The 56099-nt window shown below is 70.4% G+C and carries 56 protein-coding genes and 1 other RNA gene (2 of these 57 cut by a window edge); 51 read left to right on the forward strand and 6 right to left on the reverse strand.

Translation table 11 applies throughout. From position 1 onward, the window contains the following. The 22 genes from QM792_RS06350 to QM792_RS06455 all read left to right on the forward strand — a co-directional run. Positions 1-550: the 3' portion of a tyrosine-type recombinase/integrase gene (locus QM792_RS06350; protein WP_415148550.1), read on the forward strand. It extends 668 nt beyond the left edge of the window; the window shows 550 of its 1218 coding nt (coding positions 669-1218); the start codon falls outside the window, past its left edge; its stop codon occupies positions 548-550. A gap of 81 nt (positions 551-631) precedes the next feature. Then, on the forward strand, positions 632-934 hold the full coding sequence (locus QM792_RS06355) for a hypothetical protein (RefSeq protein ID WP_415148552.1): 303 nt from the start codon (positions 632-634) through the stop codon (positions 932-934). A gap of 1 nt (position 935) precedes the next feature. Beyond that, positions 936-1403, forward strand: a complete 468-nt coding sequence (locus QM792_RS06360; protein WP_415148553.1) for a hypothetical protein — start codon at positions 936-938, stop codon at positions 1401-1403. A 94-nt stretch (positions 1404-1497) separates the two neighbouring features. Continuing rightward, positions 1498-1707, forward strand: coding sequence for a helix-turn-helix transcriptional regulator (locus QM792_RS06365; protein WP_415148555.1), 210 nt, complete (start codon positions 1498-1500; stop codon positions 1705-1707). Continuing rightward, positions 1704-1910: a hypothetical protein gene (locus QM792_RS06370; protein ID WP_415148557.1), complete on the forward strand. Its 207-nt coding sequence runs from the start codon at positions 1704-1706 to the stop codon at positions 1908-1910. The genes QM792_RS06365 and QM792_RS06370 overlap by 4 nt, the downstream gene beginning before the upstream one ends. Then, positions 1907-3022 (forward strand): AAA family ATPase, encoded by a 1116-nt coding sequence (locus QM792_RS06375; protein ID WP_415148558.1) that lies wholly within the window; start codon positions 1907-1909, stop codon positions 3020-3022. Before QM792_RS06370 ends, QM792_RS06375 begins: the two co-directional genes overlap by 4 nt. A gap of 159 nt (positions 3023-3181) precedes the next feature. Beyond that, complete coding sequence (locus QM792_RS06380; protein WP_415148560.1) at positions 3182-3502, forward strand: HNH endonuclease signature motif containing protein; 321 nt, start codon at positions 3182-3184, stop codon at positions 3500-3502. 32 nt (positions 3503-3534) lie between these two features. Continuing rightward, a complete protein-coding gene (locus QM792_RS06385; protein WP_415148562.1) occupies positions 3535-3906 on the forward strand; it encodes a helix-turn-helix transcriptional regulator in 372 nt (123 codons plus the stop codon). A 94-nt stretch (positions 3907-4000) separates the two neighbouring features. Further along, the gene (locus QM792_RS06390; RefSeq protein ID WP_415148563.1) at positions 4001-5104 is read left to right on the forward strand and encodes a hypothetical protein; all 1104 of its coding nucleotides are present in this window, start codon (positions 4001-4003) and stop codon (positions 5102-5104) included. Next, positions 5101-6987: a phage portal protein gene (locus QM792_RS06395; RefSeq protein ID WP_415148564.1), complete on the forward strand. Its 1887-nt coding sequence runs from the start codon at positions 5101-5103 to the stop codon at positions 6985-6987. Before QM792_RS06390 ends, QM792_RS06395 begins: the two co-directional genes overlap by 4 nt. A 9-nt stretch (positions 6988-6996) precedes the next feature. Then, a complete protein-coding gene (locus tag QM792_RS06400; protein WP_415148566.1) occupies positions 6997-7248 on the forward strand; it encodes a hypothetical protein in 252 nt (83 codons plus the stop codon). Continuing rightward, positions 7248-9449, forward strand: a complete 2202-nt coding sequence (locus QM792_RS06405; protein ID WP_415148567.1) for a phage tail tape measure protein — start codon at positions 7248-7250, stop codon at positions 9447-9449. The genes QM792_RS06400 and QM792_RS06405 overlap by 1 nt, the downstream gene beginning before the upstream one ends. A 124-nt stretch (positions 9450-9573) precedes the next feature. Next, a complete protein-coding gene (locus tag QM792_RS06410) occupies positions 9574-10380 on the forward strand; it encodes a GNAT family N-acetyltransferase (RefSeq protein WP_415148568.1) in 807 nt (268 codons plus the stop codon). A 181-nt stretch (positions 10381-10561) separates the two neighbouring features. After that, positions 10562-11071 carry a Spy/CpxP family protein refolding chaperone gene (locus QM792_RS06415; RefSeq protein ID WP_415148570.1) on the forward strand — a complete coding sequence of 170 codons (510 nt, stop codon included), beginning with the start codon at positions 10562-10564 and terminating at the stop codon, positions 11069-11071. 37 nt (positions 11072-11108) lie between these two features. Beyond that, positions 11109-11825, forward strand: coding sequence for a response regulator (locus tag QM792_RS06420; protein ID WP_415148571.1), 717 nt, complete (start codon positions 11109-11111; stop codon positions 11823-11825). A gap of 9 nt (positions 11826-11834) precedes the next feature. Further along, positions 11835-13193: an ATP-binding protein gene (locus tag QM792_RS06425; protein WP_415148573.1), complete on the forward strand. Its 1359-nt coding sequence runs from the start codon at positions 11835-11837 to the stop codon at positions 13191-13193. A gap of 79 nt (positions 13194-13272) precedes the next feature. Beyond that, a complete protein-coding gene (plsY, locus tag QM792_RS06430) occupies positions 13273-13908 on the forward strand; it encodes a glycerol-3-phosphate 1-O-acyltransferase PlsY (RefSeq protein ID WP_415148574.1) in 636 nt (211 codons plus the stop codon). Beyond that, complete coding sequence (locus QM792_RS06435; protein WP_415148576.1) at positions 13905-14252, forward strand: RidA family protein; 348 nt, start codon at positions 13905-13907, stop codon at positions 14250-14252. Before plsY ends, QM792_RS06435 begins: the two co-directional genes overlap by 4 nt. A 110-nt stretch (positions 14253-14362) precedes the next feature. Next, on the forward strand, positions 14363-15667 hold the full coding sequence (locus QM792_RS06440) for a tryptophan--tRNA ligase (protein WP_415148578.1): 1305 nt from the start codon (positions 14363-14365) through the stop codon (positions 15665-15667). After that, positions 15664-16290: a phosphoribosylglycinamide formyltransferase gene (gene purN, locus QM792_RS06445; RefSeq protein ID WP_415148579.1), complete on the forward strand. Its 627-nt coding sequence runs from the start codon at positions 15664-15666 to the stop codon at positions 16288-16290. Before QM792_RS06440 ends, purN begins: the two co-directional genes overlap by 4 nt. A 9-nt stretch (positions 16291-16299) precedes the next feature. Then, positions 16300-17556 (forward strand): RsmB/NOP family class I SAM-dependent RNA methyltransferase, encoded by a 1257-nt coding sequence (locus tag QM792_RS06450; RefSeq protein WP_415148581.1) that lies wholly within the window; start codon positions 16300-16302, stop codon positions 17554-17556. Between the two features lie 127 nt (positions 17557-17683). Further along, positions 17684-18907 (forward strand): acyl-CoA desaturase, encoded by a 1224-nt coding sequence (locus QM792_RS06455; protein ID WP_415148582.1) that lies wholly within the window; start codon positions 17684-17686, stop codon positions 18905-18907. Positions 18908-18999: 92 nt separating this feature from the next. On the opposite strand, the gene rpmG is transcribed toward QM792_RS06455, so the two are convergent. The 3 genes from rpmG to trxB form a co-directional block, all read right to left on the reverse strand. Next, entirely contained in the window at positions 19000-19170 is a 171-nt protein-coding gene (gene rpmG, locus QM792_RS06460; RefSeq protein WP_415148583.1) for a 50S ribosomal protein L33, read from the reverse strand. A gap of 14 nt (positions 19171-19184) precedes the next feature. Beyond that, positions 19185-19418, reverse strand: a complete 234-nt coding sequence (gene rpmB / locus QM792_RS06465; RefSeq protein WP_127999047.1) for a 50S ribosomal protein L28 — start codon at positions 19416-19418, stop codon at positions 19185-19187. A gap of 83 nt (positions 19419-19501) precedes the next feature. Next, positions 19502-20455: a thioredoxin-disulfide reductase gene (gene trxB / locus QM792_RS06470; RefSeq protein ID WP_415148584.1), complete on the reverse strand. Its 954-nt coding sequence runs from the start codon at positions 20453-20455 to the stop codon at positions 19502-19504. Positions 20456-20674: 219 nt separating this feature from the next. On the opposite strand from trxB, the gene QM792_RS06475 reads away from it, so the two are divergent. The 3 genes from QM792_RS06475 (at position 20675) to QM792_RS06485 (ending at position 24899) form a co-directional block, all read left to right on the forward strand. Beyond that, positions 20675-21340 carry a Crp/Fnr family transcriptional regulator gene (locus QM792_RS06475; protein ID WP_293437536.1) on the forward strand — a complete coding sequence of 222 codons (666 nt, stop codon included), beginning with the start codon at positions 20675-20677 and terminating at the stop codon, positions 21338-21340. A gap of 102 nt (positions 21341-21442) precedes the next feature. Continuing rightward, a complete protein-coding gene (locus QM792_RS06480; protein ID WP_415148586.1) occupies positions 21443-22558 on the forward strand; it encodes a hypothetical protein in 1116 nt (371 codons plus the stop codon). A gap of 52 nt (positions 22559-22610) precedes the next feature. Continuing rightward, positions 22611-24899 carry a YgiQ family radical SAM protein gene (locus QM792_RS06485; RefSeq protein WP_415148587.1) on the forward strand — a complete coding sequence of 763 codons (2289 nt, stop codon included), beginning with the start codon at positions 22611-22613 and terminating at the stop codon, positions 24897-24899. A 7-nt stretch (positions 24900-24906) separates the two neighbouring features. Here the strand turns inward: QM792_RS06485 and QM792_RS06490 are convergent, their stop codons facing one another. Continuing rightward, positions 24907-25344 carry an acyl-CoA thioesterase gene (locus tag QM792_RS06490; protein ID WP_415148588.1) on the reverse strand — a complete coding sequence of 146 codons (438 nt, stop codon included), beginning with the start codon at positions 25342-25344 and terminating at the stop codon, positions 24907-24909. 54 nt (positions 25345-25398) lie between these two features. Here QM792_RS06490 and QM792_RS06495 point away from each other — a divergent pair, with 54 nt between their 5' ends. After that, the gene (locus tag QM792_RS06495) at positions 25399-27243 is read left to right on the forward strand and encodes an ABCB family ABC transporter ATP-binding protein/permease (RefSeq protein ID WP_415148589.1); all 1845 of its coding nucleotides are present in this window, start codon (positions 25399-25401) and stop codon (positions 27241-27243) included. An 8-nt stretch (positions 27244-27251) separates the two neighbouring features. Here the strand turns inward: QM792_RS06495 and QM792_RS06500 are convergent, their stop codons facing one another. Next, positions 27252-28472 (reverse strand): CynX/NimT family MFS transporter, encoded by a 1221-nt coding sequence (locus QM792_RS06500; RefSeq protein WP_415148590.1) that lies wholly within the window; start codon positions 28470-28472, stop codon positions 27252-27254. Positions 28473-28539: 67 nt separating this feature from the next. On the opposite strand from QM792_RS06500, the gene QM792_RS06505 reads away from it, so the two are divergent. The 10 genes from QM792_RS06505 to QM792_RS06550 all read left to right on the forward strand — a co-directional run bounded on the left by QM792_RS06505 (position 28540) and on the right by QM792_RS06550 (position 36956). Continuing rightward, positions 28540-29508 (forward strand): LysR substrate-binding domain-containing protein, encoded by a 969-nt coding sequence (locus tag QM792_RS06505; protein WP_415148591.1) that lies wholly within the window; start codon positions 28540-28542, stop codon positions 29506-29508. Between the two features lie 45 nt (positions 29509-29553). Continuing rightward, positions 29554-30456, forward strand: a complete 903-nt coding sequence (locus QM792_RS06510; protein WP_415148593.1) for an amino acid ABC transporter substrate-binding protein — start codon at positions 29554-29556, stop codon at positions 30454-30456. A gap of 113 nt (positions 30457-30569) precedes the next feature. Continuing rightward, entirely contained in the window at positions 30570-31310 is a 741-nt protein-coding gene (locus QM792_RS06515) for an amino acid ABC transporter permease (RefSeq protein ID WP_415148595.1), read from the forward strand. 79 nt (positions 31311-31389) lie between these two features. Further along, the gene (locus tag QM792_RS06520; RefSeq protein ID WP_415148596.1) at positions 31390-32058 is read left to right on the forward strand and encodes an amino acid ABC transporter permease; all 669 of its coding nucleotides are present in this window, start codon (positions 31390-31392) and stop codon (positions 32056-32058) included. 10 nt (positions 32059-32068) lie between these two features. Beyond that, a complete protein-coding gene (locus tag QM792_RS06525) occupies positions 32069-32803 on the forward strand; it encodes an amino acid ABC transporter ATP-binding protein (protein ID WP_415148597.1) in 735 nt (244 codons plus the stop codon). Positions 32804-32867: 64 nt separating this feature from the next. Continuing rightward, complete coding sequence (gene pyrC / locus QM792_RS06530; RefSeq protein WP_415151595.1) at positions 32868-33899, forward strand: dihydroorotase; 1032 nt, start codon at positions 32868-32870, stop codon at positions 33897-33899. Between the two features lie 157 nt (positions 33900-34056). Then, positions 34057-34773: an NYN domain-containing protein gene (locus QM792_RS06535; protein WP_415148599.1), complete on the forward strand. Its 717-nt coding sequence runs from the start codon at positions 34057-34059 to the stop codon at positions 34771-34773. Between the two features lie 10 nt (positions 34774-34783). Then, positions 34784-35127, forward strand: an RNA gene (gene rnpB, locus QM792_RS06540) — RNase P RNA component class A. Between the two features lie 26 nt (positions 35128-35153). After that, on the forward strand, positions 35154-36359 hold the full coding sequence (locus QM792_RS06545; protein WP_415148601.1) for a multidrug effflux MFS transporter: 1206 nt from the start codon (positions 35154-35156) through the stop codon (positions 36357-36359). A gap of 27 nt (positions 36360-36386) precedes the next feature. Next, on the forward strand, positions 36387-36956 hold the full coding sequence (locus tag QM792_RS06550; protein WP_415148603.1) for an NnrU family protein: 570 nt from the start codon (positions 36387-36389) through the stop codon (positions 36954-36956). 4 nt (positions 36957-36960) lie between these two features. Here QM792_RS06550 and QM792_RS06555 read toward each other — a convergent pair whose 3' ends face one another. Next, the gene (locus QM792_RS06555) at positions 36961-38814 is read right to left on the reverse strand and encodes an AMP-dependent synthetase/ligase (protein WP_415148604.1); all 1854 of its coding nucleotides are present in this window, start codon (positions 38812-38814) and stop codon (positions 36961-36963) included. A gap of 230 nt (positions 38815-39044) precedes the next feature. Between QM792_RS06555 and mraZ the strand changes: the two genes are divergently transcribed. The 15 genes from mraZ to ftsZ all read left to right on the forward strand — a co-directional run. After that, on the forward strand, positions 39045-39485 hold the full coding sequence (gene mraZ, locus QM792_RS06560) for a division/cell wall cluster transcriptional repressor MraZ (RefSeq protein WP_415148605.1): 441 nt from the start codon (positions 39045-39047) through the stop codon (positions 39483-39485). Further along, positions 39485-40507, forward strand: coding sequence for a 16S rRNA (cytosine(1402)-N(4))-methyltransferase RsmH (rsmH, locus tag QM792_RS06565; RefSeq protein WP_415148606.1), 1023 nt, complete (start codon positions 39485-39487; stop codon positions 40505-40507). The genes mraZ and rsmH overlap by 1 nt, the downstream gene beginning before the upstream one ends. After that, positions 40504-40800: a cell division protein FtsL gene (gene ftsL, locus QM792_RS06570; RefSeq protein ID WP_415148607.1), complete on the forward strand. Its 297-nt coding sequence runs from the start codon at positions 40504-40506 to the stop codon at positions 40798-40800. Before rsmH ends, ftsL begins: the two co-directional genes overlap by 4 nt. After that, on the forward strand, positions 40797-42620 hold the full coding sequence (locus QM792_RS06575) for a peptidoglycan D,D-transpeptidase FtsI family protein (RefSeq protein WP_415148609.1): 1824 nt from the start codon (positions 40797-40799) through the stop codon (positions 42618-42620). Before ftsL ends, QM792_RS06575 begins: the two co-directional genes overlap by 4 nt. Next, the gene (locus QM792_RS06580) at positions 42620-44104 is read left to right on the forward strand and encodes a UDP-N-acetylmuramoyl-L-alanyl-D-glutamate--2,6-diaminopimelate ligase (RefSeq protein ID WP_415148610.1); all 1485 of its coding nucleotides are present in this window, start codon (positions 42620-42622) and stop codon (positions 44102-44104) included. Before QM792_RS06575 ends, QM792_RS06580 begins: the two co-directional genes overlap by 1 nt. Beyond that, positions 44101-45486: a UDP-N-acetylmuramoyl-tripeptide--D-alanyl-D-alanine ligase gene (locus tag QM792_RS06585; RefSeq protein WP_415148612.1), complete on the forward strand. Its 1386-nt coding sequence runs from the start codon at positions 44101-44103 to the stop codon at positions 45484-45486. Before QM792_RS06580 ends, QM792_RS06585 begins: the two co-directional genes overlap by 4 nt. Beyond that, positions 45476-46654: a phospho-N-acetylmuramoyl-pentapeptide-transferase gene (gene mraY, locus QM792_RS06590; RefSeq protein ID WP_415148613.1), complete on the forward strand. Its 1179-nt coding sequence runs from the start codon at positions 45476-45478 to the stop codon at positions 46652-46654. Before QM792_RS06585 ends, mraY begins: the two co-directional genes overlap by 11 nt. After that, the gene (gene murD / locus QM792_RS06595) at positions 46654-48180 is read left to right on the forward strand and encodes a UDP-N-acetylmuramoyl-L-alanine--D-glutamate ligase (protein WP_415148615.1); all 1527 of its coding nucleotides are present in this window, start codon (positions 46654-46656) and stop codon (positions 48178-48180) included. Before mraY ends, murD begins: the two co-directional genes overlap by 1 nt. Further along, positions 48177-49460 (forward strand): putative lipid II flippase FtsW, encoded by a 1284-nt coding sequence (gene ftsW, locus QM792_RS06600; RefSeq protein ID WP_415148617.1) that lies wholly within the window; start codon positions 48177-48179, stop codon positions 49458-49460. The genes murD and ftsW overlap by 4 nt, the downstream gene beginning before the upstream one ends. Next, positions 49457-50533 (forward strand): undecaprenyldiphospho-muramoylpentapeptide beta-N-acetylglucosaminyltransferase, encoded by a 1077-nt coding sequence (murG, locus tag QM792_RS06605; RefSeq protein ID WP_415148618.1) that lies wholly within the window; start codon positions 49457-49459, stop codon positions 50531-50533. Before ftsW ends, murG begins: the two co-directional genes overlap by 4 nt. A gap of 106 nt (positions 50534-50639) precedes the next feature. Further along, positions 50640-52049, forward strand: a complete 1410-nt coding sequence (gene murC, locus QM792_RS06610) for a UDP-N-acetylmuramate--L-alanine ligase (RefSeq protein WP_415148620.1) — start codon at positions 50640-50642, stop codon at positions 52047-52049. Further along, on the forward strand, positions 52046-53005 hold the full coding sequence (locus QM792_RS06615; RefSeq protein ID WP_415148621.1) for a D-alanine--D-alanine ligase: 960 nt from the start codon (positions 52046-52048) through the stop codon (positions 53003-53005). Before murC ends, QM792_RS06615 begins: the two co-directional genes overlap by 4 nt. A 3-nt stretch (positions 53006-53008) precedes the next feature. Beyond that, positions 53009-53821, forward strand: coding sequence for a cell division protein FtsQ/DivIB (locus tag QM792_RS06620; RefSeq protein WP_415148623.1), 813 nt, complete (start codon positions 53009-53011; stop codon positions 53819-53821). 3 nt (positions 53822-53824) lie between these two features. Next, positions 53825-55054, forward strand: a complete 1230-nt coding sequence (gene ftsA, locus QM792_RS06625; protein WP_415148624.1) for a cell division protein FtsA — start codon at positions 53825-53827, stop codon at positions 55052-55054. A gap of 151 nt (positions 55055-55205) precedes the next feature. Beyond that, positions 55206-56099: the 5' portion of a cell division protein FtsZ gene (gene ftsZ, locus QM792_RS06630; protein WP_415148626.1), read on the forward strand. 306 nt of this gene lie beyond the right edge of the window; only the first 894 of its 1200 coding nucleotides appear in the window; its start codon is at positions 55206-55208; its stop codon lies off the right edge, out of view.

The following is a 56099-nucleotide window of genomic DNA, read 5'->3' on the forward strand; positions in this document are numbered from 1 at the left end:
CGAGATCTACGCCGGCACGCCCTACACGCGGCTGGCGATGAAGCTGATGGCTCTGACCTTCGTCCGCACGTCCGAGCTGATCGGCGCGCAGTGGGCCGAGTTCGACCTGGAGGCGGCGCAGTGGCGCATCCCGGCCGAGCGCATGAAGATGAAGACGCCGCACATCGTGCCGCTGTCGAAGCAGGCAGTGGACGCGCTCCAGAGCCTGGCCGAGCTGCGCGGACGCAGCGGCCTGCTGTTTCCCGGCGAGCGCGACCACGACAAGCCGATGTCCAACAACACGATCCTGGGCGCGCTCAAGCGCATGGGCTACGGCGGCAGGATGACCGGCCACGGCTTCCGCGGGGTGGCGTCGACCATCCTGCACGAGCACGGCTTCGAGCACGCCCACATCGAGTTGCAGCTGGCGCACCAGGAGCGCGACGAGGTGAGCGCCGCGTACAACTTCGCGACCTACCTGCCGCAGCGCCGCACCATGATGCAGTGGTACGCCGACCACCTCGACCGCCTGCGGCATGGCGCCAAGGTGATCCCGTTCAAGGCCGCCTGACCTTCTCAGGCAAAGCGGGGTGCGCCGGCGCCAACGCCGGCAGCCTCTGACCACAACGCGCAACCGTAGGAGAAGCACATCATGGCTGCCGTCCGAACTGTCCCCTTTGCCCCGCCGGGCGCCTTGCTCGCGGCCACCACGCCTGCGCCCGTCTGGTGCGGCACGTACTACCGCACCAGCACACGCCAGCACCGAGTACTGCACTTCGACACCGCCGAGGGTGTGGTGGTGATGCGGCCGCAGGAGGCGTTACGTGCCCCGTGGTTCGCCTCAGCAGATCGCGACACGCGCTGGCGCATTGAGTTCGAGGTGGCAAGGGAGCGTGGCGATCGTGCGACCGTCAAAGCGCTGTGTGCGGCCGAGCTTGAGGCTCGCTACATCTGACATGGCAGCGACGCCCGCCTCGAAGAAGAAGGCCACACCGGGAGGCGCGGCCGGCAAGCAGCTGCGCAAGGGCAAGGGTACACCAGCTCGCACGACAGTTCCTCGCGCAGAGCAAAGGCAATACCTGCAAGATCTCGCTGCGAGATTGGAGGCCGGACGCCGAACCGACCAAGCTGATCCACAGATCCTGCGCAGCATCGCGGCAAGCCTTCCGCACGACGACAAGCGACCGCGCGGGCGGCCGCCCATCCACAACCACCACGACCTGGCGCTGTGCTACTACGCGCAGCACTGGGGGCGCGGCCTCTCTGCGGAGCAATCGCGCTTCGTAGTCGCTGACACGCATAGCTGCTCGGCAGAAACCGTCAAGGCAGCGGTGAAATCCTGCGGCCCAACGGCGCGCAGCTTCTTCACTGCGATGGGCATCTCTCCAGCTCGTCACAGGGGTAGTAAGTCGGAGAGTTCCTGACCTGACGCGGGCCGCCCGCTCGTTCCCAATGCGTCCGCCAGCAATCGTTAGGACGCAAATGAACGAGGCTACACTACTTCGCTTCGAGAGGGTCATGGCCGAACGAGGCCGCGGCCGAACGGCAACGTATGACGACGTGAAGAAAGGGCTGCTCACGGCGCCTGTGCCGCTCGGAGGCCGTCGCATCGGCTGGCCCGCCGGCGAGATCTCACGACTGAACGCGGCTCGCATCGCCGGCAAGAGCGACGACGAGATCCGCGAGCTTGTGCGGCAACTGCACGAGGCTCGGAAGGCGCTGGCATGAGCAGCACCACCGCCGAACAGGCGCTCACGAAACACGACGATGCCGTGCGCAAGCGCATCGCGACCGTCGAGGCGCAGCTGGCCCTCAAGGGGTTCGAACTGCACCGCACGCCGATCGGGATGTTCATCGTCTGCAAGTGGGGGCTGACGCGCGAACTGCGCCTCGATGAAGTAGAGACGTTCGCGAGGCGGGTCGGCGCGTGACCGCAAGCGCCGTCGAGCGGGAAGAAGACCCGTTCCTGCGCTGGCCGGACGGCCGCATCAACGGCATGTTCGACAGCGTGCCCGAGCCGGCGCCGCACTTCGCCGGCCCGCTGCTCGCCGGGCGCGCGCACGTTCTTGCTGGCCTCGGTGGTACGTCGAAGACACGCCTTCAGTACGGGCTCGGCGCCGGCGCCGTGCTCGGCACGCTGCCCTGGTCTTGGCAGGTCCACCGCACCGGCAGCGCGGCGCTGTTCCTCACAGAGGACACCGTGGCCGATGTTCATGCCACCGTGCACGAGCTGGGCAAAGGCCTCGGGGCAGAAGAGCGAAAGCTGCTCACGCAAAGGCTGCGCGTGTACGCGCTCGCCGGACGCTCGATGCGCCTTCTCGCCGCAAGCGGCATGGCGCTGCACGAGACGGACGCCTACGACTGGCTCATGCGTCAGCTTCTCGCGATGCCCGAGCCACTGGTCTTCGTCGGCCTTGATCCCGCGCTCGCGCTCACCGAAGGCAACGAACTCGACCAGGCGCACCAGCGCCGGCTCGGCGAGCTGGTCGATCGCATCGCCATCGACACCGGTGCCTGCGTCCTGCTGACAGCGCATGCGGCGAAGGGGTTGCAACAGGCTGAAGAGCTGGGATCACACGCCGCGCGCGGTGGCGGTGCGCTGACGGATGCTGTCCGCGGCGAACTCGTGCTGCGCACGATGACCGCCGACGAGGCAAGGCGCTTCCAGATCGACGACATCGTGGAGCGCAAGCGCCACGTTCAGCTCGCGCTGACGAAGGCGAACCACTGCCCGCCCGAGGCCTTCGCACCCATCTGGCTGAAGCGAGGGCCGTCCGGCCTGCTGTCGGAGGTGACGCTTGAGCAGGTCGAGCGCGGTTCGGTCGGCGACAGGGAACAGCGCGCGCTCGACCTCCTGCGCAAGGCCAACGGATCGGGCGAGACGGCCTTCCGCTTCTGGCAGGCGGAATGCGAGGCGGCTGGGCTGATCGCGCAGGGTTCGGAGGGCTCGCGCGAGAAGGCAATGCAACGCATCAAGAGCGCGCTTCTGGCCGCTGGGATGGTTGCCAAGGGAAGCAGCCGGGGCATGTGGATTCCGACATGAACGGACAGACGCCCCCACCGCAACGGACGGACAGACAACCCCTAAAGGGGTTTGTCTGTCTGTCTGTTCGCTGCGGTGTCCGCTTTGTCCGTTCGTTGTCTGCTCGTTTGTCTGTTCGTTGTCTGCTCGTATGCCGGCGCAGCCGGCGGAAAGGTCGCGATGTCCAAGCTGAAGATCCGCCGCCTGGGCGACCGCGTCGCGCTCGCCGACCTGTCCGTCGCGAAGCCGCCGAAGGAAGGCGGCCGCGGCAGTGCCTCCGAGCGCGGCTACGACTGGAAGTGGCAGAAGGCCAGACGGGCCTACCTCGCCAAGCATCCGATCTGCGTGATGTGCGAGCAGCGCGGCGTGGTCAGGCAGGCCACAGTCGTCGACCACAGGGTGCCGCACAAGGGCGATCAGACGCTGTTCTGGGATCGGGCGAACTGGCAGTCGCTGTGCCAGCCCTGCCACGACGGGCCGAAGCGGGCGCAGGAGCGGTGACCGGGGGGGTAGGGGCAAGGCAAAACGCCGCCTTGCTCCTGACCTGCCGCCCGCTCACGCAGAGAAAAAATTCCCTGTTCAGCAGCAAATCAAATCAGCAAATGACACCCACACCAGACCCCGAGCGGCCGGCCTTTGAAGCCCGCGTGGCCGCTACCGAGGCCGTGCTGCGAGCCCGCTGCGACGACGAGGAGTCATTCATCACCGCTGATGGTCGGGTCGGCGAGTCCGTCGCGGCCGAGCTGCTGGGCATCGCGGAGGGCACGCTGGCCAACAAGCGCCGCGCCGGCAAGGCACCGCCGCACTTTCAGGTCGGCGGGCGAGGGCATCCGATCACCTACCGCCTTCACGACCTGGCCGAATGGCTGGAGGCCTTCCGCAACTTCGGCCACGACTCCCAATGAAGTGCCACGAGTCCCCACGAGTTCCAACGTCTGCCGATGGACGCGACTCCATCGTGGCTTGCATGCTCGGCGCATCTCGGCTCAGACGATTATCATGACCCTCCCTCGCGGCATGCTCTTTGCGCGCTCCGTCATCGCGGCTTCGGCGCGCAAGCTCCACACGTTGGCCCCGGACCAGCTGACGGCGTTCATGACTGCGCGCTGGGGCGCGCGTTCCGCGGCCGGCGCGCTGGCCGTTCTCGGCGGTGCACACGACAGGGGCGCCCTCGAAAACATGGTCGGGCTCGTCAAGGCTGGCGTCGGCAACGTGGACGGGTCAGCGGACGCCCTCGTGCAGCAGTACGTGAGCGCCAAGGTCGAGTTCTTCGACGCCGCCTCCGACCTCTCCCTCTTCGGGAGCGTCCCGGGGTTGCGGAGAGTGCCGGCGCGCGTGCCCGTGGTCGGCGTCAGCACGCCGATGACCGCGTACTGGCGCAGCAAGGGCAAGGCGGCCCGCTTCTCCGCCGGCGCCTTCTCGCGCGACGACATCGAGCCGCTGACCGTCTCGACGATCATGGCGGCGTCGAAGGAACTGATCGAAGCGCCGCAGGCGGAAGGTGTGTTCCTCCGCGACATGCTGCGCGCGGCGGCCGCGCTGGCCGACAGCGCATTCATCGACGAGACGAACGGCGGCGCCGCCGGCCTCACGCCGCCGGCCATCAACCACGGCGCGCCGTCGATCGTGTCCAGCGGCGACCTTGCTGCCGATGTCGAGGCGGCGCTGGAACTGTTCAGTGGCGATTTCAAGACCGCCTGCTGGTGCATGCATCCGCGAATCGCCGCGAAGGTGGGTGTGCGCGCCGGCGGCAAGGGCATCGGGGCAGACCTGGGCGCGCTCGGCGGAAAGCTGGCCGGCCTTCCCGTCTGCACGACCTCCGGCGCTCGCTTCGTCGCCGGCGGCGCCTCGATCACGCTGCTCGACGGCGGCTCAGTCGCGCTGCTCGATGAAGGCGGCAGCGTGAGCCAAGCCGAAGAGGCGACGGTGGAAATGGACACCGCGCCCTCGGGCGACGGGAACGTTCCGACGGCATCCAGCCAGAGGCTCGTGAGCCTGTGGCAGAACGACATGGTCGGCCTGCTGCTGAACTGGCGCCTCAACTGGAAGAGCGCCAGGCCGGGCGGCGTCATCGTCATCACCGGCGCGGAGTACGACGCGTGACCAGCACCACCGTGGGCCTCGTTCAGCGCGTCCGCGACGCGGTGAGCGTGATCGTCGGCAAGCGCGCCCTCTCGTCCGTGCCAGGCCGAGGCCGCTTCCTCGGCTTCGTGATGGACAATGATTTCCAGACCGACATCGCCATCAACGCGGACACGGCGCTGTCGTTCTCGACCGCGTTCGCGTGCGTGACGACGATCGCATCGGACGTGTCGAAGCTCAGCCTGCGCCTGATGACGAAGGTCGGCAGCGTCTGGGAAGAGACCGACGTGTCGACCTACTCGCCGCTGCTGCGCGAGCCGAACCACTTCCAGACCCGCCAGCAGTTCATCGAGACCTGGCAGCTGTCGAAACAGTCACGCGGCAACACCTACGGCCTACTGGCGCGCGACGGCGCCGGCAACGTGCGCGCGATCTACATCCTCGATCCGCTGCGCGTGCGCCCGCTCGTGGCGCCGAACGGAGACGTGTTCTACGGCCTGAACTCCGACGACCTGTCGCGCCTGCCGTATGACATCGAGGCGGTGCCCGCCTCCGAGATCATCCACGACCGGTTCAACTGCCTCTTCCACCCGCTCGTCGGCCTCTCGCCGCTGTACGCATGCAGCCTCGCCGCCGCGCAGGGCCTGAACATCCAGAAGAACGCCGCGAAGCTGTTCGCGAACATGAGCCGGCCCGGCGGCATCCTGACCGCGCCCGGCGAGATCAGCGACGAGACCGCTGAGCGGCTCAAGACGCAGTGGGAGAAGAACTACAGCGGCAACAACGTCGGCAAGATCGCCGTGCTCGGCGACGACCTGAAGTTCCAGGCGCTTGCGATGAAAGCCGACGAAGCTCAGATGGCCGAGATGCTCGGCCTGAGCGATCAGCAGGTCGCGCGCGCGTTCAAGGTGCCGGCGTTCCTCGTCGGCATCGGCGACGCGCCGAGCTACGACAACGTGCAGGCGCTGTGGCAGCAGTACTACTCCCAGTGCTTGCAGGCGCAAATCGAGGCCGTTGAGACGCTGCTCGACCGCGCGATGCGGCTCGATCCGCGCGTCTACCGCACCGAGTTCGATCTCGACGACCTGCTGCGCATGGACAGCGCCACGCTGGCCGAGGTGGAGGGCACGCTCGTGCAGCGCGGCATCAGCGCGCCGAACGAGGCGCGGCGGAAGTTCGGCCGCGGGCCTGTCGCCGGCGGCGAGACGCCCTACCTACAGCAGCAGAACTTCAGCCTCGCCGCGCTGGCGAAGCGTGACAGCCAGGACGATCCGTTCAAGACGGGCGGCAGCGCGCCGGCGGCGGCGCTCATGCTGGAGCCCTCGTCGGGCAAAGGGCAGAAGGCCGCAATCGTGCAGGCCATCAAGGCCGAGATGGCAACGGCCCTGAACGATTCGCCTGTGGTGGCGCGCCTCGACAATGCTCTCGGCGAGGTGCTGTGCACCGTGCAGGCGCTGGCTGCCGAACTGGTGGTGCACAAAGATGCCCTGATGGCGTTGGCGGGCAGGCAACCCGAGGAGGGCGCACAGGGTGAGCCCGGCGAGATGGGTCCCATGCCCAAGCACCAGTGGGACGGCACGCGCCTGCGGTTCGAGCAAGGGCCGGACGGACGGCCCTGGGGGCCGTGGGTCGATCTGAAGGGCGAGCGCGGCTATCAGGGCATCAGCGGCGTCGTCGTGCAGAAGGTCAATGGCCCGGGCGGTTCAGGGACCGCCGCGTACCGGCACGTTCAAAGCACCGCGTCCGACACCTGGACGATCCATCACAACCTCGGCATGCGGCCGAACGTCACCGTGATCAACAGCGCTGGCGATGAGGTCGAGGGCGACAGCGACTATCCGAACGAGAACACCGTGGTTCTCACCTTCGGAGCCGCGTTCTCTGGCGAAGCGTACCTATCCTGAGGAATTCAGATGGAAGAGCTGGTGTTCAGCGCTACCGACTCCGAGGCGGAGCGCAATCGAAAGGCCGCGGTGATCATCGAGGCCGAGTTGACCAAGTTCGCCAGTGCTCTGCGAGCGGCTGGCCACCCGGATTGGTTCATCGAGTCGCAACTGCCGAGGCTGCGTGCTGCCGGAATGCGGCTGTGGAGTGATGAATGGGCGCACATGGCCGCGACGGCTGCCCATTTGTCGCGCTTGTCCTCCGCAGGGAGGGTGCACTGATGGTTGCGGGGAGCATCGTCATTTCCTTGCTCGCGGCGACGGGGAGCTTCATCACAGACATGAAGCGCTCGGAGAAGGCGCTCAGGGAACTCCGTAAGGAAGCCGTCGATGCGGGCCGGAAGATCGGCCTGGGGATTTCTGCCGTTGGTGTCGCCACGGCCTACATGGTGAAACAGCAGATCGACGCTGCTGATGCCGCAGGCAAGGCCGCACAGGCGGCCGGCGTCTCGGTAGATACCTACACTGCGCTGGCCTACGCCGCCGAGCTCTCCGGCGTGGAGGCCGCCGGGCTGAGCACCGCGCTGAGAGAGCTGAACAAGAGCCTGGTCAGCAACGACCCTGCGTTCAAGCAGCTCGGCGTCTCCATTCGAGACTCAAGCGGAAATCTCAAGGCCAGCGAGCGCGTGCTCGCGGAGGTCGCGGATCGCTTCTCCGCGATGCCTGATGGCCCGAAGAAGGCCGCGCTGGCGATCGAGCTCTTCGGCAAGGCCGGCACCGACCTGATCCCTTTGCTGAACAGCGGCAGCGCCGGCATCGGGCGGCTCACCGAAGAGGCCAAGCGGCTGGGTGTTGTCATCGACGACGAGACGGCAAAGGCGGCCGAAGAACTCAACGACAACTTGAGCCGCCTGAAGAAATCGGGCGAGGGTCTGGCGCTGCAACTGGCCAAGGAGGTGACACCGACCCTGGTGGAGCTATCCGACCATGCACTCAAGAACGCACGCGACTTCGGCATCCTGCGCGGCTCGTTCATGGCGTTGTACGAGGTGATCCTCGGTGGTGCCGAGCCGGCCGACATGCTGGAGAAGCAGTCGAAGACCACCAGCGACTCCATCAAGGGACTGCGAGCGGAGATCGAGAAGCTCACGGCACGCGGCGTCGGCGAGAACTTCCAGGGCGGCGTGCTGGGACAGTTGCGTCAACGACTCGCCGAGGAAGAGGCGCGCGCCAAGACCATTACGCAGGAGCTCAACGATGCGCTCAACGCGGCGGCCGGTCGCACGACGTTCGGCCGCGGCGTTGGGTTCACCGATCCGCGCCTGCCGAAGCCTCCGACACCAGATGACCCCAAGAAGCACAGCGCCATCACCAGCGAGGCGCAGCGTTATCTCGAAACGCTCCAGAAGCAGGTCGAAGAAACGCTCGACCTCACGACCTACGAGAAGGCGCTGCTCGACATTCAGGAAGGCCGCATCAAGGGCCTGACGCCGGCGATGGAGAAGGCCATCCTCGCGCAAGCGGAGTTCAACGATCTGAACAAACAAGCGATCGAACTGCGCGAAGCCGAGGTGGCCGGCGAGACCGCGCGCGGCCGCGCCCAACTCGACAGCCTCGAATCTCTGATGAAGGGCAACGCCGAGCTGCGCCGCGAGATCGACCTGTTCGGCCTCGACGAGCTGGGCCTGCTCGGCGTGGAGCGCGCGCGCATCAGCAGCACGCGGGCGCTGAAGGAAGAGGAACTGGCGCGCCAGGAAGCCGCCGGCGTCACCGAGACGCAGCTCCAGGCGCTTCAGCAGGAGATCGACCTGCTGCGCGAACGCGAGGGCCTGCTGGGTCAGCGCATCCAGAAGGGAATCGACCAGAAGGCAGCCGAGGAAGCGAAGCGCACGGGCGACGAAGCCTCGTCCGCGCTAGCCTATGCGATCGAGCGAGGCCTTCTCGATGGTTTCCACCGCGGCGCGGACCTGAACAAGATCTTCCTCAACGAAATGAAGGCGCAGTTCGCGAAGACGGTCCTGAGGCCACGGATCAATTTCCTGGTGGAAGAGAGCAACAAGCTCATCGCCATGCTGATCCGCTTGGCCATCAGCGCGCTCCTGGGCAACGACAGCGGCTTCGGAACGGGCGCGGGCTACGGCAGCATGGACATCGGTGGCTTCCTCGCCAGCGGCGGCCCCGCGGCGGCCGGCACCGCCTACGTTGTCGGCGAGAAGGGGCCTGAGCTGTTCGTGCCCAACACGGCGGGGCGCGTGATCCCGAACGATGCGCTCGGGCGCGGCGATATGAAGGTCGTCGTCAACGCGCCGCCTGGCACGACGGTCGCGCGACAGTCTCAGATCGACTCCAACACGCTGGAGGTCTGGCTGGAGATGGCCGACCAGCGCGTGGCCCGAGGAATCGCAAGTGGAGGCGGCGCCACCTCCAGGGCGCTTCAAGGGCGCGGAATCCGGCAGGATGCTGCATTGGCGCGGCGAGGGTAGGGGCAGCAACCGGCATCCGGGGGAACTGGCGGGGGACACCTGAGCGTTGCGCCGAACCCTAACCCGCATGGCTGCTGCATTTCAGGGGAACATGCGGACGACTCCTTCCCGCCAAACACCGACGATGGACAGCGCCTTGCGGGCCGTAGAGAACCCTGACCTGCGTCTCGTCCGGCTGACCCTGGCCGACGCATCTCCGCAGACGATGCAGGACGAAGCCGCAGCGGTCTTCGAACTGTTTCTCCGGCGCGAGGCCGAGTTCGGCGTCCACCCGTCCGTCGTGATCGACCATCCGGACATCTCGGACCGATCGGACAAGGGCTTCATCGGCGATGCCGCGCGATACGTGGCGGCCCGAAGCGATGCCCTGGCCGCGGAAGGCCGTGCGCCGGATCGCATCGTGGTGCTGACGACCTTCGGCGACCTCGTTGGCCCGTCTCTTGCAGCGGCAGGCTTCGAATCCACCGTGATCGACATGCCCGCGGGGCCCGACCACACCTGTGCGTACATCCGTGGCCCGGCGATGCCGGCAGGGACCGGTTCGACGCTCTACGTCGAAGCGGTGAACGAGGCGGACGAGAAGATCAAACCTGCATTCGCACTGAAGCTGGTGGACGGCCAAGGCCAGCTCCACGGCGGGGTGTGCGGCTCCATCCACGAGCGCGGCGGCAGGCGTTATGCCTATCTCGCGACCCTGACGACAGCGGCCGAGGCCGCGCAAGGCACCGGGACATTTCTTGCCGAGGAGCTGTTCCGGTTTCTGCGCGACCAGGGCGTTTCGACCGTTCATCTGGGCACGCAGACCGCCGCCGCCTTCTATCGAAAGCTCGGCTTCAGGGTCGTCCACAGGCTGGTGCCCGGCATGCGCACACGCATGGTGGGCGGCCGGGAAGTCAGGGACGACCTGGTCATGCTCGCCATGGATCTGTGATCCGGACCGGTTGTTTTGCGCCCGCGGTATTCACAGATCTTTACCCCCCCGCCATCGCGTCTTCACTCCTGCTGCGCAGCATTCGTTGCACGGGCCAAGCCGGTCCGCTGCAAAGGAGCCAGAGATGTCGCGTACCGAAGTTGCTGCTGCCGCCCTGCCTCGCACGACGAGCGCGGGCGGTATGAAGTGGATGCTCTCGGGCATGGTGGTGGCGATGGCCGCCACCTTCGCCCTGTCGGCCTGGGCCCGGCCCGGCGGCTACGGGCCCGGCATGCACGGCATGGAGGGCCCGGGCATGGTGATGGGCGGCGGCCGCGGCATGGACCGCATGCTCGACGGGCTGAACGCCAGCGAGGCGCAGCGCAGCCAGATCCGCCAGATCTTCAAGGCCGCCGGCGACGACCTGCGCGGCCAGCGCGAGCAGCGCCGCGCGCTGCACGAGCGCAGCCTGCAGATCTTCGCCGCGCCGACCATCGATGCGGCCGCCGCCGAGCAGGTGCGCCAGCAGGAGCAGGCGCTGCACGAGCAGGCCAGCAAGCGCCGCCTGCAGGCCATGCTCGACGCGAGCAGCGTGCTGACGCCCGAGCAGCGCGCCAAGCTCGCCGAGCGCGTGAAGCAGCGCGAGGAGATCCGGCGCGAGCGCTTCGAGCGCATGCAGCAGCGCGCGCAGCGCGAGCGTCCGCGCCAGTGAGGGCGGCGTGCCGGAGCGTGACGCTATGCTTGCGCCGATGAGCTCGCGAGTGCTGCTGATCGACGACGACGTCCGCCTGTCCGCGATGGTGGGCGACTACCTGCGCCACGCCGGCTTCGAGGTGAGCACGGCCGGCTCGCTGGCGGCCGGCCGCGAGCGGCTGGCCGCCGAGAGCTTCGACGCGCTGCTGCTCGACCTGATGCTGCCCGACGGCGACGGCCTCGAGCTGTGCCGCGAGCTGCGCGCCAGCCCGCGCACGCGCTCGCTGCCGCTGCTGATGCTGACGGCGCGCGGCGAGCCGCTGGACCGCATCGTCGGCCTCGAACTCGGCGCCGACGACTACCTCGGCAAGCCCTTCGAGCCGCGCGAGCTGCTGGCGCGCATCAAGGCGCTGCTGCGGCGCGCCCAGCCGCAGCCGGCCGAGGACGAGGTGCTGCGCTTCGGCCGCCTGGAGATCGACCTCGGCGCGCGCCTGGCGCGGCTGGACGGCAGGCCTTGCGACCTGACCAGTCACCAGTTCGACCTGCTGGTGGTGCTGGCGCAGAGCCCGGGGCGCGTGCTCTCGCGCGACCAGATCATGGATTCGCTCAAGGGCCATCCGCTGGAGGCCTTCGACCGTTCCATCGACGTGCACATTTCGCGCATCCGCGCGGTGATCGAGGACGACCCGAAGACGCCGCGCCGCGTGCTGACGGTGCGCGGCGCCGGCTACGTCTTCGCCAAGAAGCAGGACGGCGACGACTCCGACGCCTGAGCGAGCCCCGTGAAGTCGCTCTACCTGCGCATCTACCTGACGGTGGTGGCCGTGCTGCTGCTGTTCGCGGCGGTGTCGGGCTGGGTGTTCCAGCGCCATCTCGACCAGGAGCGCGTGCGCATCGAGGGCCTGGTGGGTGACCGCACGGTGGCCTGGGCCGACCTGCTGCAGCGCGCGCTGCCCGGCGCCGACGCGCCGCCGGACGAGCAGGCCGACGCGGTGCGCGACTGGTCGCAGCGGCTGCGCATCGCGCTGGCGCTCGACGACGCCGAGGGCCGGCGCATCGTCGCCAGCGAGCTGTTCATGCGCCGGCAGACGGAAGACGGTGCACGCACCGCCTCGGTGAAGCTCGACGACGGCCGCACGCTGTGGATCGTCCGCCCGCGCCTGCGCCCGCCGCCCGGCGCGGAGGGCGGCGAGCCCGGCATGATGATGCGGCGCGGCGGCGAGCCGCGCGGCGGCCCGCCCGGCGAACTGGTGCTGCCCTTCGTGCCGCCGTGGATGCCGCGCGGCCTGGGCGTGGTGGTGTTCCTGTCGCTGCTGTTCGTCGCGGTGGCCGCCGGCGCCTACCCGGTGGTGCGCCGGCTGACGCGCCGGCTCGAAGCCCTGAAGCGCGGCGTCGAGCGCTTTGGCGCGGGCCAGCTCGACCACCGCGTCGAGGCCAGCGGGCGCGACGAGGTGGCCGCGGTGGCGGCGAGCTTCAACCACGCGGCGGCGCGCGTCGAGGCGCTGGTGCAGTCGAACAAGTCGCTGCTGGCCAACGCCAGCCACGAACTGCGCTCGCCGCTGGCGCGCATGAAGATGGCGGTGTCCATGCTCGACGAGGTCTCGCCGGCGCGGCGCGAGCAGCTCAAGCGCGAGATCGAGACCAACGTCGCCGAGCTCGACGCGCTGGTCGAGGAGGTGCTGCTGGCCAGCCGGCTCGACGCGGCCGAGACGCTGGACCGCCGCGACCCGGTCGACCTGCTCGGCCTGGCCGCCGAGGAGGCGGCGCGCGTCGACGCGGAAGTGGCCGGCCCGGCCGTGCAGGTGCGCGGCGACGAACGCCTGCTGCGCCGCGCGCTGCGCAACCTGCTGGAGAACGCGCGCCGCTACGGCGGCGGCGAGGTCAGCGTGGAACTGGCGCGCGCGCCGGGCGGCCAGGCCGAAGTGCGCGTCTGCGACCGCGGCGCGGGCGTGCCCGAGGCGTATCGCGAGCGCATCTTCGAGCCCTTCTACCGCCTGCCGGGGCATGCCGAGCAGGCCGGCGGCGTCGGCCTGGGCCTGAGCCTGGTGCGCCAGATCGCGCAGCGCCATGGCGGCAGCGTGCGCTGCGAGGCGCGCCCCGGCGGCGGCAGCCAGTTCGTGTTCACTCTACCGTCGGCCTGAGGCGCACGCGCCGGGTAGGTGCAGCGCACGCGCTGCGCGGGTGCAGAATGGCGGCCCGTCGTCTCGATTCCAGGGCTCCATGCAGGGTCTGCTTCCGCTTCTCGCCGCGCTGGCCGGCTACTTGATCGGCTCGCTGTCCTTCGCCGTCATCGTCAGCCGCCTGATGGGCCTGTCCGACCCGCGCAGCTACGGCTCGGGCAACCCCGGCGCGACCAACGTGCTGCGCTCGGGCAACAAGGCGGCGGCGATCCTGACGCTGCTGTTCGACGCGCTCAAGGGCTACGTGCCGGTGCTGCTGGTGGCGCTGTTCGGCGCGCCTTACGGGCTGGGTGAAGGCACGGCGGCGCTGGTCGGGCTGGCGGCCTTCCTCGGCCACCTCTGGCCGGTGTTCTTCGGCTTCAAGGGCGGCAAGGGCGTGGCCACCGCGGCCGGCGTGATCCTGGCGCTGAACCCCTGGCTGGGCGCGGCGACGCTGCTCACCTGGGTGATCATCGCGGTGTTCTTCCGCTACTCGTCGCTGGCGGCCATCGTCGCGGCGGTGTTCGCACCGTTCTACCAGTTGCTGATCTGGGGCGGCGGGCCGATCGCGGTCGCGGTGGCGGTGATGGGCCTGCTGCTGATCTGGCGCCACAGCGCCAACATCCGCAAGCTGCTCAAGGGTACCGAGAGCAAGTTCGGCCAGAAGGCCAGGCCGGCGGCGGGCGCGAAGCGATGAGCCCGCGCCGCTTCCACGTCGGCAAGCGCCTGTCCGAGATGGCCGTTCACGACGGCACCGTCTACCTCGCCGGCCAGGTGCCCGACGACGTGACGCAGGACATCCGCGGCCAGACCGCGCAGGTGCTGGCGATGGTCGACCGGCTGCTGGCCGAGGCCGGCAGCGAGCGCTCGCGCATCCTGATGGCGCAGATCTACCTCGCCGACCTGGCCGACTTCGACGGCATGAACGCCGTCTGGGACGACTGGGTGGCCCCCGGCCACGCGCCGCCGCGCGCGACGGTGCAGGCGCGCCTGGCCGACCCCGGCTGGAAGATCGAGATCGTCGTCACCGCGGCGACCTGAGCGCCGCCAGCGACGACACGCCAGCGACGACACGCCAGCGACGACACGCCAGCGACGACAATACGCGGCTGCGCCCGCCGGGCGCGTCCGTCTTCGAGCTTCATCCGCCAATGACCACCCGAGTCCTCACCGGCATCACCACCACCGGCACGCCGCACCTGGGCAACTACGTCGGCGCGATCCGCCCGGCCATCGCCGCGAGCCGGCAGCCCGGCGTGGAGAGCTTCTTCTTCCTGGCCGACTACCACGCGCTGATCAAGTGCGACGAGCCGGCGCGCATCGAGCGCTCGCGCCTGGAGATCGCCGCCACCTGGCTGGCCGCCGGGCTCGACACCGAGCGTGTCTTCTTCTACCGCCAGAGCGACATCCCCGAGATCCCCGAGCTGACCTGGCTGCTGACCTGCGTCACGCCCAAGGGCCTGATGAACCGCGCGCACGCCTACAAGGCCGCCGCCGACGCCAACCAGGCGGCGGGCGAGGACATCGACGCCGGCGTGACCATGGGCCTGTTCAGCTACCCGATCCTGATGGCCGCCGACATCCTGATGTTCAACGCGCACCAGGTGCCGGTGGGGCGCGACCAGGTGCAGCACCTCGAGATGGCGCGCGACATCGCGGCGCGCTTCAACCACCTGTTCGGCCACGGGCGCGAGCACTTCGTGCTGCCCGAGGTGGTGGTCGACGAGCAGGTGGCGACGCTGCCGGGGCTGGACGGCCGCAAGATGTCGAAGAGCTACGACAACACCATCCCGCTGTTCGAGGGCGGCGCCAAGGGCCTGCAGGCGGCCATCGCGCGCATCGTCACCGACTCGAAGCTGCCCGGCGAGCCCAAGGATCCGGACAGCGCGCACCTGGTGACCATCCACGACGCCTTCGCCGACGCCGCCGAGCGCGCGCAGCTTCGCGCCGACCTGAAGGCCGGCCTGGGTTGGGGCGAGGCCAAGCAGCGTGTCGGCGAGCGGCTCGAACGCGACATCGCGCCGATGCGCGCGCGCTACGAGGAACTGATCGCGCACCCGGCGCGCATCGAGGAGGCGCTGATGGAAGGCGCGCGCAAGGCGCGCGCGATCGCCGCGCCCTTCCTCGTGCAGTTGCGCGAGGCCGTGGGCCTGCGGCGCATGACCGCGGCGCTGTCGGCTTCGGGCGAAAAGCCCGCGGCCGCGAAGACCCGGCCGCCCGAGTTCAAGCAGTACCGCGAGGCCGACGGCCGCTTCTACTTCAAGCTGCTGGCCGGCGACGGCCGCCTGCTGCTGCAAAGCGAGGGCTTCGCCAGCGGCAAGGAGGCCGGGCAGTCGGTGGCGCGGCTCAAGCGCGAGGGCGCGGCGGCGCTGGCGACGCTGGCCGCCTCGCGCGCCGAAGGTGTCGGCGCAGCCGAGGTGGCCACGGCGCTGGCGGCCCTGATGGCCGAGGAATGAAGAACATCGTCGTCCTGATCTCCGGGCGCGGCTCCAACATGGAAGCCATCGTGCAGGCCTGCGCCACCGAGGGGTGGAACGCGCGCATCGCCGCGGTGGTCAGCAACCGGCCGGACGCGGCCGGGCTGGCCTTCGCACGCGCGCGCGGCATCGCCACCGCGGTGGTCGAGCACCACGCGCACGCCTCGCGCGAGAGCTTCGACGCCGCGCTGCAAGCCGCCATCGACGCCTTCGCGCCCGACCTGCTGGCGCTGGCGGGTTTCATGCGCATCCTCACGCCGGGTTTCGTGTCGCACTACGCCGGGCGCATCGTCAACGTGCACCCCTCGCTGCTGCCGGCCTTCACCGGCCTGGACACGCACCGCCGCGCGCTGGAGGCGGGCTGCAAGGCCGCCGGCGCGACGGTGCACTTCGTCACCGCCGAGCTCGACCACGGCCCGATCATCGCCCAGGCCGTGGTGCCGGTGCTGCCCGGCGACAGCGAGCAGACGCTGGCCGCGCGCGTGCTGGCGCGCGAGCACGTGATCTATCCGCGCGCGCTGCGCTGGCTGGTCGACGGCGCGCTGCGCGTCGAGGGCCGCGTCGTGCGCCACCTGCGCGGCGAGCCGCAACTGCTGGTCTGACCGGGTCCGATGCATCCCAACGCGCTGCTCGAACTCGCCACCGAACTGCTGCACCGCGTGCTGCAGTTCAAGCACCCGGCCGACGGCGTGGTGTCGGACTTCTTCCGCCAGAACAAGGCGCTGGGCAGCCGCGAGCGCCACACGCTGGCCGAGACCACCTACAACGTGCTGCGGCAGCGGCTGCTGTTCCAGCACCTCGCGCAGTCGGGCAAGGGCGAGATGGAGCGCCGCCTGGCCGTGCTGGGCTGGCGGGGCAACGAGGGCTTTCTGCGCGCCGCGCTGGCGCCGGCCGAACAGCAGTGGCTGGCGCAGGTGCAGGCCGTCGACCGCGCCGCGCTGCCCGAGAAGCTGCGCCACAACCTGCCCGACTGGCTGGCCGAGGCCTTGCAGCGCGAACTGGGCGACGACTTCTGGCCCTTCGTCGAGAGCATGAGCGCGGGCGCGCCGCTCGATCTGCGCGTCAACGCCTTGAAGGCCAGACGCGAGGCGGTGACGGCGGCGCTGGCCGCGGCCGGCATCGCGGCCGAGGACACGCCGTTCTCGCCGCTGGGCCTGCGCATCCACGGCAAGCCGGCGCTGCACAAGCTCGACGTCTTCACGCGCGGCGAGGTCGAGGTGCAGGACGAAGGCAGCCAGTTGCTCGCGCTGCTGCTCGACGCCAAGCGCGGCGAGATGGTGGCCGACTTCTGCGCCGGCGCCGGCGGCAAGACGCTCGCGCTCGGCGCGGCGATGCGCAACACCGGGCGGCTGTACGCCTTCGACACCTCGGGCCACCGCCTGGCCGCGCTCAAGCCGCGGCTGGCGCGCAGCGGACTGTCGAACGTCTACCCGGTGCAGATCGCGCACGAGCGCGACGAGCGCGTCAAGCGCCTGGCCGGCAAGATCGACCGCGTGCTGGTCGATGCGCCGTGCTCCGGCCTGGGCACGCTGCGCCGCAACCCCGACCTGAAATGGCGCCAGACGCCGCAGGCGATCGAGGAGCTGCGCGCCAAGCAGGGCGCCATCCTGGCCAGCGCGGCGCGGCTGGTGAAGCCGGGCGGGCGGCTGGTCTACGCCACCTGCAGCCTGCTGCGCGAGGAGAACGAGGCCATCGCGCAGGCCTTCGGCGAGGCGAACACGAACTTCCGGCCGCTGCCGGCCGACGAGGTGCTGGGCGCCGCCCATGTGGCGCGCAGCGCCGAACTGGTGCGCGAGGGTTTTCTGCGCCTTTGGCCGCAGCGCCACGGCACCGACGGTTTTTTTGCGGCCGTCTGGCAAAAGGCTTGATTTCTCACAGAAACGCCGGCATCTGCTGCGAACATGCTGGAGCGATGCGGGTAGTTTCTGACGCGCAAACGCTTGCGGCCTCTACAATCGCAGCGCCGTCGGTCTTGACGGCAGTCTAGGCGGGTTCATGGATATTCTTCTCTCGGTTCGGGACGCCCTCGTGGCTTGGCTGTCCCATGGTCTGCTCGATGCGAGCTGGTGGCAGGTGCTGGCGTTCACGCTGGTGGTCACCCACATCACCATCGCGGCGGTCACGATCTTCCTGCACCGTTCGCAGGCGCACCGCGCGCTCGACCTCGGACCGATCCCGTCGCACTTCTTCCGCTTCTGGCTGTGGCTGACCACCGGCATGGTCACCAAGGAATGGGTGTCCATCCATCGCAAGCACCACGCCAAGTGCGAGACCGTCGAAGACCCGCACAGCCCGCAGACGCGCGGCATCAAGAAGGTGCTGCTGGAAGGCGCCGAGCTGTACCGCGCCGAGGCCAAGGTGCCCGAGACCGCCGCCAAGTACGGCCACGGCACGCCCGACGACTGGCTGGAGCGCAACCTCTACACCCGCTATAGCTGGCAGGGCGTGGGCCTGATGCTGGTCATCGACCTGCTGCTGTTCGGCGCCATCGGCGCCACGGTGTGGGCGGTGCAGATGCTGTGGATCCCGATCAACGCGGCCGGCATCATCAACGGCATCGGCCACTGGTGGGGCTACCGCAACTTCGAGGCGCCCGACGCGTCGACCAACGTCTCGCCCTGGGGCATCGTGATCGGCGGCGAGGAGCTGCACAACAACCACCACACCTACCCGACCTCGGCGAAGTTCTCGGTCAAGCCCTACGAGTTCGACATCGGCTGGGGCTACATCCGCGCGATGGAGATGATCGGCTGGGCCAAGGTGCGCAAGACGCCGCCGATGCTGCGGCTCGGCGAGGTCAAGCCGGTGGCCGACGGCAAGACGCTGGAGGCGGTGATCGCCAACCGCTACGAGGTGATGGCCAAGTACGCCGCCGAACTGCGCAGCGCCTGCGCCAGCGAGCTGGAGCGGCTGAAGGCGCAGGGCGGCGAGAACACCGCGCGGATGCGGCAGATGCTGATCGCCAAGCGCTGGCTGCACCGCGACCACGACAAGATCCCGGCCGAGCTGCGCGACAGCGTGGCCGAGGCCGCGGCCAGCTCGGCCGCGCTGAGCAAGCTGGTGGCGATGCGCGAGGAACTGCGCCAGCTCTGGACGCGCACCAACGTCTCGGCCGAGCAACTGGTGGCCGACCTGCAGGCCTGGTGCCGCCAGGCCGAGGACAGCGGGATCGCGGCGCTGCGCGACTTTTCGCTGAAGCTGCGCGCCGCAAGTGCCTGACGGCAAACACGATGGCGGGGTCGCTTGCGACCCCTTTCCGGATAAGCAAAAGGGCCGCATGAGCGGCCCTTTTTGCTGGAAGCGCTGAAGGTCTACTTCAGCTTGGTTTCCTTGTACTTGACGTGCTTGCGCGCGACCGGATCGAACTTCATGATCTCGATCTTCTCCGGCGTCGTCTTCTTGTTCTTGTCGGTCGTGTAGAAGTGACCGGTGCCGGCCGACGACTCCAGCTTGATCTTTTCGCGTCCACCCTTGCTAGCCATGTCGGTCTCCTAGATCAGAGTTCGCCCTTGGCGCGCAGGTCGGCGACGACCTGCTCGATGCCGACCTTGTCGATCAGGCGCAGCGCGGCGTTGCTCACGCGCAGGCGCACCCAGCGGTTCTCGGTTTCCAGCCAGAAGCGGCGGTACTGCAGGTTGGGCAGGAAGCGACGCTTCGTTTTGTTGTTGGCGTGGGAGACGTTGTTCCCCACCATCGGGCGCTTGCCCGTGACCTGACAGACGCGTGCCATCGCTCGCTACCTCTTCTATCCAGTGGAATTCGTGCCGACGGATTTCGGCAAAGACCGCGAGTATAGCCGATTTCCCGCCCGCCTCACTGCTCCAGGAAGCGCTGCGCGTCCAGCGCCGCCATGCAGCCGGTGCCGGCGCTGGTGATGGCCTGGCGGTAGACATGGTCCTGCACGTCGCCGGCGGCGAACACGCCGTCGACGCTGGTCATCGTCGCCATGCCGTTCGCGCCGCCGCGCGTCAGGATGTAGCCGTCCTTCATCTCGAGCTGGCCCTTGAAGATGTCGGTGTTGGGCTGGTGGCCGATGGCGATGAAGCAGCCCTTGAGCGCCAGGTCCCGCGTGGCGCCGTCGTGCGTGCTGCGGATGCGCACGCCGGTCACGCCGGAGTCGTCGCCCAGCACCTCGTCCAGCGTGTGCCACAGGTGCAGCTGCATCGCGCCGGCCTTGACCTTGTCCATCAGCTTGTCGACCAGGATGGGCTCGGCGCGGAACTTGTCGCGGCGGTGGATCAGGTGCACCTTGCTGGCGATGTTCGACAGGTACAGCGCCTCCTCGACGGCGCTGTTGCCGCCGCCGACCACGCACACCTCCTCGCCGCGGTAGAAGAAGCCGTCGCAGGTGGCGCAGCCGCTGACGCCGCGGCCCATGAAGGCCTGCTCCGACGGCAGCCCGAGGTACTTGGCGCTGGCGCCGGTGGCGATCACCAGCGCGTCGCAGGTGTAGCCGCCGGAGTCGCCGGTGAGCGTGAACGGGCGCTTCGTCAGGTCGACCTGGTTGATGTGGTCGAACACGATGCGCGTGTTGAAGCGCTCCGCGTGGCGCTGGAAGCGCGCCATCAGGTCCGGGCCCATCACGCCGTCCACGTCGGCAGGCCAGTTGTCGACCTCGGTGGTGGTCATCAGCTGCCCGCCCTGGGCGATGCCGGTGACCAGCACCGGCTCGAGGTTGGCGCGCGCGGCGTAGACCGCCGCCGTGTAGCCGGCCGGGCCGGAGCCCAGGATCAGGACGCGGGCATGCAACAAACTAGGGGTGCTCATGGGGAAAACGCCTCGAAAACGCGGAAAAGTGTCGTCAATGACACCACAACTCGAGCGCCCAGTCTGACACGCGCCGCGAATCCGTTGGCGTCATTTCCGGTAATGGCCACAATAGTGGGCGGTGCTGGACTGTGGCATTTTCACGGCCGCAAGCCGCAACCCGGCGGCACGAGACAGGGCCCGCACCGGGCCGATGACACAAGACGAAGGGAACCACGTATGGCAATGCTCTCCAATCTGGACCTGATCCGGCGTGTGCCGCTGTTTTCGATGCTCACGAACGATCAGGCGCAGAGCATCGCCGACAGCGTCGTCAAGCGGCGCTTCCGGCGCGGCGAGATCATCGTCGAGCACGGCAAGAAGTCCAACGCGCTGTTCATCCTGCTCACCGGCCGCGCCCGCGTGCTCACCTCGGACTCGCGCGGCCGCGAGGTCATCCTCGCCGTGCTGCAGCCGGGCGACTACGTCGGCGAGATGAGCCTGATCGACAACGAGCCGCACTCGGCCACCGTGCGCGCCGAGGTGCAGACCGACATGCTGATCCTCGGCCGCGCCGAGTTCGCGCGCTGCCTGCCCGAGAACTCCAGCCTGTCGTACGCGATCATGCGCGGCCTCGTGCAGCGGCTGCGCAGCGCCGACCGCCAGATCGAGTCGCTCGCGCTGCTCGACGTCTACGGCCGCGTGGCGCGCGCGCTGCTCGACATGGCCGAGATGGAGAACGGCCAGAAGCTCATCCGCAACAAGGTGTCGCGCCAGGACCTGGCCAAGATCGTCGGCGCCTCGCGCGAGATGGTCAGCCGCGTGATGAAGGACCTGGAAGAGCGCGGCATGGTGCACACCCAGGAGAACGGCTCGGTGATCATCAAGGAGCAGCTCACCGGCTGAAACAGCGGTAAGCGCTTCGAAACGGGCGCCCCGCGGGGCGCCCGTCGCGTTCCGGGCGCCGCACAATCCCGGCCTTTCGGAATGATCCGGCCAGGAGTGCGCATGGAAACGATGGATCGCCGCAAGAGCCTGGCGCTGCTCTCGACGCTGGTGCTGGCCGCCTGTGGCGGCGGCGGCTCGGATGCGCCGCCGCCGCTGGCGCATAGCCCGTCGCCGCCCGGGCCCGAGCCGGTTTCGCCCACGCCGCCGGCGCCCGTGCCCGCGCCGCCGGCCGGGCCCAGCCCCGCGCCGGCCGGCGTCGGCTACGGCAACTTCCGCGCCGCCGCGCTGGGCGTCGGCGCCGACACCAACGGCGCGCTCGCCTTCCCGTCCGACAACGCCTGGAACCGCGACGTCTCGGCCGAGCCGGTGGACGCCAACTCGGCGGCCCTGATCGCCAGCATCGGCCTGGGCACCGGGCTGCACCCGGACTTCGGCTCGGGCACCTACCAGGGCGCGCCGATCGGCATTCCCTACGTGATCGTGTCGGGCTCGCAGGCCAGGGTGGCGATGCGCTGGACCGCCTACGGCGGCGAGAGCGATCCGGGCCCGTACCCGGTGCCGCCCGAAGCGCAGATCGAAGGCGGCCCGAACGGCGACGGCGACCGCCACGTGATCGTGATCGACCGCGACAACAACCGCCTCTACGAGCTGTACCGCGCCTTTCCGCAAAGCGGCGGCGGCTGGAACGCCGACTGCGGCGCCGTCTTCCACCTCGACAGCAACGACGTGCGCCCCGGCGGCCGGCCGGGCTGGACCAGCGCCGACGCCGCCGGGCTGCCGATCTTCCCCGGCCTGGCGCGCTACGAGGAGGCCGCGCTCGGCCCGGGCGGCATACGCCACGCGCTGCGCTTCACGGTGGCGCGCTCGCGCAAGGCCTACCTGCCGCCGGCGACGCACCATGCGTCGAGCAACACCAGCGCCGACCTGCCGCCGATGGGCATGCGCGTGCGGCTGAAGGCGAGCTACCAGATCCCGGCGAGTTTCAGCACCGAAACCAAGGCGCTGCTGACCGCGATGAAGACCTACGGGATGATCGTGGCCGACAACGGCAGCAACTGGTTCGTCAGCGGCGCGCCCGACCCGCGCTGGAACAACGACAAGCTGAACGCCGAACTGGGCCAGGTCAAGGGCAGCGACTTCGAGGTGCTGCGCATGCAGGGGCTGGTGACGGGCTGAGCCGCCAACCCCGCGCCTGCACGGAAGGCCGGCTGCGAGGACAATCACGGCCGTGACCGCCGCCACCCTTTCCGCCCCGCCTCGCCCGCGCGCCCTGACCGGCTACAAGCCGTTCTGGGCCAAGCGCTTCGGGCCGGCGCCCTTCCTGCCGATGAGCCGCGCCGAGATGGACGCGCTCGGCTGGGACTCGTGCGACGTGATCGTCGTCTCCGGCGACGCCTACGTCGACCACCCCAGCTTCGGCATGGCGGTGATCGGGCGCGTGCTGGAGGCGCAGGGCTTTCGCGTCGGCATCATCGCGCAGCCCGAGTGGCAGTCGGCCGAGCCTTTCAAGGCGCTGGGCAGGCCGAACCTGTTCTTCGGCGTGACGGCCGGGAACATGGATTCGATGATCAACCGCTACACGGCCGACCGGAAGATCCGCAGCGACGACGCCTACACGCCCGGCGGCCAGGGCGGCAGGCGGCCCGACCGCAGCGCGCTGGTCTACGCGCAGCGCTGCCGCGAGGCCTACGCCGAGGTGCCCATCGTGATCGGCGGCATCGAGGCCAGCCTGCGCCGCATCGCCCACTACGACTACTGGCAGGACAAGGTGCGCCGCTCGGTGCTGGTCGACAGCAAGGCCGACCTGCTGCTGTACGGCAACGCCGAGCGCGCCATCGTCGAGATCGCGCACCGGCTGGCGCGCAAGGAGCCGGTGCGCAGCATCACCGACGTGCGCGGCACCGCCTTCGTGCGGCGCGGCGACGACCCGGGCGCGGCCGGCTGGTTCGAGCTGGACTCCAGCGAAGTCGACCGCCCCGGCCGCATCGACGCCTACATCAACCCCTACCAGACCACCGACGAGACCTGCGCGAAGGACGACCAATCCGTTCGCCCTGGGCGTGTCGAAGGGCCGCGCGGGGCTTCGACAGGCTCAGCCCGAACGGATCGACCGATCCAGTTCGTGCGCAATGCCGCCGGCCGCATCACGATGCCGCCGCGCGAGCGCACCGTGATCCGCCTGCCGAGCTACGAGCAGGTGAGAAGCGACCCGGTGCTGTACGCGCACGCCAACCGCGTGCTGCACCTGGAAACCAACCCCGGCAACGCGCGCGCGCTGGTGCAGCGCCACGGCGACGACCATGCGGCGCGCGACGTGTGGATCAACCCGCCGCCGATCCCGCTGAGCACGGCGGAGATGGACCACGTCTTCGACCTGCCCTACGCGCGCAGCCCGCATCCGCGCTACGCCGACGCGACCGGCGGCCACGACGGGCCGACCAGGATCCCGGCCTGGGAGATGATCCGCTTCAGCGTGAACATCATGCGCGGCTGCTTCGGCGGCTGCACCTTCTGCTCGATCACCGAGCACGAGGGCCGCATCATCCAGAGCCGCAGCGAAGACTCGGTGATCCGCGAGATCGAGGAGATCCGCGACAAGGTCAAGGGCTTCACCGGCGTGATCAGCGACCTCGGCGGGCCGACGGCCAACATGTACCGGCTGGGCTGCAAGAGCCCCGAGATCGAGGCCGCCTGCCGCAAGCCGAGCTGCGTCTATCCCGGCATCTGCCCCAACCTCGACACCGACCACGGCGCGCTGATCCACATGTACCGCCGCGCGCGTGCGCTGCGCGGCGTCAAGAAGATCCTGATCGGCTCGGGGCTGCGCTACGACCTCGCGGTGCGCTCGCCCGAGTACGTCAAGGAACTGGTGACGCACCACGTGGGCGGCTACCTGAAGATCGCGCCCGAGCACACCGAGGACGGGCCGCTGAGCAAGATGATGAAGCCGGGCATCGGCAGCTACGACCGCTTCGAGCAACTGTTCGAGAAGTTCAGCGCCGAGGCGGGCAAGAAGCAGTTCCTGATCCCGTACTTCATCGCCGCGCACCCGGGCACCAGCGACGCCGACATGATGAACCTCGCGCTCTGGCTCAAGCGCAACGGCTTCCGCGCCGACCAGGTGCAGACCTTCTACCCGAGCCCGATGGCCACCGCGACGGCGATGTACCACTCGGGGCTGAACCCGCTCAAGGGCCTGAGCCGCGACGAGGCGCGCGCGCCCAAGGTCGACATCGTGCGCGGCGAGAAGCGCCGCCGGCTGCACAAGGCCTTCCTGCGCTACCACGACCCGGCCAACTGGCCGCTGCTGCGCGACGCGCTGAAGGCGATGGGCCGCGCCGACCTGATCGGCAACGGCAAGCAGCACCTGGTGCCGGCCTTCCAGCCCGGCGGCGACGCCGGCTACCAGAGCGCGCGGCGCAAGAACTCCACGCCCAGCGGCAGCCGCACCTCGCCGGTGACCCGCGGGCGCGTGCTGACGCAGCACACCGGGCTGCCGCCGCGCAAGACCAGGTGAAGGCGCGTCAGTCCTTCGGCAGCTTGCGCGGCTGCCCCTGCAGGTCGATCGCCACGTAGGTCAGGTTGGCCTCGGTGACTTTCACCACCCGCAGATCGGCCGGGTTGCGCTCGGCGTAGACCTCGACGTGCACGGTGATCGAGGTCGTGCCGATGCGCTCGACGCGGGCATAGAAGCTCAGCAGGTCGCCTATCGACACCGGCTGCTTGAAGATGAACTGGTTGACCGCCACGGTGGCGATGCGCCCCTTGGCCAGCCGCGCCGGCAGCACCGCGCCGGCCACGTCGACCTGCGCCATGATCCAGCCGCCGAAGATGTCGCCGTTGCTGTTCGCGTCGGCCGGCATGGGCAGCACGCGCAGCACGAGCTGGCGGTCTCCGGGCAGCACGCCGGGCGGCAGGCGCAGCGGGTCGGCGGGGGGCAGGGGGCTTGAAGTCTCGGGCATGATCGGCACCTGCGGTGAGTCTTGCCGCATTCTTCCACGCCCTCCACCCCGTTCATGCGTCGTCACAGCCTGGGCGCGTCCGCGCCCGTGAGCGCGGCCGGCTCGCCCTTGCCGGCCGCCGCGCCCGCGTCGCAGTGGGGCGCGCTGCGCCGGCTGGCGCCGTACCTGTGGCAGTGGCGCTGGCGCGTGGGCGCGGCGCTGGCCTGCCTGATCGCCGCCAAGCTCGCCAACATCGGCGTGCCGCTGGTGCTCAAGCGCATCGTCGATGCGCTCGACCTCGCGCCGGGCGACGCGCGCGCGGCCCTGGTCGTGCCGGTGGCGCTGCTGCTGGCCTACGGCGCGCTGCGCGTGTCGGTGACGCTGTTCACCGAGCTGCGCGAGTTCCTGTTCTACCCGGTGGCCGCGCGCATCGCGCGCCGCGTCGCGCTGCAATCCTTCGAGCACCTGCTGTCGCTGTCGCTGCGCTTCCACCTCGAGCGCCAGACCGGCGGCGTCTCGCGCGACATCGAGCGCGGCTCGAAGGCGATCCACTCGCTGCTGAACTACACCATCTACAACATCCTGCCGACGCTGGTGGAGATGGCGCTGGTGGTCGCGCTGCTGTCGGCCAAGTTCGACGGCTGGTTCGCCGCCATCGCGCTCGGCGCGCTGGCGCTGTACATCGGCTTCACGGTCGGCGTGACGGAGTGGCGCACGCACTTCCGCCGCGCGATGAACGAGCAGGACAGCCTGGCCAACACGCGCGCCGTCGACGCGCTGCTCAACGTCGAGACCGTCAAGGTGTTCGGCAACGAGGGCTACGAGCGCGAGCGTTACGACGACAACCTGCAGCGCCTGGAGCGCGCCTCGGTGCGCTCGCAGACCTCGCTGTCGCTGCTGAACCTCGGCCAGAGCGCGATCGTCTCGGTGGCGGTGGTGCTGCTGGTGTGGCGCGCCACGGCCGGCGTGGTCGACGGCACGCTGACGCTGGGCGACCTGGTGCTGGTCAACGCGCTGATGATCCAGCTCTACGTGCCGCTGAACTTCCTCGGCGTGATCTACCGCGAGATCAAGCAGTCGACCATCGACATGGAGAAGATGTTCGTGCTGCTCGGCCAGCACCGCGAGGTGGCCGACGCGCCGGGCGCGCCGCCGCTCGAGCGGCGCGGCGGCGCGCTGCGCTTCGAGGACGTGCGCTTCGGCTACGACGCCGAACGCGAGATCCTGCACGGCGTGAGCTTCGAGATCCCGGCCGGCCGGACGGTGGCGGTGGTTGGCCCCTCGGGCTCGGGCAAGAGCACGCTGGCGCGCCTGCTGCTGCGCTTCTACGACGTGGGCGCGGGCCGCATCACGATCGACGGCCAGGACATCCGCGCGGTGACGCAGAAGAGCCTGCGCGACGCGATCGGCATCGTGCCGCAGGACACCGTGCTGTTCAACGACACGGTGCGATACAACATCGCCTACGGCCGCCCCGGCGCGACGCGCGCCGAGGTGGAGGCGGCCGCGAAGGCGGCGCACATCCACGCCTTCATCGCCTCGACGCCCAAGGGCTACGACACGCTGGTCGGCGAGCGCGGGCTGAAGCTCTCCGGCGGCGAGAAGCAGCGCGTGGCGATCGCGCGCACGCTGCTGAAGAACCCGCCGCTGCTGATCTTCGACGAGGCCACCTCGGCGCTCGATTCGGCCAACGAGCGCGCCATCCAGGAGGAGCTGCGCAGCGCGGCGCGCGACAAGACGGCACTGGTGATCGCGCACCGCCTGTCGACCATCGCCGACGCCGACCAGATCCTGGTGATGGAGCACGGCCGCATCGTCGAGCGCGGCCGGCACGCCGAGCTGCTGGCGCGCGACGGCCGCTACGCGCAGATGTGGCGCCTGCAGCAAAGCGGCGACGACGAGCGCGACGCCGCGGCCTGAGCCGCGGCTCAGCGCGGGCGCAGGCTGCGCGCCACCGTCCAGGCCAGGCCCAGGCCGGCCAGCGAGGCCAGGCCGGTGACGGCGCCGGTCCAGTGCCAGCCGCCGGCGCGCGCCGCCACCCAGGCGACGATCGGCGGGCCGGCGAACTGGCCCAGCGCCGAGAGCTGCTGCATCCAGCCGACCGTGGCCGAGACGTTGTCCTCGCCCGGCGCGACGCGCATCGCCAGCGCGAACAGCGTGGCCGGGATCATGCCGCCGACGCCCGAGAAGGCCAGCACGGCCAGGTAGCGCAGCGCCGGCGGCAAGCCGGCGCCGGCCGCGCCCGAGAACGCGGCGAGCGCCGCCAGCGCCATCACCACGAAGCCGATGACGAGCAGGCGCGGCGGCGGCGCGCCGCGCTGCAGCATGTGGCCGGCGCCGAGGTTGCCGCCGATGTTCGCCGCGGCGGCCAGCGCGGTCAGCACGCCGGTGGCGCTGGCGCCCACGCCGGCTGCCGCGTAGACCACCGGCAGGAAGCCGATCACCGCCAGCCACTGGCTGGAATACAGCGCGAAGCTCGCCGCCACCAGCCAGGGCCCGCGCGCGGCCAGCGTGCGCCGCATGCGCGCCGCCACGTCGTGAGGCCGCAGCCGCGCGCCGGCCGCCGCCGGCTGCTGCCCGGCCACGCCGCGCCACAAGGCCAGCGCCATCAGGCCCGACAGCAGCCCGAGCGTCAGCCACCAGGCGCGCCAGCCGAACGCGGCGATGCACAGCGGGCCGAGCAGCAGCCCGAGCGCCGCGCCCAGCGGCATGTAGGTGCCCCACAGGCCGAGCATCACGTTCAGCCGCTGCGGCGCGCTGAGGCGGCGGATCAGCCCCGGCGCCGGCAGCACCACCATCAGGAAGCCGACGCTTTCGACGGCGCGCAGCGCCAGCAGCGCGGTGACGCCGTCGGCCCAGGCGCCCAGCGCGCTGGCCGCGGCCAGCAGCGCCAGGCCGATCAGCATGCTGCGGCGCAGGCCGATCGCGTCGGCCAGCACGCCGAAGGCGATGCCGGCGCTCATGCCCGCCACCTGCACCAGCGACAGCAGGAAGCCGGCCTCGACCAGCGACATGCCGAGCGCGTCGCGCAGCGCGGCGATCGCCGGCGGCAGCTTGCCGACGTGCAAGGCGGCGCTGACGCCGGCGGCAAACACCAGCCAGGCGGCGGCGCGGGAGGGGCGGGAGGGAGAAGGGGGCGTGGCGTTCATCGGCCGCGCAGTGTGCCCGCAAACGCGCGGGGCCGCCGCCGCGCGCCGCTCGCTACACTCCCTCGCCGTGGAGACCAAGTGGCTCGAGGACTTCGTCAGCCTGGCCGAGACGCGCAGCTTCTCGCGCTCGGCGCAGTTGCGCCACGTCACGCAGCCGGCGTTCTCGCGACGCATCCAGGCGCTGGAGGCCTGGGCCGGCATCGACCTGGTCGATCGCTCCTCGTACCCGACGCGCCTGACGCCGGCCGGCGAGACGCTGCACGCCCAGGCGCTGGAGATCCTCGGCACGCTGCAGGCCACGCGCAACATGATGCGCGGGCACCAGAGCGGCGCGCAGGACATGATCGACTTCGCGGTGCCGCACTCGCTGGCCTTCAGCTTCTTCCCGCACTGGGTGATGGACCTGCGCCGCCGCTTCGGCGCGGTCAAGAGCCGGCTGATCACGCTGAACGTGCACGACGCGGTGCTGCAGCTCACCGAGGGGAGCTGCGACCTGCTGATCGCCTACCACCACCCCAGCCAGCCGCTGCAGCTCGCGCCCGAGCGCTACGAGATGCTCAGCCTCGGCCGCGAGACGCTGGCGCCCTACGCGCGCGGCGACGACGCCGGCGCGCCGCTGTTCCGCCTGCCCGGCACGGCCGCGCGCCGGGTGCCCTACCTGGGCTATGGCGAGGCGGCCTACCTGGGGCGCCTCGTCGAGGTGATCGCCAAGCAGGCCGCCGTGGCGCCGCAGCTCGAGCCGATCTACGAGACCGACATGGCCGAGGGCCTGAAGGCCATGGCGCTGGAGGGCCACGGCCTGGCCTTCCTGCCGGCCAGCTCGGTGAAGAAGGAGCTGAAGAGCCGGCGCCTGGTGCGCGCCGCCGAGCCGGGCCAGTACGAACTGGCGATGGAGGTGCGCATCTACCGCGAGCGCCCCGAACTGGCGCGCCACCACAAGGCCGGCGCGATGGCGCTGTGGGAGTTTCTGCGCGGCGAGGCGCGCGACGAGACCAGAGGGGAACTACGTGCAAACCCCCAGGCCGCCGGTCCCTAGAATGCCGTTTCACTCTCACCTTCACTTTCATTCGCAGGAGTTCGCATGAAGAAGACGATGCTCGTTCAGGCCCTCGCGTTCGCCGCGGCCTCGCTGGCCTTCGCCGCCCACGCCGACACGCTGAAGAAGATCAAGGACAGCGGCAGCGTGACCATGGGCGTGCGCGAATCCTCCGGCGCCCTGAGCTACACGCTCGGCGACGGCAAGTACGCCGGTTTCCACTACGAGATCTGCACGCGCGTGCTGGCCGACATCCAGAAGTCGCTGGGCCTGGCCAAGCTCGACGTGAAGTACCAGCCGGTCACCTCGCAGAACCGCATCCCGCTGGTGCAGAACGGCACCGTGGACATCGAGTGCGGCTCGACCACCAACTCCGCCGCGCGCCAGAAGGACGTGTCCTTCGCCGTCACCACCTACGTCGAGGAAGTGCGCATCGCCGTCAAGGCGAACTCGGGCATCACCTCGATCGCGCAGTTGAAGGACAAGACCGTCGCCACCACCACCGGAACCACCTCGGTGCAACTGCTGCGCAAGCACGAGCGCGCCAACGGCGTCGACTTCAAGGAGGTGTTCGGCAAGGACCACGCCGACAGCTTCCTGCTGATGGAAACCGGCCGCGCCGACGCCTTCGTGATGGACGCGCAGATCCTCGCCGGCAACATCGCCAAGTCGAAGAACCCGGCCGACTTCAAGATCGTCGGCGAGGTGCTGTCGGTCGAGCCGATCGCGATCATGCTGCGCAAGGACGATCCGGCCTTCAAGAAGGCGGTCGACGCCAGCATCGTCGCGATGATGAAGTCCGGCGAGATCGCCAAGCTGTACGACAAGTGGTTCGTGCAGCCGATCCCGCCGGCCAACACCCCGGTGGGCCTGCCGGCCAGCGAGGCCACCAAGGCGGCCTGGGCGAACCCGAACGACAAGCCGGTCGAAGACTACCTGAAGAAGTAAGTCAACCCCCTGGCAAGCCCGGGGTCCGATGGGCCCGGGGCTTGCTTATGCTGGGGGAGCGCGGCACGGGCCGACCGCGCCGCGCTTTTTTTTCGACCGGGAGGAGGGCCGCGATGGCTTTGGACTGGCAGGTGTTCTGCAAGGACACCATCAGCGGGGACGTGGCGCCGAACTGCTTCGGCGCCAAGGGCGAGCTGACCTATCTCGACTGGATCATCAACGCCTGGGGCTGGACGCTGGCCGTCTCGCTGCTCGCGCTGGTGGTGGCGCTGGTGGTCGGCGCGCTGATGGGCGTGCTGCGCACCACGCCGAACAAATGGCTGGTCGGCCTGGGCAACGCCTGGACCGAACTGTTCCGCAACATCCCGCTGCTGGTGCAGGTGTTCCTCTGGTACTACGTGGTGCCGGAGATCTTCCCGGCGCTGAAGTCGCTGCCCAGCATGATCCTGGTGGTGTTCGCGCTGGGCTTCTTCACCTCGGCGCGCGTGTCCGAACAGGTGCGCGCCGGCATCCAGGCGCTGCCGCGCGGCCAGCGCTACGCCGGCCTGGCGGTGGGCCTGACGCTGCCGCAGACCTACCGCTACGTGCTGCTGCCGATGGCCTTTCGCATCGTCATCCCGCCGCTGACCAGCGAGTCGATGAACATCGTCAAGAACTCGTCGGTGGCCTTCGCGGTCAGCATCGCCGAACTGACGCAGTTCGCCCTGCAGGCGCAGGAGGAAACCTCGCGCGGCATCGAGATCTACCTCGCGGTGACGGCGCTGTACTTCATCTCGGCCTTCGCGATCAACCGCATCGCGCTGTTCATCGAGAAGCGGGTACAGGTGCCCGGCATGATCGGAGGCGGGAAATGATGTGCTCCCACGCTCACATTCGTTCGCTGCCCCCCGAGGGGGCGGATGCCTCCCTCGGGGCAGCCCGGCGGGAGGCATCATGACCCACCTCGACTTCGCCTTCCTCAACTGGAACGTCATCTCCGCGTTCATCGTCAAGGGCTTCTTCTTCTCGATCCAGCTCACGCTGATCGCGATGGTCGGCGGCACCGTGCTGGGCACGCTGCTGGCGCTGATGCGGCTGTCGGGCAAGAAGTGGCTGGTGCTGCCGGCGGCGGCCTACGTCAACACGCTGCGCTCCGTCCCGCTGGTGATGGTGATCCTGTGGTTCTTCCTGCTGATCCCGATGCTGATCGGCCGGCCGATGGGCGCCGAGCTGTCGGCCATCATCACCTTCACGGTGTTCGAGGCGGCCTACTACTCGGAGATCATGCGCGCCGGCATCCAGAGCGTGCCCAAGGGGCAGGTGTACGCCGGCTACGCGGTGGGCATGACCTACGCGCAGTGCATGAAGCTGGTGGTGCTGCCGCAGGCCTTCCGCAACATGCTGCCGGTGCTGCTGACGCAGACCATCATCCTGTTCCAGGACACCTCGCTGGTGTACGCCATCGGCGCCTACGACCTGCTCAAGGGCTTCGAGGTGGCCGGCAAGAACTTCAACCGCCCGGTCGAGACCTACCTGGTCGCCGCCGTCGTCTACTTCATCATCTGCTTCTCGCTGTCGATGCTGGTGCGTCGCCTGCAGAAGAAGATCCAGATCATCCGCTAGGAGGCACGCCGTGATCGACATCAAGAACGTGAGCAAGTGGTACGGCAGCTTCCAGGTGCTGACCGACTGCACCACCAGCATCAAGAAGGGCGAGGTGGTGGTGGTGTGCGGCCCGTCGGGTTCGGGCAAGAGCACGCTGATCAAGACGGTCAACGCGCTGGAGCCGATCCAGAAGGGCGACATCGTCGTCGACGGCATCAGCATCGGCGACCCGAAGACCAACCTGCCCAAGCTGCGCAGCCGCGTCGGCATGGTGTTCCAGCACTTCGAGCTGTTCCCGCACCTGTCGGTGACCGAGAACCTGACCATCGCGCAGATCAAGGTGCTGGGCCGCACGTCCGACGAGGCGAAGAAGCGCGGGCTGAAGATGCTCGAGCGCGTCGGCCTGGCCGCACACAAGGACAAGTTCCCCGGCCAGCTCTCCGGCGGCCAGCAGCAGCGCGTGGCGATCGCGCGAGCGCTGTCGATGGACCCGATCGTGATGCTGTTCGACGAGCCGACCTCGGCGCTCGACCCCGAGATGGTCGGCGAGGTGCTCGACGTGATGGTGCAGCTCGCCCACGAGGGCATGACGATGATGTGCGTCACCCACGAGATGGGCTTCGCCAAGAAGGTCAGCCACCGCGTGATCTTCATGGACGCCGGCAAGATCGTCGAGGACTGCACCCGGGACGACTTCTTCGGCAATCCCGAGGCGCGCTCGCCGCGCGCGAAGGACTTCCTCTCGAAGATCCTGCAGCACTGAGGGCCGTCGCGCGCGCGACGGCGCGCCGCGCCCGGCTGCGACACAATCGCCGCCCATGAGCGACTTGCGCGACACCCTGACGATCACCCGCCCCGACGACTGGCACCTGCACGTGCGCGACGGCGCCGCGATGGCGAGCGTCGTGCCGGCCAGCGCGCGCCAGTTCGGCCGCGCGATCGTCATGCCCAACCTGAAGCCGCCGGTGACCACCACCGCGCAGGCGCTGGCCTACCGCGAGCGCATCCTCGCCGCGGTGCCCGAGGGCGCGAGCTTCGAGCCGCTGATGACGCTGTACCTCACCGACAGGCTGCCGCCCGACGAGATTCGCCGCGCGCAGGAGGCCGGCGTGGCGGCGGTCAAGCTCTACCCGGCTGGAGCCACCACCAACAGCGACGCCGGCGTGACCAGCTTGCACCACTGCCACGAGACGCTCGACACCATGCAGCGCGTGGGCATGCCGCTGCTGGTGCACGGCGAGGTGACCGATCCGGAGGTCGACCTGTTCGACCGCGAGAAGGTCTTCATCGACCGCCAGCTCATCCCGCTGCGCGCCGACTTCCCCGAGCTGAAGATCGTCGTCGAGCACATCACCACGCGCGAGGCGGTGCAGTACGTCGGCGAGGCCGGCGCGAAGACCGCCGCGACCATCACCGCGCACCACCTGCTCTACAACCGCAACGCGATCTTCCTCGGCGGCGTGCGGCCGCACTACTACTGCCTGCCGGTGCTCAAGCGCGAGGAGCACCGCCAGGCGCTCGTCAACGCGGCGACCTCGGGCAGCAGGAAGTTCTTCCTCGGCACCGACAGCGCGCCGCACGCGGCGGCGCTGAAGGAGCACGCCAGCGGCTGCGCCGGCTGCTACACGGCGCTGTCGGCGCTGGAGCTGTACGCCGAGGCCTTCGACGCCGTGGGCGCCATCGACAAGCTGGAGGGTTTCGCCAGCGTGCACGGCGCGGCCTTCTACGGCCTGCCGCGCAACACCGGCACGGTGACGCTCAGGCGCGAGCGCTGGACGCTGCCCGAGACCGTGCCGTTCGGCGATGCGCAACTCAAGCCGCTGCGCGGCGGCGAGGTGCTGAGCTGGAGGCAGGTATGAGGCGGGCCGAGCGCCGGGCCGCTCCCAAGCCGGCCCCCGCCGGCCCCGAGACGGGGCCGGCACTTCGGCCGTCCATGCCCGCGCAGGCGGGCATGGAGCCGCGGCCGTCGTTCCCCTCGGGGAATCGGCCGACGTACTCGTCGGACGAGGGGTTGTCATGACTGGCAAGGTGATGCTGCTGATCGACGCCGACAACGTCTCGGCCGACGTGATCGCGCAGGCGCTCGAGAAGGTGCACGCCGAGCAGGGCGCGATCCACGTGCGGCGCGCCTACTGCACGGCCGAGTCGGCGCAGAAGAACCTGGCGCTGTTCAAGCGCCACTCGATCCGCCCGATCGTCAACCTCTCGGCGGGCAAGAACTCCACCGACATCGCGCTGGCCGTCGACGCGCTCGACCTGGTGCTGGCCGAGCGGCCGGCGCTGGTGGTGATCGTTTCGTCGGACTCCGACTTCGCGCCGCTGGTGATCCGGCTGCGCGAGAAGGGCTGCCGCGTCGAGGGCATCGGCCAGCAGGGCAAGACCGGCGACGAGACGCAGGCCGTCTACGACGGCTACACGGTGCTGGCGCACGGCAAGGGCGGGCCGGCCGCGAAGGCCGCGAAGAAGGCGCCCAGGGCCGCGAAGGCGCCGCCCGCGCCGCCACCCGCGCCCGCGCCGCTGCCCGAGGACGTCGAGCGCATCCTGCACGCCGTGCCGGCGCTGCGCGACGGCGCGCGGCTCGAACTGGGCATTGCCGCCGAGCGGCTGCGCGCGGCCGGCCTGCTGGCCAGGAGCGCGCCGTCGACCAAGCTGTTCAAGAAGCACCCGCAGCACTTCGTGCTGTCACCCGAGAAACAACCCAACAAAGTGCAGTTTCTCGCCGGCGCGGGATAATCACGCCCGTGAAGCGGGCCAGACCGCCGCCGGTGCATCCGCCGAAAGGCCGCACGGGAGGAAGGTCCGGACTGCACAGGGCGGCGTAGCAGCCAACGGCTGTCCGGCGTGAGCCGAGGATCAGAGCAACAGAGACGAGTCGAAGCGGGGCGCAAGCCCCGCCTCGGGTGAAACGGGCAATCTCTACGCGCAGCAACACCGAATAGGCCGGCGATGATGTGGCTCCGCGGAGCCGGCGGGTAGGTGGCACCGAGCCGTCGCAGCGATGCGCGGCCCAGAGGAATGGCGGTCACGGCGGCAGCTTCGCAAGAAGAAGCCGTTGCACAGAATCCGGCCTATCGGCCCGCTTCACAATTATTCGAAGGCCGAGCGCAGCACGCATGAACCCCGACGCAAACAGCCTGTGGCGCGCGCCGCGCTGGGCTTTGGCCTTGTTGCTGGCCTGCCTGGGCATGCTCGGGCCGTTCTCGATCGACACCTACCTGCCGGCCTTCAGCGGCATCGCGGCGTCGATCGGCGCCACGCCCACCGAGATGCAGCAGACGCTCTCGGCCTACCTGTTCGGCTTCGCGATCATGAACCTGTTCCACGGCGCGCTGTCCGACAGCTTCGGGCGCCGGCCCGTCGTGCTGTGGGGCATCGCGGCCTTCGGCGTGGCCTCGGCCGGCTGCGCGCTGGCCAACCACATCGGCGCGCTGGTGTTCTGGCGCGCGGTGCAGGGCATGTCGGCAGGCGCCGGCATCGTGGTGTCGCGCGCGGTGATACGCGACATGTTCCCGCCCGCCGACGCGCAGCGCGTGATGTCGCAGGTGACGATCTACTTCGGCGTCGCGCCGGCGGTGGCGCCGATGGTCGGCGGCTTCCTGTTCGTGCACGCCAACTGGCACGCGATCTTCTGGTTCCTCACCGCCGTGGCCGCGATCCTCTGGCTGGCCAACTGGAAACTGCTGCCCGAGACGCTGCACGCCACGCACAAGCAGCCCTTCAACGTGCCGCACCTGCTGCGCGGCTACTGGCAGCTGATGTCCAACCCGCGCTTCTTCATGCTCGCGCTGGCCAGCGGCATACCGTTCAACGGCATGTTCCTCTACGTGCTGTCGGCGCCGGTGTTCCTCGGCGAGCTGCTGCACCTCGCGCCGGGCGAGTTCTTCTGGTTCTTCACGCTGACCATCGCCGGCATCATGGCCGGCTCCTTCCTGTCCGGGCGGCTGGCCGGGCGCATCAAGCCCAAGCACCAGATCCGCCACGGCTTCGTGGTGATGCTGCTGGTGTCGCTGGCCAACGTCGCGCTGAACCTGCTGTTCGAGCCGAGCGCGTGGTGGGCGCTGTGGCCGATCGCGATCTTCGCCTTCGGCTGGGCGCTGATGGTGCCGGTGGTCACGCTGATGGTGCTCGACCTCGCGCCCGACCGGCGCGGCATGGCCAGCTCGCTGCAGGCCTGCGTGGGCAGCGTGGCCAACGGCTTCGTCGCCGGCGTGATCGCGCCGCTGGTGATGCATTCGGCGATCGCGCTGGCGGTCGCCTCGCTGCTGATGATGAGCATCGGCATCGTCGCCTGGGTGTGGGTCAAGCCGCGCGTGAGCTGACAATCCGCCGCATCCAGGAGCCGCGTCATGACCTTGCTGATCCTCGGCCTCGTGATCTTCCTCGGCGTGCATTCGGCGTCCATCGTCGCGCCGGCGTGGCGCGACGCGCGCGCCGCTCGCCTCGGCGAGAACGCCTGGAAGGGCCTGTACTCGCTGGCTGCGCTGGCCGGCTTCGTGCTGATCGTCGTCGGCTACGGCCAGGCCCGGCAGGCGCCGGTGGCCCTGTACGTTCCTCCGCTCGCGCTGCGCCACGTGGCGCTGCTGCTGATGCTGCCGGTGTTCCCGCTGCTGCTGGCGGCCTACCTGCCCGGGCGCATCAAGACGGCGGCCAAGCACCCGATGCTGGTGGCCACCAAGCTGTGGGCGCTGGCGCACGTGCTGGCCAACGGCAACCTCGCCGACGTGCTGCTGTTCGGCGGCTTCCTCGCCTGGGCGGTGGCGGACCGCATCTCGATGAAACGCCGCGTGCAGCGGCCGCTGCCCGGCGCGCCGGCCGGGCGCTTCAACGACGCGATCGTGGTGCTGCTCGGGCTGGCGCTGTACGGCTGGTTCGTGATGGCGGGGCACCGCTGGCTGATCGGCATGCCCTTGATCTGAGCCTTCAGCGCGGCGGCGCGCTGCGGCGGTACAGGGCCTCGATCTCCTCGCCGAAGCGCTTCATCAGGTTCAGGCGCTTGAGCTTGAGCGTCGGCGTCAGCAGGGTGTTCTCTATCGTCCACGGCTCGCGCGTCAGCCACAGCGCGCGCGGCACCGCGTAGCGCGGGAAGCTGCGGGTCGCGGCCTCGATGCGCTCCAGCGCGGCGCGCTGCGCGGCCGGCGCGTTCAGCGCGGCCGGGTCGTCGGCGTCCAGCCCGAGCGAGGCGGCCAGCCGCGCCCACGCCGCCGCGCCGACCACCGCGATGCAGGCCACGAAGGGACGGTTCTCGCCGACCACGAAGGCCTGCTCGAACAGCGGGTCGGCGCAGATCGCCAGTTCGAGGTCGGCCGGCGGCAGCTTCTCGCCGGTGGAGGTGACGATGATCTCCTTGATGCGCCCGCGGATGCGTATGCGCCCGTCGACGATCTCGGCCTGGTCGCCGGTGTGCAGCCAGCCGTCGGCCTCGAGCGCGAGCGTGGTGTCCTCGGGGCGCTTCCAGTAGCCTTTCATCACCGAGGGGCCGCGCACCTGCAGTTCTCGGTTCTCGGCGATGCGAACCTCCACGCCGGCCAGCGCGCGGCCGACGCTGGCGGGGTCGTTGTCGTGCGGCGCGTTGACCGACACCACCGGCGAGGTCTCGGTCATGCCGTAGCCCTGCAGCAGCGGAAGCCCCAGACCGAGGAAGCAGTGCGCGATCGGCGTGGACAGCGGCGCGCCGCCGCTGACCGCGATGCGCAGCCGCCCGCCGAAGCGCGCCAGCAGCGGCCGCGCCACCAGCCGTTCGAGCAGCGGCCAGGCCAGCGCGTCGAGCGCGCGCTGCGCGGCGCCGTCGCCGGCCAGCGCGTCGTCGGCCAGGCCTTGCGCGCGGCAGAAGCGCCGCCAGCCGACACCCTGCGCCGCGGCGAAGAGGCGCTGCTTCAGCGGCGAGGCGGCGAGCTGCTCCTGCAGCTTCGCGAACACGCGCTCGTAGATGCGCGGCACCGAGATCAGCACCGTCGGCCGCACCGTCAGCAGGTCGTCGGCGATGCTCGCCACCGAGCGCGCGTAGGCGACGCAACTGCCCGCGGCGATCGGCAGGTAGTAGCCGCCGGTGCGCTCGAAGGTGTGCGACAGCGGCAGGAAGGACAGGAACACGTCGTCCTCGCGCGGCCCGACACGCTCGACGATGGCGCGCAGGTTGGCCATCACGTTGGCGTGCGTCAGCATCACGCCCTTGGGCTTGCCGGTGGTGCCGGAGGTGTAGACGATCGCGGCGAGGTCGTCCGCTCGCGGGCCTTGCACCGGCAGCGCCGCGTCGCGCCCGGCGGCCAGCCAGTCGGCCAGCCGTTGCAGCGGTGGGTCGCCGGCCTCGGGCGGCGGCAGCCCGGCATCGTCGGCCACGACCACGCCGCGCAGCGCCGGCAGCGCGACGCCGACCGCGCGGATGCGCTGCCACTGCGCCGCGTCGGCGAGCACCAGCAGCGCGGCTTCGCAGTCGGCCAGGATGTAGGCGATGCTGCCGGCGTTGTCGATCGCGTGCAGCGGCACCGGCACGCCGCCGGCGGCCAGCGCCGCCTGGTCTATGCACACCGCGGCGATGCCGTTGGGCAGCAGGATCGCCACGCGCTCGCCATGGCGCAGCCCGAAGGCGGCCAGCGCGCGTCGCCAGCCGTCGATGCGCTGGCCGGCCTGGGCCCAGTTCAGCGAGATCCAGCCGCCGGCGGCTTCGTCGTGCCAGCGATAGGCCTGGCCCTCGGGGCTTCGCGCGATGCGCCAGGCGAACAGTTGAGGAAGGGTGGCGAGCGCGGCGAGTTCGCCGACCAGGGATGACGTGTTCATGAACAAAGTCTCATGGCGCCCCCTGGCTCGGGAGGCGGGGCACAGGCGGAAACCTCATCGTTCACTTTCAGTGGTTCCCGCAGGTGCTTGTTTTTGAAAGAAAAGTTTCGCGAGAGTGCTTCTGAAATGGGCGCTAAGTGATTGATTCCACTGATTTTTCTTTACAAGTTCGTTGACCCGGCCGTCAGCGATCCGCTAAAGTGGCGCAAAGTGCACTTTAGTGGTTTTTTGTGGCGAATCTCGGCTTTCAGGGGCCTGCGGACCTCACCCTCGACGTCAAGGGGCGCATCGCGATGCCGGCGCGCCATCGCGAGGTCCTGGCCGGCCAGAACGCCACGAAGCTGACCATTACCAAGAGCCCGCACGGCTGCCTGCTGGTGTTCGCGCCGGCCGAGTGGGCCGAGTTCGCGGCGCGCGTGATGTCACTGCCGATGGACGCGATCGGCTGGCGCCGCCTGTACCTGGGCAACGCCACCGAAGTGGAAGTCGACGGCAGCGGGCGCGTGCTGATCGCGCCGGCGCTGCGCGAGTACGCGGGGCTGACCCGCGATGTGTTCATGCTCGGCATGGGCAGTTGCCTCGAGGTGTGGGACAAGCAGCGTTACCAAGCGCAGGAAGCCAAGACCTGCGCCGAGCCGCCGCCGGCCTCGCTGAACAGCCTGCACTACTGATGGACAGCGGCAGCGCATGGCAACACACCACCGTCTTGCTGGCCGAAGCGATCGAATCGCTGGTCACGCGCACGGAGGGAGTCTATGTCGACGGCACCTTCGGCCGCGGCGGGCACTCGCGCGCGCTGCTGGCGCGGCTCGCGCCGGGCGGCCGGCTGCTCGCCTTCGACCGCGACCCGGAGGCGGTGGCCGCGGCGCACGCGACGATCGCCGATGCGCGCTTCTCGATCGTGCACGCGCGCTTCTCCGAGATGAAAACGCGCCTGGCCGAACTGGGCGTGACGGCGATCGACGGACTGCTGCTGGACCTGGGCGTCAGCTCGCCGCAGATCGACAACCCCGCGCGCGGCTTCAGCTTCCGCCATGACGCGCCGCTGGACATGCGAATGGACCCGACGCGCGGCGAGAGCGCGGCGGAATTCCTGGCCCGCGCCGACGAGCGCGCTATTGCAGAGGTGATCCGTGATCATGGGGAAGAACGGTTTGCTGTACCGATTGCAAAGGCGCTTGTTGCTCGGCGCGAAAGCGGGAACCCTGTTCGAACCACAGGGCAACTTTCCGAAGTCGTGGCTCGTGCGGTCAAGACCCGTGAACCGGGCCAGGACCCTGCAACGCGCACATTTCAAGGCCTTCGGATTCACGTCAACGCCGAGCTTGCGGAGCTCGAACAAGGCCTGAGCTCCGGGGTCGAACTGCTGCAACCGTCGGGACGCCTGGTCGTGATCAGCTTCCATTCGCTGGAAGACCGCATCGTGAAGACCTTCATCGCGCGCGAGAGCCGCAGCGAGGTGGACCGCCGCGCGCCGTTCGCGCCCGAGAAGGCGCACCGGCTCAAGGCGCTGGCGCGCGTCAAGCCCTCCGACGCCGAGGTGCGCGCCAACCCGCGCGCGCGCTCGGCGGTGATGCGCGTGGCCGAGCGCACGGGGGCGGCGGCGTCGAGCCCGCCGCCGGGCCGTCCCAAGGCGGGCGAGGCCCCCTCGGGGGGCCGTGCGCCGTACCCGGCGCGCGGGGGGCAGTCATGAACCGGTTGAACATCCTGCTGTTCCTCGCGCTGCTGGCGAGCTGCGTCTATCTCGTCGGCGTGTCGTACGACGGGCGGCGCCTGTACGCCGAACTCGACGCCGCGCGCAACGAGGAGAAGGCGCTGGCCACCGACCACGAGCGCCTGCAGGCCGAGCGCCAGGCGCAGGCCACGCCGCTGAAGGTCGAGCGCGTGGCGCGCGAGCGGCTGGCGATGCGCAACGCCACGCCGGCGGTGACGATGTACGTGACGCACGGCGCGGCGCCGGCCAGCGCCCCGGGAGCCGCGCGATGAAGCGCCTGCGCCGCCTGCTCGAACGCCGGCGCGCAGCGCCGCGCCCGCGCGGCGGCGCGCTGCCGGCGCGCAGCGTGGCCTATTCCACCAGCCCGCTGCTGGCCTCGCGGACGCCGCCGTGGCGCTCCAAGCTCGTCGTCGGCGTGCTGGCGGCGAGCTTCGTCGTGCTGCTCGGCCGCGCGCTGTACATCCAGGTGCTGGGCAACGACTTCTTCCGCAAGCAGGGCGAGATCCGCTTCGCGCGCAACCTCGACCTGCCGGCCAGCCGCGGCCGCATCCTCGACCGCAACGGCCAGATCCTCGCCGTCAGCGTGCCGGCGCCGTCGGTGTGGGCGATCCCGAAGGACGTCGACGCCGATCGCGGCGAGCGCCGCCGGCTCGCCAAGGCGCTGGGCATGAGCGCCGCCGAGCTGGACGAGCGGCTGCAGCGCCACCCGACCTTCGTGTGGCTGCGCCGCCAGGTCGAGGAGCAGGTCGGCAGGGACGTCGCCGCGCTCGGCCTGAAGGGCGTGCACCAGGTGCGCGAGTACAAGCGCAAGTACCCCGAGGGCGAGGCGGCCGCGCACGTGATCGGCTCGACCAACGCCGACGAACGCGGCCAGGAGGGCGTGGAGTTCGCGCACGAACGCGCGCTCTCCGGCGCCGACGGCAAGCGCCGCGTCATCAAGGACGCGCGCGGCCGCGTGGTGGAGGACATCGGCGAGAGCGTGCAGCCGGTGGACGGCCGCGACCTGCGCCTGACGATCGACTCGAAGATCCAGTTCTACGCCTACCAGCGCGTGCGCGACGCGGTGATGGAGCACCGCGCCGCCAGCGGCAGCGTGGTGGTGCTGGACGCGCAAAGCGGCGGCGTGCTGGCGATGGCGAACTACCCGAGCTTCGTGCCCGGGCAGCGCGGCGCCGGCGCGGTGTCGGCGCGGCGCAACCTCGCGCTGTCGGACACCGCCGAGCCGGGCTCGACGATGAAGCCCTTCATCGCCGCGCTGGCGCTGGAGTCGGGCCGCTTCCGGCCCACCGAGGTGCTGGCCACGCCGAGGCAGCTCTTCATCACCGGGCTGCCGATCACCGACGAGCACTCGCTGCCGCAGATGACGGTCGAGCAGATCGTGCAGCGCTCCAGCAACGTCGGTACCGCGAAGATGGCGATGTCGATGCCGGCGCGCGAGATCTGGGACTTCTACACCCGCGTCGGCTTCGGGCAGAAGCCGCAGATCGACTTCCCCGGCCGCGAGACCGGCCGGCTGCGCGCCTGGCAGTCGTGGCGGCCGATCGACCAGGCGACGGTCGGTTTCGGCTACGGCGTGTCGGTGTCGCTGATGCAGCTCGCGCAGGCCTACACCGTGTTCGCGCGCGAGGGCGACATGGTGCCGATCTCGCTGGTGCTGCCCGAAGATGGCCAGCCGCCCGCGCCGGCGGTGGGCCAGCAGGTGGTGACGCCGCAGACCGCCCGGGCCGTGCGCAAGATGCTCGCGATGGTCACCAGCCCCGGCGGCACCGCGCTGAAGGCGCAGGTGCCGGGCTACTCGGTGGCCGGCAAGACCGGCACCTCGCGCAAGTGGCTCAAGCACGAGAAGCGCTACGCGAGCGACCGGCACCGCGGCTGGTTCGTCGGCCTGGCGCCGGCCGACAAGCCGCGCATCGTGGTCGCGGTGATGATCGACGAGCCGCGCGCCGGCAAGTACTTCGGCGGCGACGTGGCCGCGCCGGTGTTCAGCCAGGTGGTGCAGCAGACGCTGCGCTCGATGGGTGTGCCGCCCGATCTCGACGTGAAGTCGCAGATCGTCGCGCACGACCTGCCCTCGGTGCAGGAGAACTACTGATGGCCGCGCCGTACACCGTGCAGCCGCTGGCCGACACGCGCGCCGCCTGCGCCTGGCTGGCGCAGCGCGGCGTGCGCGGCCTGGCCGTCGACAGCCGCCGCGTGCGGCCGGGCGAGGCCTTCATCGCCTGGCCCGGCTACGCGCACGACGGGCGGCAGTACGTGAAGGCCGCGCTCGCGGCCGGCGCCGCGGCCTGCCTGGTGGAAGCCGAAGGCGCGGCGGCGTTCGACTTCGGCGCCGATGCGCCGGTCGCCACGCTGGCCGGGCTGAAGGCGCGCACCGGCGAGATCGCCGACGCCTTCTACGCGCGGCCGAGCGACGCGCTGGCAGTGGTGGCGACCACCGGCACCAACGGCAAGACCTCCACCGCGTGGTGGACGGCGCAGGCGCTGCGGCACCTGGGCAGGCGCTGCGCGGTGATCGGCACGCTGGGGATCGGTGAACCGCCCGGCGCGCTCGAGTCCACCGGCCTGACCACGCCCGACCCGGTGACGGTGCAGCGCTCGCTGCGCCGCTTCGCCGACGCGGGCTTCGCGGCCTGCGCGATCGAGGCCTCGTCGATCGGGATCGCCGAGCAGCGCCTCGCGGGCACGCGCTTCGCGGTCGCGATGTTCACCAATTTCACGCAGGACCACCTCGACTACCACGCCGACATGGCCGCCTACTGGCAGGCCAAGCGCGCGCTGTTCGCGTGGCCGGGGCTGCGCGCCGCGGTGCTCAACCTCGACGACGCCAAGGGCGGCGAGCTGCTGGCCGGCCTGCACGGCCCCGAGGCCTGGAGCTACTCGCTGCGCCGCGGCGACGCGCGGCTGCGCGCCGAAGGCATCGGCTACCGCGACGGCGGCCTGGCGTTCGAGGTGCTCGAAGCCGGCGCGCGCGCCGCGGTGCGCAGCGCTTTGATCGGCGAATACAACGTGTCGAACCTGCTGGCCGTGATCGGCGGGCTGCGCGCGCTGGGCGTGCCGCTGGCCGACGCCGCCGCGGCCTGCGCGGTGCTGAGCCCGGTGCCGGGGCGCATGCAGCGTGTCGTCGCGCCGCGCCCGGGGCCGGAGGTGGTGGTCGACTACGCCCACTCGCCCGACGCGCTGGAAAAGGCGCTGCTCGCGCTGCGCCCCTTCGCCGCGCAGCGCGGCGGCCGGCTGTGGGCGGTGTTCGGCTGCGGCGGCAACCGCGACAGCGCCAAGCGGCCGCTGATGGGCGCGATCGCGCAGCGGCTGGCCGACCGTGTCGTACTGACCAGCGACAACCCGCGCCATGAAGACCCGGGCGCGATCCTGGCGCAGGTCCGCGCGGGCGTGACGGGCGATGCGCGGGTGATCGAAGACCGCCGCGCGGCGATCGTCGCGAGCGTGCGTGAAGCGGCCGACAACGATGTGATCCTGCTCGCCGGCAAGGGCCACGAGGACTACCAGGACGTGGCGGGCGTGAAGCTGCCGTTCTCCGACCTCGACGAAGCGCGCCGCGCGCTGGAGGCCCGCGCATGAGCATGGCCACGCTCGCCCGCCTGCATGCGCTGCTGCCCGGCTCGCGCCTCGTCGGCGACGGTGCGACCGTCGTCGAGCGCGTGCACAGCGACACGCGCAGCCTGCGCGCCGGCGACCTGTTCGTCGCGCTGCGCGGCGAGCGTTTCGACGCGCACGACTTCCTCGCGCAGGCCCGGGCCGGCGGCGCCGTCGCGGCGCTGGCCGAGCGCGGCCTGGAAGCGGCCGGCCTGGCCGGCCTGGAAGTGGCCGACAGCGGCGCCGCGCTGCTCGCGCTGGGCGGCGCGTGGCGCGCCGCGCACACGCTGCCGCTGGTGGCGGTGACCGGCAGCAACGGCAAGACCACCGTCACGCAGATGATCGCCGCCATCCTGCGCGCCTGGCTGGGCGAGGCAGCGCTGGCCACCGAGGGCAACCTGAACAACCACATCGGCGTGCCGATGACGCTGCTGCGGCTGCGCCAGAACGACGAGCAATGGCATCGCGCCGCGGTGGTCGAGCTGGGCATGAACCACCCCGGCGAGATCGCCAGTCTCGCGGCCGTCGCCGCGCCGGGCGTCGCGCTGGTCAACAACGCGCAGCGCGAGCACCAGGAGTTCATGGCCGGCGTCGAGGCGGTGGCGCGCGAGAACGGCAGCGTGATCGCCGCGCTGCCGGCCGGCGGCACGGCGGTGTTCCCGGCCGACGACGCGCATGCGCCGCTGTGGCGCGAGCTGGCCGGCACGCGCGCGCTGATGCGCTTCACGACCGGGGGCGCGGCCGAGGTGACGGGCCGCGCCGATTGGCAGGGCGACCGTTGGGACCTGCGCATCGACACGCCGGCCGGCGCCGCGCGCATCGCGCTGCGCGTGGCCGGCGCGCACAACGTTCGCAACGCGCTCGCCGCGGCGGCCTGCGTGCTGGCCGCCGGCGGCCCGCTGGACGCGGTGCGGCGCGGCCTCGAAGGCTTCCGGCCGGTCAAGGGCCGCTCGCAGTTGAAGACCTTCGAGCGCGACGGCCGGCGCGTCACGCTGGTCGACGACAGCTACAACGCCAACCCGGATTCGGTGCGCGCCGCGATCGACGTGCTGGCCGGCCTGCCCGGCCCGCGCTGGCTGGTGCTGGGCGACATGGGCGAGGTGGGCGACCAGGGCCCCGCCTTCCACGCCGAGGTGGGCGGCTACGCCCGGCAGCGCGGCATCGAGGCGCTGTGGTGCGCCGGCGAGCTGACGCGCCACGCCGCGGCGGCCTTCGCCGGCGCGCGGCACTTCGATGGCGTCGAATCATTGATCACCGCACTGAATGAAGCACCGGCCGCGCAATCCATCGTCGTCAAGGGCTCGCGCTTCATGAAGATGGAGCGCGTCGTCGCCGCGCTCGCGGAAGGAGGCGCCCATGCTGCTTAGCCTCGCGCAGTGGCTGCAGACGCTGTCGCCGGAGTTCGGCTTCTTCCGCGTCTTCCAGTACCTCACCTTCCGCGCGGTGATGGCGGCGCTGACCGCGCTGCTGATCGGCCTGGCCTTCGGGCCCTGGGTGATCCGGTGCCTGACCGAGCTGAAGATCGGCCAGCCGGTCCGCGAGTACGGCGTGCAGGCACACCTCGCCAAGAGCGGCACGCCGACCATGGGCGGCGTGCTGATCCTGATCGGCATCGGCGTCGCGACGCTGCTGTGGTTCGACTGGAGCAACCGCTTCGTCTGGATCGTGATGCTGGTGACCATGGGCTTCGGCGCGATCGGCTGGGTCGACGACTGGCGCAAGGTGGTGCAGAAGAACCCCGAGGGCATGCGCTCGGGCGAGAAGTACTTCTGGCAGTCGGTGATCGGGCTGCTGGCGGCGCTGTACCTCGCCTTCAGCGTGTCGGAGACCTCCAACCTGCGCGTGCTGGAGCTGTTCCTGCGCTGGGTGCAGAGCGGCTTCTCGACCGACCTGCCGCCCAAGGCCGACCTGATCGTGCCCTTCTTCAAGACGGTGAGCTACCCGCTGGGCGTGTTCGGCTTCATCGCGCTGACCTACTTCGTGATCGTCGGCGCGAGCAACGCGGTCAACCTCACCGACGGGCTCGACGGCCTGGCGATCATGCCGGTGGTGCTGGTGGGCTCGGCGCTGGGCATCTTCGCCTACCTCACCGGCAACGCGGTGTTCAGCCGCTACCTGCTGATCCCGTACATCCCCGGCGCGGGCGAACTGCTGATCTTCTGCGCCGCGATGGCCGGCGCGGGCCTGGCCTTCCTGTGGTTCAACGCCTACCCGGCCCAGGTGTTCATGGGCGACGTGGGCGCGCTCTCGCTCGGCGGCGCCCTGGGCACCATCGCCGTCATCACGCGGCAGGAGATCGTGCTCGGGATCATGGGCGGCGTCTTCGTGCTGGAGGCGCTGTCGGTGATGGCCCAGGTGGGCTGGTTCAAGTACACGAAGAAGAAGTACGGCCAGGGCCGGCGCATCCTGCTGATGGCGCCGCTGCACCACCACTTCGAGAAATCGGGGTGGAAGGAGACGCAGGTGGTCGTGCGCTTCTGGATCATCACCATGCTGCTGTGCCTGATCGGGCTGGCGAGCCTGAAGCTGCGCTGATGAAGCATCTCGACGACATCGACGTGCTGGTGCTGGGCCTGGGCGACTCCGGCGTCGCGCTGGCGCGCTGGTGCGCCCGCCACGGCGCGCGCGTGCGCGCCTGGGACTCGCGCGACGCCGCGCCCGGCGACGCGGCGCTGGCCGAGTCGCTGCCGCAGGCGCGCCGGCTGCGTGGCGAACTCGGCGACGACGCCTTCGCCGGCGTGAAGCTGGTGCTCAAGAGCCCCGGCCTCGCGCCGACCGACACGCGCATCGCCGCGCCGCTGGCGCGCGCCGCCGACAGCGGCATCCTCGTGCAGGGCGAGCTGGATCTGTTCGCGCGCGCGCTGGCCGACCTGAAGGCCGAACGCGGCTACGCGCCCAGGGTGCTCGCCGTCACCGGCACCAACGGCAAGACCACGACGACGGCGATGACGGCGCTGCTGGTCGAGCGCGCCGGCCGGCGCGTCGCGATGGCCGGCAACATCGGCCCGACCATGCTGCAGACGCTGGCCGACGCGCTCGACGCGCAGGCGCTGCCCGAGGTGTGGGTGCTGGAGCTGTCCAGCTTCCAGCTCGACGAGGCCAAGGGCTTCGAGCCGGACGCCGCGGCGCTGCTGAACATCAGCGAAGACCACCTCGACTGGCACGGCACGATGGCCGCCTACGTCGCCGCCAAGGCGCGCGTGTTCGGCAAGGACGCGGTGATGGTGGTCAACCGCGACGACCCGGCGATCGAGAAGCTGGTGCCCGAGCCGATCGCGCAGAAGGGCCGCGGCGCCAAGCCGATGGCCCGCCGCGTCGTGCGCTTCGGCCTCGGCGAGCCGACGCGGCCGGGCGACTTCGGCCTGCGCACCGAAAACGGCATGGCCTGGCTGGTGCGCGCGACGGAGGCCGACGAGACGCTCAAGCACCGCAAGGGCGAGGCCGAAGAGGAACTGCACATCCAGCGCCTGATGCCGGCCGACGCGCTGCGCGTGCGCGGGCGCCACAACGCCGCCAACGCGCTGGCCGCGCTGGCCCTGGCCACCGCGATCGGCTGCCCGCTGGCGCCCATGCTGCACGGCCTGCGCGAGTACGGCGGCGAGCCGCACCGCGTGGAATACGTGGCCACGGTCAACGGCGTCGACGCCTTCGACGACAGCAAGGGCACCAACGTCGGCGCGACGGTGGCCGCGCTCGACGGCCTGGGCGCCGACAAGGCGCCGGCCAGGCTGGTGGTGATCCTCGGCGGCGACGGCAAGGGCCAGGACTTCGCGCCGCTGCGTGCGCCGCTGGAACGCCACGGCCGCGCGGTGGCCACCATCGGCCGCGACGCGCCGCGCATCGAAGAAGCGCTGGCCGGCCTGCCGCTGCCGCTGCAACGCCACGACACGCTGGAAGCCGCGGTGCGCTGGTGCTTGGCGCGCGCCCACAGTGGCGACGCCGTGCTGCTCAGCCCGGCCTGCGCCAGCCTGGACATGTTCCGCAACTACGCGCACCGTGCCGAGGTCTTCGTCGCGACGGTGCAATCGCTCGCCGCCGAGCGTGGGGAGCTGCCGGCATGAACACCAGCACGCTCGCCGCCCGCTTCGACTGGCGCGCCTGGGGCCGGCGCATCGCCGGCCTGTTCACGCGCCGCGACAGGAAGGACGGCGGCGGCCCGGTGCCGGTGCGCGACTGGATCAGCGTCGGCAGCGGCCAGCCGCCGCGCCTGATGGCCTTCGACCAGGCGCTGGTGTGGGTGGTCGTGGGCTTGCTTGCGCTCGGCCTCGTGATGGTCTACAGCGCTTCGGTGGCGCTGCCCGACAGCCCCAAGTTCGCGCGCTACGCCCACACGCACTTCCTGGCGCGCCACGCGCTGCAGATCGGCCTGGCGGTGCTGGCCGCGCTGGTGGTGGTGCAGGTGCCGGTGGCCACCTGGGAGAAGGCCGCGCCCTGGCTGTTCGCCGCCGCGCTGGTGATGCTGGTGCTGGTGCTGCTGCCCTTCGTCGGCAAGGTGGTCAACAACTCGCGGCGCTGGATCCCGCTGGGCTTCATCAACTTCCAGCCCAGCGAACTCGCCAAGGTGGCGATGTGCCTGTACGCGGCCAGCTACATGACGCGCAAGATGGACGTGAAGGAAGACTTCATGCGCGCCGTCTGGCCGATGGCCGTGGCGCTGGGCATCACCGGCGTGCTGCTGCTGCGCGAGCCCGACATGGGCGCCTTCATGGTGATCGCGCTGATCTCGATGGGCGTGCTGTTCCTCGGCGGCGTCAACGGGCGCATGTTCCTGGCCAGCGGCGCGGTGCTGGTGCTGTCCTTCGTCGCGGTGATCGCCTCCAGCCCGGAGAAGCGCTCGCGCATCTTCGCCTACCTCGAACCCTGGGAGCCGGAGTACGCGCTCGGCAAGGCCTACCAGTTGACGCACTCGCTGATCGCCTTCGGCCGCGGCGAGTTCTTCGGCCAGGGCCTGGGCAGCAGCGTCGAGAAGCTCAACTGGCTGCCCGAGGCGCACACCGACTTCCTGCTCGCAGTGATCGGCGAGGAACTCGGCTTCATCGGCGTGGCCTGCGTGATCGTCGCCTTCTTCTGGCTGACGCGGCGCATCTTCCACATCGGCCGCCAGTCGATCGCGATGGACCGCGTGTTCGCCGGGCTGTACGCGCAGGGCGTCGGCATCTGGTTCGGCGGGCAGGCCTTCGTCAACATGGGCGTGAACCTCGGCGTGCTGCCCACCAAGGGCCTGACGCTGCCGCTGATGAGCTACGGCGGCTCGGCGATCGTGATGAACCTGGTCGCGCTGGCGATCGTGTTGCGCATCGATCTGGAGAATCGCCAGTTGATGCGGGGAGGCCGCGCATGACGAAGCACCTCGTCGTGATGGCCGCTGGAACGGGAGGCCACGTGATCCCCGGCCTCGCGGTGGCGCGCGAGATGCTCGCGCGCGGCTGGACGGTGAGCTGGCTGGGCACCACGCACGGCATGGAGAACAAGCTGGTGCCGCCCTCGGGCATCGCGATGGACACGATCGCCTTCAGCGGCGTGCGCGGCAAGGGCCTGCTGCACACGCTGACCGGGGGATTCCGGCTGCTCGCCGCGTTCGCGGCCTGTCTGCGCATCCTGCGCACGCGCCGCGCCGACGCGGTGCTGGGCATGGGCGGCTACGTCTGCTTCCCAGGCGGGCTGATGACGGCGCTGCTGGGCAAGCCGCTGGTGCTGGTCAACGCCGACGCGGCGCTGCTGCTGAGCAACCGCTCGCTGCTGCCGGTGGCCGACCGCATCGCCTTCGGCTTGGCCGGCCCGGGCGTCGACAAGGTGAAGCGCGCGGTCGTGACCGGCAACCCGGTGCGCGCCGAGATCGAGGCGCTGCCCGAGCCGGCGCGGCGCTTCGCCGGGCGCTCGGGCCCCTTGCGCGTGCTGGTGGTCGGCGGCAGCCTGGGCGCGCGCGCGCTCAACGAGGCGCTGCCGCAGGCGCTGGCGCTGATCGACATCGGGCAGCGCCCGCGCGTCACGCACCAGACCGGCGTGGCGAACATCGACAGCGTGCGCGCCGGCTACGAGCGCGCCGGTGTCGAGGGCGAACTGCTGCCCTTCATCGACGACATGGCGCAGCGCCTGGCCGACTGCGACCTGATCGTCTGCCGCGCCGGCGCGGTGACGGTCAGCGAACTGTGCGCCGCCGGCGTCGCCGCGGTGCTGGTGCCGCTCGTGGTCAGCACCACCTCGCACCAGCGCGACAACGCGCAGTGGCTGGCCGAGCGCGGCGCGGGCCTGCACCTGCCGCAAAGCGAGCTGTCGCCCAAGCGGCTGGCCGAAGTGCTGACCGGGCTGACGCGCGAAGCCCTGCTCGCGATGGCGACCAAGGCAAGAGCACTCGCCCGGCCGCAGGCCGCGGCGCGGGTCGCAGACCAGATCGAAGGGTTGGTGGCCGCATGATGAAGAACGCCGCCATCGCAATGCGGGCCGAGCGCCGGGCCGCTCCCAAGCCGGCCCGCATCCCCTCGGGGGATCGGCCGACGTACTCGTCGGACGAGGGGCTGTCATGAAGCACGCGGTGAAGCACATCCATTTCGTCGGCATCGGCGGCGCCGGCATGAGCGGCATCGCCGAGATCCTGCACAACCTCGGCTACACCGTGTCGGGCTCCGACCAGGGCGACAGCGCGGTCACGCGCCGTCTCGCCGCGCTGGGCATACGTGTCGCGGTGGGCCACGACGCGGCGCACGTCGAGGGCGCCGAGGCCGTGGTGACCTCCACCGCGGTGAAGGGCGACAACCCCGAGGTGATCGCGGCGCGCGCCAAACGCATCCCGGTGGTGCCGCGCGCGGTGATGCTGGCCGAGCTGATGCGGCTGAAGAAAGGCATCGCGATCGCCGGCACGCACGGCAAGACGACGACCACCTCGCTGGTCACCAGCGTGCTCGCCGAGGCCGGGGTGGACCCGACCTTCGTGATCGGCGGCCGGCTCAACGCGGCCGGCGCGAACTCGCGCCTCGGCTCGGGCGAGTACATCGTCGTCGAGGCCGACGAGAGCGATGCCTCGTTCCTGAACCTGATGCCGATCATGGCGGTGGTCACCAACATCGACGCCGACCACATGGACACCTACGGCCACGACTTCGCGAAGCTGAAGCAGGCCTTCGTCGACTTCCTGCACCGCATGCCCTTCTACGGCGCGGCCATCCTGTGCACCGACGACGCCGGCGTGCGCTCCATCGTGCCGATGATCTCGCGCCCGCTGGTCAGCTACGGCTTCGGCGAGGACGCGATGGTGCGCGCGGTGAACGTGCAGGCGCAGCAGGGCGGCACGATGCGCTTCACCGTACAGCGCCGCAATGGCGTGCGCATGCCCGACCTCGAGGTCACGCTGAACCTGCCCGGCGAGCACAACGTGCTCAACGCGCTGGCCACCATCGCGGTGGCCACCGAGCTGGAACTGCCCGACGCGCCGGTGGTGCGGGGCCTGGCCGAGTTCCGCGGCGTGGACCGGCGCTTCCAGCGCTACGGCGAGGTCGACGCCGGCGGCGGCGGGCGCTTCACGCTGATCGACGACTACGGCCACCACCCGGTGGAGATGGCGGCGGTGCTGGCGGCGGCGCGCGGCGCCTTCCCCGGCCGGCGCATCGTGCTGGCCTTCCAGCCGCACCGCTACACGCGCACGCGCGACTGCTTCGAGGACTTCGTCAAGGTGCTGGGCAGCGCCGACGCGGTGCTGCTGGCCGAGGTCTACGCGGCCGGCGAGGCGCCCATCGTGGCCGCCGACGGCCGCGCGCTGGCGCGCGCGCTGCGCGTGGCCGGGCGCGTCGATCCGGTGTTCGTCGACGACGTGGTGGCGATGCCGCAGGCCATCGCCGCGCAGGCGAAGGACGGCGACGTCGTCATCACGATGGGTGCCGGCTCGATCGGCCACACCGCGCAGCACGTGCTGGAACTGCTGGGAGCCGCCGCATGAACACGACCGTGGATCCCAAAAGCCTCGGCAAGGTCGCCGTGCTGATGGGCGGCAGCTCGGCCGAGCGCGAGATCTCGCTGATGAGCGGCGGCGGCGTGCTGGCCGCGCTGCAGTCGCAGGGCGTGGACGCGCACGCCTTCGACCCGGCCGAGCGCGACCTGGCCGAGCTGAAGCGCGGCGGCTTCGTGCGCGCCTTCATCGCGCTGCACGGCCGCCACGGCGAGGACGGCACGGTGCAGGGCGCGCTCGAACTGCTGCGCATTCCCTACACCGGCTCGGGCGTGATGGCCTCGGCGATCGCGATCGACAAGGTGATGACCAAGCGGCTGTGGCAGGCCGTGGGCCTGCCGACGCCCAGGTACGTGGCGCTGCCGCGCGATGCGCGCTCGCGCGAGCGTGTCGTGCGGGTGCCCGACGAACTGGGCCTGCCGCTGATCGTCAAGCCGCCGCACGAGGGTTCGTCGATCGGCGTGACGAAGGTGAAGGGTTACTCGCAGATGCAGGACGCGGTGGCGCTCGCCGCGAACTACGACGAAGTCGTGCTGTGCGAGGAGTTCATCGAGGGCGACGAGCTGACCTGCCCGGTGCTGGGTGAAGGCGAGCATGCGCGCGCGCTGCCGGTGATCCGCATCGTCGCGCCCGAGGGCGCCTACGACTACCAGAACAAGTACTTCACCGACGTCACGCAGTACCTCGTGCCCAGCGGCCTGCCGGAAGCGGAGGAGCGCGAGATCCAGCGCATCGTCGTCGAGGCCTACCGCGCGCTCGGCTGCCGCGGCTGGGGCCGCGCCGACCTGATGGTGCGCGCCAGCGACCGCAGGCCCTACCTGCTGGAGATGAACACCAGCCCCGGCATGACCTCGCACTCGCTGGTGCCGATGTCGGCCAAGGCCGCCGGCATGAGCTACGAGCAGTTGTGCCTGCGCATCGCGGCCAGCGCCGCCCTGGACGGCTGACGCATGGCCCGCCGCAAGACCGCCACCCCGCAGCGCGCCGCCGGCGTGCCGGCCGACGTGCGCCTGATGAACGCCGGCGCCGTGGTGTTCGCCGCGCTCGGCGCGCTGGCGCTCGCGGCGGTGGCGGCGCTGTGGCTGGCGCGCCAGCCGGTGTTCGCGTTGCGCGCGATCCGCGTCGAGGGCGACGTGGCGCGCAACAGCGCCGCGACCATCCGCGCCGCCGCGATGCCGCGCCTGGCGGGCAACTTCTTCTCGCTCGACCTGCGCAGCGCGCGCGAGGCCTTCGAGGCCGTGCCCTGGGTGCGCCACGCGGTGGTGCAGCGCATCTGGCCGAACCGCCTGGCGGTGCGGCTGGAGGAACACCGCGCCGCGGCGCTGTGGGCCACCGAGGAGGGCGAGGACAAGCTGGTCAACACCTTCGGCGAGGTGTTCGACGCCAACCCCGGCGACGTCGAGGACGACGAACTGCCGCTGCTCAGCGGGCCCGAGGGCAGCTCGGCGCGCCTGCTCGGCCTGTACCAGCGCCTGCGGCCGCTGACGGCGCCGCTGCAGATGGGCATCGCCGAGCTCGACATGTCGGGGCGCGGCTCGGTGAGCATCGAGCTGGAAGGCGGCGCGGTGATCGAGATCGGGCGCGGCAGCGACGACGAACTGGCGGCGCGCCTGGAGCGCTTCGTGGCCACCGTGCCGCAGGTGATCGCGCAGCACCAGCGCCCGCTGGTGCACGCCGACCTGCGCCACAACGAGGGATACGCGGTGCGGCTCAAGGGCGTGACCACCGGCGGCCTCGCCGCCGCCGGCACCGGGAGGAAATAGAGCATGGCCAAGGAATACAAGGACCTGATCGTCGGGCTGGACATCGGCACCGCCAAGGTGATGGCGGTGGTGGCCGAGGTGCAGGGCGACGGCGAACTGCGCATCGCCGGGCTCGGCGTCGCGCCCAGCCACGGCCTGAAGCGCGGCGTGGTGGTCAACATCGACGCGACGGTGGCGTCGATCCAGCAGGCCTTGAAGGAGGCCGAGATGATGGCCGACTGCAAGATCACGCGCGTCTACACCGGCATCACCGGCAGCCACATCCGCGGCCAGAACTCCACCGGCATGGTGATCGTGCGCGACAAGGAGGTCACGCCGGTCGACGTGGCGCGCGTCGTCGAGACCGCCAAGGCGATCAACATCCCGAACGACCAGCGGCTGCTGCTGGTGCAGGCGCAGGAGTTCGTGATCGACGGCCACGAGGTCAAGGAGCCGATCGGCATGAGCGGCGGGCGCCTGGAGGTGAAGGTGCACATCGTCACCGGCGCCGGCAGCGCGGCCGAGAACATCGTCAAGTGCGTGCGCCGCTGCGGGCTGGAGGTGGAACAGCTCGTGCTCAACCCGAGCGCGTCGAGCCACTCGGTGCTGACCGACGACGAGAAGGACCTCGGCGTGGCGATCGTCGACATCGGCGCCGGCACCACCGACGTGGCGATCTTCACCGACGGCGCGATCCGCCACACCGCGGTGATCCCGATCGCCGGCGACCTGATCACCAGCGACATCGCGATGGCGCTGCGCACGCCGACCAAGGACGCCGAGGAGATCAAGATCGAGTACGGCGTCGCCAAGCAATTGATCGCCGACCCGGCCGACAGCCTGGAGGTGCCGGGCCTGGGCGACCGCGCGCCGCGCATGCTCAGCCGCCAGGCGCTGGCCGGCGTGATCGAGCCGCGCGTCGAGGAGATCTACTCGCTGGTGCACCAGGTGATCCGCGACAGCGGCTGCGAAGAACTGCTGTCCTCCGGCATCGTCATCACCGGCGGCGCGGCGGTGATGCCGGGCATGGTCGAGCTCGGCGAGGACATCTTCCTGAAGCCGGTGCGCAAGGGCGTGCCGACCTACCGCGGCCCGCTGGCCGACATGATCGCCAACCCGCGCTCGGCCACCGTGATGGGCCTGCTCGAAGAGGCGCGCCTGGCGCGCACGCGCGGCCAGCGCGCGGCGCAGCAGGCCGGCTCGGTGCAGACCCTGTTCGGCCGCGCCAAGGAATGGTTCCTCGGCAACTTCTGAAGAAAGGGCGGCGCATGAACAACCACGATCCCCCTTTCATCCCGATTCAAGCGATCCGGCGAAGACCGGAACAACGAGAACGGCGCCTCGGCGCAGCCAGAAGCAAGCACCTCACCACACGGCAACTGCAAGACGGAAACGGAGATACACCATGCCCATCGAAATGATCGAAGAGTTCGACCTCGGCACCAAGATCAAGGTCATCGGCGTCGGCGGCGGCGGCGGCAACGCCGTCGAGCACATGATCGCCGAAGGCGTACAAGGCGTGGAGTTCATCTGCGCCAACACCGACGCACAGGCGCTCAACCGCTCCAATGCCCAGGCGCTGATCCAGCTCGGCTCGACCGGCCTGGGCGCGGGCTCCAAGCCGGCCGCCGGCCAGGCCGCGGCCGAGGAGGCCGAGGGCCGCATCCGCGACGCGATCGCGGGTGCGAACCTGATCTTCCTGACCGCCGGCATGGGCGGCGGCACGGGCACCGGCGCGGCGCCGGTGATCGCGCGCATCGCCAAGGAGATGGGCATCCTGACGGTCGGCGTCGTGACCAAGCCGTTCGAGTTCGAAGGCGGGCGCCGCATGAAGCAGGCCGAGGCCGGGCTGCAGGAGCTGGAGGCGAACGTCGACTCGCTGATCGTCATCCTCAACGAGCGCCTGCTCGAGGTGCTCGGCGACGACATCTCGCAGGACCAGGCCTTCAAGCAGGCCAACGACGTGCTGAAGAACGCCGTGGGCGGCATCGCCGACATCATCCACATCGACGCGTCGATCAACGTCGACTTCGAGGACGTGAAGACGGTGATGAGCGAGCCCGGCAAGGCGATGATGGGCACCGCGATCGCGACCGGCCCGGACCGCGCCAACAAGGCCGCCGAGGGCGCGGTGGCCTGCCCGCTGCTCGAAGGCATCGACCTCTCGGGCGCGCGCGGCGTGCTGGTGCTGATCGCGGCCAGCCGCGGCAGCCTCAAGCTGTCGGAGAGCAAGAACGCGATGAACACGATCCGCCGCTACGCCGCGGAAGACGCCCACGTGATCTTCGGCGCGGCCTAC

The sequence above is a fragment of the Piscinibacter sp. genome (assembly GCF_047600445.1).
In the GTDB taxonomy this organism is placed as follows: domain Bacteria; phylum Pseudomonadota; class Gammaproteobacteria; order Burkholderiales; family Burkholderiaceae_C; genus Piscinibacter.

Bases quoted from the DNA above. Each gene is read 5' to 3' on its own strand.
- QM792_RS06355 (WP_415148552.1), top strand. From the start codon at position 632: ATGGCTGCCGTCCGAACTGTCCCCTTTGCCCCGCCGGGCGCCTTGCTC.
- QM792_RS06360 (WP_415148553.1), top strand. From the start codon at position 936: ATGGCAGCGACGCCCGCCTCGAAGAAGAAGGCCACACCGGGAGGCGCG.
- QM792_RS06365 (WP_415148555.1), top strand. From the start codon at position 1,498: ATGGCCGAACGAGGCCGCGGCCGAACGGCAACGTATGACGACGTGAAG.
- QM792_RS06370 (WP_415148557.1), top strand. From the start codon at position 1,704: ATGAGCAGCACCACCGCCGAACAGGCGCTCACGAAACACGACGATGCC.
- QM792_RS06380 (WP_415148560.1), top strand. From the start codon at position 3,182: ATGTCCAAGCTGAAGATCCGCCGCCTGGGCGACCGCGTCGCGCTCGCC.
- QM792_RS06390 (WP_415148563.1), top strand. From the start codon at position 4,001: ATGACCCTCCCTCGCGGCATGCTCTTTGCGCGCTCCGTCATCGCGGCT.
- QM792_RS06400 (WP_415148566.1), top strand. From the start codon at position 6,997: ATGGAAGAGCTGGTGTTCAGCGCTACCGACTCCGAGGCGGAGCGCAAT.
- QM792_RS06405 (WP_415148567.1), top strand. From the start codon at position 7,248: ATGGTTGCGGGGAGCATCGTCATTTCCTTGCTCGCGGCGACGGGGAGC.
- QM792_RS06410 (WP_415148568.1), top strand. From the start codon at position 9,574: ATGGACAGCGCCTTGCGGGCCGTAGAGAACCCTGACCTGCGTCTCGTC.
- QM792_RS06415 (WP_415148570.1), top strand. From the start codon at position 10,562: ATGAAGTGGATGCTCTCGGGCATGGTGGTGGCGATGGCCGCCACCTTC.
- QM792_RS06420 (WP_415148571.1), top strand. From the start codon at position 11,109: ATGAGCTCGCGAGTGCTGCTGATCGACGACGACGTCCGCCTGTCCGCG.
- plsY (WP_415148574.1), top strand. From the start codon at position 13,273: ATGCAGGGTCTGCTTCCGCTTCTCGCCGCGCTGGCCGGCTACTTGATC.
- QM792_RS06435 (WP_415148576.1), top strand. From the start codon at position 13,905: ATGAGCCCGCGCCGCTTCCACGTCGGCAAGCGCCTGTCCGAGATGGCC.
- QM792_RS06440 (WP_415148578.1), top strand. From the start codon at position 14,363: ATGACCACCCGAGTCCTCACCGGCATCACCACCACCGGCACGCCGCAC.
- purN (WP_415148579.1), top strand. From the start codon at position 15,664: ATGAAGAACATCGTCGTCCTGATCTCCGGGCGCGGCTCCAACATGGAA.
- QM792_RS06450 (WP_415148581.1), top strand. From the start codon at position 16,300: ATGCATCCCAACGCGCTGCTCGAACTCGCCACCGAACTGCTGCACCGC.
- QM792_RS06455 (WP_415148582.1), top strand. From the start codon at position 17,684: ATGGATATTCTTCTCTCGGTTCGGGACGCCCTCGTGGCTTGGCTGTCC.
- rpmG (WP_415148583.1), bottom strand. From the start codon at position 19,170: ATGGCTAGCAAGGGTGGACGCGAAAAGATCAAGCTGGAGTCGTCGGCC.
- rpmB (WP_127999047.1), bottom strand. From the start codon at position 19,418: ATGGCACGCGTCTGTCAGGTCACGGGCAAGCGCCCGATGGTGGGGAAC.
- trxB (WP_415148584.1), bottom strand. From the start codon at position 20,455: ATGAGCACCCCTAGTTTGTTGCATGCCCGCGTCCTGATCCTGGGCTCC.
- QM792_RS06475 (WP_293437536.1), top strand. From the start codon at position 20,675: ATGGCAATGCTCTCCAATCTGGACCTGATCCGGCGTGTGCCGCTGTTT.
- QM792_RS06480 (WP_415148586.1), top strand. From the start codon at position 21,443: ATGGAAACGATGGATCGCCGCAAGAGCCTGGCGCTGCTCTCGACGCTG.
- QM792_RS06490 (WP_415148588.1), bottom strand. From the start codon at position 25,344: ATGCCCGAGACTTCAAGCCCCCTGCCCCCCGCCGACCCGCTGCGCCTG.
- QM792_RS06495 (WP_415148589.1), top strand. From the start codon at position 25,399: ATGCGTCGTCACAGCCTGGGCGCGTCCGCGCCCGTGAGCGCGGCCGGC.
- QM792_RS06500 (WP_415148590.1), bottom strand. From the start codon at position 28,472: ATGAACGCCACGCCCCCTTCTCCCTCCCGCCCCTCCCGCGCCGCCGCC.
- QM792_RS06510 (WP_415148593.1), top strand. From the start codon at position 29,554: ATGAAGAAGACGATGCTCGTTCAGGCCCTCGCGTTCGCCGCGGCCTCG.
- QM792_RS06515 (WP_415148595.1), top strand. From the start codon at position 30,570: ATGGCTTTGGACTGGCAGGTGTTCTGCAAGGACACCATCAGCGGGGAC.
- QM792_RS06520 (WP_415148596.1), top strand. From the start codon at position 31,390: ATGACCCACCTCGACTTCGCCTTCCTCAACTGGAACGTCATCTCCGCG.
- QM792_RS06535 (WP_415148599.1), top strand. From the start codon at position 34,057: ATGACTGGCAAGGTGATGCTGCTGATCGACGCCGACAACGTCTCGGCC.
- QM792_RS06545 (WP_415148601.1), top strand. From the start codon at position 35,154: ATGAACCCCGACGCAAACAGCCTGTGGCGCGCGCCGCGCTGGGCTTTG.
- QM792_RS06550 (WP_415148603.1), top strand. From the start codon at position 36,387: ATGACCTTGCTGATCCTCGGCCTCGTGATCTTCCTCGGCGTGCATTCG.
- QM792_RS06555 (WP_415148604.1), bottom strand. From the start codon at position 38,814: ATGAACACGTCATCCCTGGTCGGCGAACTCGCCGCGCTCGCCACCCTT.
- rsmH (WP_415148606.1), top strand. From the start codon at position 39,485: ATGGACAGCGGCAGCGCATGGCAACACACCACCGTCTTGCTGGCCGAA.
- ftsL (WP_415148607.1), top strand. From the start codon at position 40,504: ATGAACCGGTTGAACATCCTGCTGTTCCTCGCGCTGCTGGCGAGCTGC.
- QM792_RS06575 (WP_415148609.1), top strand. From the start codon at position 40,797: ATGAAGCGCCTGCGCCGCCTGCTCGAACGCCGGCGCGCAGCGCCGCGC.
- QM792_RS06580 (WP_415148610.1), top strand. From the start codon at position 42,620: ATGGCCGCGCCGTACACCGTGCAGCCGCTGGCCGACACGCGCGCCGCC.
- QM792_RS06585 (WP_415148612.1), top strand. From the start codon at position 44,101: ATGAGCATGGCCACGCTCGCCCGCCTGCATGCGCTGCTGCCCGGCTCG.
- mraY (WP_415148613.1), top strand. From the start codon at position 45,476: ATGCTGCTTAGCCTCGCGCAGTGGCTGCAGACGCTGTCGCCGGAGTTC.
- murD (WP_415148615.1), top strand. From the start codon at position 46,654: ATGAAGCATCTCGACGACATCGACGTGCTGGTGCTGGGCCTGGGCGAC.
- ftsW (WP_415148617.1), top strand. From the start codon at position 48,177: ATGAACACCAGCACGCTCGCCGCCCGCTTCGACTGGCGCGCCTGGGGC.
- murG (WP_415148618.1), top strand. From the start codon at position 49,457: ATGACGAAGCACCTCGTCGTGATGGCCGCTGGAACGGGAGGCCACGTG.
- murC (WP_415148620.1), top strand. From the start codon at position 50,640: ATGAAGCACGCGGTGAAGCACATCCATTTCGTCGGCATCGGCGGCGCC.
- QM792_RS06615 (WP_415148621.1), top strand. From the start codon at position 52,046: ATGAACACGACCGTGGATCCCAAAAGCCTCGGCAAGGTCGCCGTGCTG.
- QM792_RS06620 (WP_415148623.1), top strand. From the start codon at position 53,009: ATGGCCCGCCGCAAGACCGCCACCCCGCAGCGCGCCGCCGGCGTGCCG.
- ftsA (WP_415148624.1), top strand. From the start codon at position 53,825: ATGGCCAAGGAATACAAGGACCTGATCGTCGGGCTGGACATCGGCACC.